This is a genomic window from Saccharothrix sp. NBAS 001 (assembly GCF_056640475.1).
The window spans coordinates 512716-569549 of record NZ_CM153251.1 but is presented as its reverse complement, the minus strand read 5'-3'; the positions used below and the strand labels follow the sequence as shown (position 1 = coordinate 569549).

Here is a 56834-nt window from a genome sequence, read left to right as displayed (position 1 = left end):
CCGCCGCGAGCACGGCCGGAATGGCGAACGCGTAGAAACTCCAGTGGCTGGAGAGCACGCCCGCGTCGACCTGGGTGAGGACGTAGCCGCCGTAGGTCGGGCCGACGATCGCGCCGATCCGGCCGACGCCGAGCGCCCACCCGAGCGCGGTCGCGCGGGCCTGTGCCGGATAGAGCGCGCCGATGTACCCGTTGACCAGGGTCTGGGTGTTCGAGCCGAATCCGGCCAGCGCGCCGATCAGCAGCAGCGGTGCCGTCGCGGGCTTGGTGATGAACAGCAGGACCGCGCCGGCGGCGACGCAGAACGAGCAGGCGATGACGAGTTTCTCGCCCACCCGGTCCGCGAGCGCGCCGGCGATGATGACGCCGGCGACGGCGCCGATGTTGAAGACCAGCAGGAAGGTCAGGGCCGATCCCATCGAGTAGCCCTCGTTGCGCATGAACTGCGGCAGCCAGGTGTTGAGCCCGTAGACGAGCAGCAGCCCGAGGACGGAGATCGCCCAGAGCAGCAGCGTCATCGGCAGGCGGCGGCCGCCCACGATCGTCTTGGCCGTCTCGACGAGCCCGCGCTTCACGCCCGTGACGGGGCGGGCGGCGGCCGTCGGCTCGGGCGGTGCGTCGTACCCGGTGATGCCGAACCGCCGGGCGTAGGCCGCTGCCTCGTCGTGGCGGCCTTTCGCGGTGAGGAAGGTGATCGACTCGGGCAGCATCCGCAGGGCGAGCGGCAGGACGAAGACCAGCGGAGCGGCCCCGACGACGAACATCATCCGGAACCCGCCGACGGGCAGCAGCACCAGCGCGAGGACCGCGGCGAGCACGCCGCCGATCGAGTAGCCGGAGAACATCAGCGCGTTGTTGAGCTGGCGACGCCGCGCCGGGGAGTACTCCGCGATCAGCGCGATCGCGGTCGGGACCACGCCGCCCAGCCCCACCCCGGTGATGAAGCGCAGCAGGGCGAAGACGCCCGGGTCGGGTGCCAGCGCGGTCAGCGGCATGGCGATCGAGAACCAGACCAGGCAGGCGATCATGACCCGACGCCGGCCGACGATGTCGGTGAGCGTGCCCACGAGCAGCGCGCCGACCAGCATCCCGACGAGCGCCGTGCTGCCGATGTGGCCGACGTCGGCCGGTGTCAGCCGCCACGGGCGGTAGGCGAGCAGGTCGGGGACGACGGCTCCGTAGACGATCAGGTCGTAGCCGTCGAAAACCACGGTCAGGCAACAGATCAGCAGGATCCACCGGGTGCTCCGGGTGCCCTCGCGGGCCGTGCGTCCTTTGCGCGCAGACATTTGCGCCTCCACCTCTCTGTGGACATTGCGATGTTCCGCGCCGTTTCCGGAAATACCCCGAGGGCTCTGGGAACTCGTGGGATCCGCGCACGCCGGGCGGTCGTCGATCCGGTGCACGAACGCCCGGCGGAGCGCGCTTGACTACCCGTAGGCCGGGTCGGCGGCCACCTCGACGTCGAGCACCAGCGGACTGGTCCGGTCGGCGAGTGCCGGCAGGTGTTCGGCGAGCGTCGCCGCCAGCTCGTCGTGGTCGCTGATCCGCCGGGCCGGACAGCCGAGCCCCGCCGCGATCCGGGCGATGCCCACCTCGGTGAACGACGGCCACGGCTGCTTGCCCCGCCCGGACTGCTCCGCGAGCCGGTCCATGATCGCGTAGCCGCCGTTGGACAGCACCACGAACAGCGCCCCGATGCGGTAGTGGGCGGCGCTCCACAGGCCCTGGATGCCGTAGAGCGACGACCCGTCACCGAGTACGGCGACGACGGGGCGGCGTGGTGCGCCCAGCTTGAGCCCGATCGCGGCGGGCAGGCCGAACCCCAGGCCACCGGCCGCCGCGCTCAGGAAACCGAGCGGGACGCGGGCGGGGACGCGGCGGTGCAACTCGGGCCGGCTGGAGGGCGACTCCTCGACGAGGATCGTGTCGCGCGGCAGGTCGCGGGCCAGCAGGTCGAAGACGTGACCGGGCCGCAGCGGCTCTCCGGCGCGCGGGGGCGCCAGGGGCGGCACGGGTGGGCGTGCGGCGGATTTCCCCTCCCGGGCGCGGATTCGGCCGACGAGCGCCTGGCAGGTCCGCGCGACGTCGGCCACGAAGGCGCGGTCGGCGATGCTGTGGTGGGTGTCCTCCGCGTACGGCGTCACCTGGAGAACGGTGGTCGTGCCGGGCACCAGGTCGCCCGGCTCCCAGGGGTACTGCCGGAACGCCGGCGCGCCGAGCACCAGGACCACGTCGTGCTCGGCCAGCGCGGACCGCACCGCCGACCGCGCCGGGGGCAGGTGCCCGGCGAAGGCGGGGTGGTCCTGCGGGAATCCGGCGCGCGCGCCGAAGGGTTCCTGCCAGACCGGGGCACCGAGGCGTTCGGCCAGCGCGGCGACGGCGGCCCAGTCCGATTCGCCGTCCGCAGCGGACCCGACGACCAGCGCCGGTGCGCGGGCGTGGTCGAGGGCGGCGGCGAGGTCGTCGATCTCCGGACCGAGGGTGGGCCGGCCCCGGCGGACGTCGATCGCCGCCGCCGCGCGGGTCCTCCCGGCGGGCCGGAGCCAGTCGTCCATCGGCACCACGACGAGCGCGGGGCCCGCGCCGGTCACCGCCTCGTGGTGCGCACGGGCGATCGCGGCGGGGACGTCCTGCGCACGCACCGGCTGGTCCGTCCACACGGGATAGTCGCCCACCAGCCCGGCGAGCCGGCCGGCGAGGAACGGATCGTGGGCGAGGTGGCGGCGGTCCTGTTGCCCGACCACGACCACCAGCGGCGCGCGGTTGGTCCGCGCGGTCGCGATCGCGCCCGCCGCGTTGGCCAGCCCCGCTGTCGTGTGGAGGTTGACGAACGCGGGACGGCCGGTCGCGATCGCCCAGCCGGTGGCCATGCCCACTACCGCGCCTTCGTGCAGCGCCAGCTTGAAGTCGAGGTCGTCCGGGAGTCCGGTCAGGAACGTGATCTCCGTCGACCCGGGGTTGGCGAAGATCGTCGTCATCCCGTAGCGCCGCAACACCTCGAACACGGTGTCCCGCACGGTCGTCTCCGCGACGGCTGCCCCGGCGGCGGGCGCGGGGTCCTCGGTAGTCATCTGGTCGGTCTCCTTGAGCGGGTGGTGGACGGGGTGCGGGTTCAGATCGGGTAGTGGCGCTCGCCGGACTGCAACGTGATCCAGCGCAGTTCCGTGAACTCCTCAAGGGCGGCGCGGGATCCGAACCTCCCCCACCCGCTGGCACCGACGCCGCCGAACGGCATCTGCGGCTCGTCGTGCACGGTCGCGCCGTTGATGTGGCAGATTCCCGAGCGGATCCGGCGGGCCACGTCGAGCGCCCGCCCGCCGTCGCGGCAGAAGACGCTCGCCGACAGGCCGTACTCGGTGTCGTTGGCGACCGCGACGGCTTCGTCGGCGTCGTCCACCTCGATGACCGACACCACCGGGCCGAAGGTCTCCTCGCGGTAGATCCGCATGTCCGGGGTGACGTGCCGCAGCACGGTCGGCCGGACGTAGAGGCCGTCGGCGGACCCGCCGGCGAGCACTTCCGCGCCGTGCCGCACGGCGTCCTCGATCAGCCCCATGACGTGGTCGCGGGCACCGGTGTGCACGAGCGGGCCGACCTGGGAGGTCTCGTCGTCGGGCGGGCCGACGACGAGCTTGGCCGCCCGCGCGGCCAGCAGGGCGCTCAACTCGTCGGCCACCGGCCGCTCCACGATGACCCGCTCGGTGGACATGCAGACTTCGCCCTGGTTGATGAACGCCCCGAACCCGGCGGCCGCCGCCGCGGCCTCGACGTCCGCGTCGGCGAGCACCACGAGCGGTGCCTTGCCGCCCAGTTCGAGGACGACCCGGGTCAGGTGCCGCCCGCCCAGCTCGCCGATGATCCGGCCCACCTTGGTCGAGCCGGTGAAGTTGACCCGCGCGGTCGCCGGGTGGGCCAGCAGGGCCTCGACGATCGCGGGCGCGTCCTCGGCGGCGTTGCTGATCAGGTTGACCACTCCGGCGGGTGCGCCGGCGTCGTGCAGGATCTCCACGATGGCGGCCTGCGTGAGCGGTGTCTGCTCGGAGGACTTGAGCACGACCGTGTTGCCGTACGCCAGCGGCATCGCCACCGCCCGGACGCCGAGGATCAGCGGCGCGTTCCACGGCGCGATCCCCACCACGACGCCGGCGGGCTGACGCACCCCGAGCGCGGTCAAGCCCGGCACGTCGGACGGGACGACCTCGCCCACGGCGGAGTACGCCTGTGCCGCCGCCTCGGTGAGCATGCCTTGTGCGACATGGACGTTGAACCGGCACCACGGCCGGGTGGCGCCCATTTCGCGGCCCATGGTCGCCGACAGCTCCGCAGACCGCTCACCGAACAGTTCAGCGGCGCGCAGCAGCACGGTCCGTCGCCGGGCGGGCGGCAGTCCGGCCCACCCGGGCAGCGCTGCCGCCGCCGCGTCGACGGCCCGGTTGGCGTCGTCCACCGTCGCCGCCGCGACCCGCGCGACGGGGGCGCTGCTGATCGCCTCGACGGTCTCCACGTAACGGCCGTCCCGCGCGGGCGTGGACCGGCCGTCGATGAAGAGGTCGGACGTGGCCGCGCGCGGCGTCTCGCTCCCGTTGGCCACAACTTCGGGGGATGGCATCGGCCCACTCCTGAACACTCGACGGGATGCGACGGCGGCCACCTGGCCGCGCGGCGAGTCTCGGCAGCCGCAGCGGCCGGAACAACGCACCGGTCCATTGGATGAACAGACGTCCCGGTGTCGTGGTCCGGCTCGTCGCAGCGCACATCGGAAACGGCCACACGTCGGCTGTCCGTTCAATGACCGACCATGCCGCACCGTCGTTGGCGTGCGGGCAGCATGTGCGCATCGAAGCAAGCCATTCCGATGCGCGGATCGCGCCGATATCCGGAGGAACTCAAGAATGGCAGCAGGCACGGTCGCACCACTCAGGATCGCGATCCTCGGTGGCGGTATCGGCGGGCTCGCGGCTGCGGCGTTCCTGGACTGCCACGGTCTCGCGGCCACGGTGTACGAACAGGCGCCGCGCCTGGCCGAGATCGGCGCGGGTCTCGTGATCGCCCCCAACGCCGGGCGTCAGCTCCGCAAGCTCGGCGCGTTCGAGCACCTGCGCGGGCGCGCGGTCCGGCTCGACACCGGGTGGGAGTTCCGTCGATGGGAGGACGGCCGGGTGCTCTCCGCGGAGAACCTGGAGACGGCCTGCCACGACCTGTACGGCGAGCACACCTACACCGCGCACCGGGCCGACCTCCTCGCCGCGATCCGCTCACGGGTGCCGGCGGGCAGCGTCGAACTCGGCCGCAAGTGCGTCGGCGTCGACGCAACCGGTGCCGCGTACCGGATCCGCTTCGCGGACGGCCACTCGGTCGAGGCGGACGTCGTGATCGGCGCGGACGGAGTGCACTCCGCGGTGCGCGGTGCCGTGTTCGGCTCGGCACCCGCGACGTACTCCGGAATGTGCGCGTTCCGCGCGCTGGTCCCGGCCGGCCGGGCTCCGGACTTCGCCCGGCGTCCCACCCAGACGCTGTGGATCGGTCCCGGCCACCACCTGGTGCACTACCCGGTGTCCGCCGGCGAGTACGTCAACCTGGTCGCTTTCGCCCCGGCGGGCGACTACACCGTCGAGTCCTGGACCGCGACCGCGACCGACGAGGAGTTCCTGGCCGAGTTCGACGGCTGGGACCGCCGGCTGACCGAGTTGATCCGCGCCGCGGGCACGCCGGGACGGTGGGCCCTGCTGGACCGCGCTCCCCTCGCGCGGTGGTCCGATGGCGGCGTGACCCTGCTCGGTGACGCCGCGCACCCGATGTTCCCGTTCTTCGCCCAGGGAGCCGCGCAGGCGATCGAGGACGCTGCGGCGCTGGCCCGTTGCCTGGCCGAAGACCTGGACGACCCCGCGCGCGCACTGCGCCGCTACGAACGGCTCCGCATTCCTCGCACGACCCGCCTACAGGCCGTCAGCCACGGTCGTTCCCACGTCAACCACCTCCCCGACGGCCCGGAGCAGCAAGCCCGCGATGCCGCGTTCGCCGAGGAGGACCCCCTCGTCGCGAACGAGTGGATCTACGGCTACGACCTCGACGCCGCCGTCGCGCGGGGATGACCGGGACGGCGGCGCGACGTGCTCACGGCGTGAACTCCGGGAGCACGTCGCGGGCCAGCTCCTCCAGCACGTCCTCCACCGGGCGGCGGGACGGGCGGAAGTTGAGGGCCACGTGGTTGGTGCCCGCCGTCCGCAGGCCGTGCAGGTACTCGACCAGTTCCTTCGCCCCCAGGCGGGCACCGAAGCGGATCGGGTGGAACGGGGCGTTCGGGTCGTCGGAGAGGTCGACGAGCATCGTGGTCAGCAGCGGGGCGAAGGCGGGGGTCGCGCGGTGCCAGCGCGCGGCCACGCCGGACATCTCCGCCGGGGCCCGGTGGTAGGTGAAGTAGCCGTCCACGTTGTCCGCCAACCACTGCGCGGTCTGGCCGCCCCGGCCGGCCATCACGACCGGTATGCCGCCGACCGGCTTCGGCAGCACCGACGGCGTGCCCGTCGACCAAGCGGAGCGGAGGGCCGCGATGCCGTCGCGCACCAGGCTTTCACGCGCGGCGATGTCGACGCCGAAGACCGGGAACTCCACCGGGCGGTCCCCGGACGCCACACCCAGGACCAGGCGGCCGGCCGAGAGGTGGTCGACCGTCGCGGCCATCTTCGCCACGTGCAGCGGGTGGCGCAGCGGCAGGGCGATCGCGGCCGTGCCGAGCACGATCCGCGAGGTCGCCGCCGCCAGGTAGCCCAGGTACGGGAACGGGTCGAACACCTGCCCGGCGTCCCCGAACGACGGGTCGTAGAGCGGCACGTCCCGCAACCACAGCGCGGCGAACCCCAGCCGGTCCGCCAGGACCGCGCGGTCGTGGTGCGCGGTCAGGTCCGGCTCGCCGGGCAGGCGGTCGCCGCTCCGCCCGGCGAGCGGCGACCAGTCGTTGTCCAGCGGGAGTTCGACGCCCAGGGTCAGGACGCCCGGCCCGGGTGCGACGCGCCGCAGGGCTGTGCTCACGGAGTCGCTTCCGTCACGGCGGGTGCGGGCGCGGCCGGGCTCGCCGCGCGCGCGGAGCGGTTCTGGATCAACCCGGACAGCAGGGTGACCGCGAGCGCCGCGACCGCCATCGCCGCGCCGACCAGGTTGGGCGAGGTGTAGCCGCCGCCCGCGTTGATGGCCAGACCGCTGAGGTACGCGCCGATGGAGATGCCGAGGTTGGCCGCCGAGGCCGCAGCCGCCGACGCCAGCGTCGGCGCGCCCTCGGCCTTGTCGATGGCGCGGGTCATGAAGCCCGGCACGGTCGCGAAGCCCGCGGCTCCCAGCAGCATCAGGGTGATCACCGCGAGGACCTTGCTCGACGAGGTGAACACGAACGCCAGCAGCACCACCGCAAGCAGTGCCTGCGCCACGTACAGGGTCGGCAGTTGCGCGCGGTCGGCGAACCGGCCGCCGACCAGGTTGCCCGTGACCAGACCGACGCCGAACAGGACCAGCAGCGGTGTCATCGCGCCGGTCGAGAAGCCCGCCACTTCGGTGAGCAGCGGCGCGATGTAGCTGAACGACGCGAACAGCGCGCCGATGGACAGCGCGGCGGTGGCCAGCGCCAGCCACACCTGGAGCCTCTTGAACACGGCGAGTTCGCTGCGGATGCGGGCGTCGAGGGGTTTGGGCGTGGCGGGCACCATGGCGGCGACGCCGACCAGGCTGACCAGGCCGATGACGGTGATCATCCAGAACGTCGAGCGCCAGCCGAGGCCCTGGCCGATCCAGTTGCCCAGCGGCGCGCCGACCACGTTGGCCACGGTCAGCCCGGTGAACACCAGCGAGATGGCGCGCGAGCGCTTGTCCGGGGCGACCAGGTCCGCCGCGACGACCGAGGCGATGCCGAAGAACGCCCCGTGGCAGACGGCGGCCACCACCCGGCCGGTCAGCAGCAGGCCGTAGCCGGGGGCGATCGCGGAGAGCAGGTTGCCGAGGATGAACAGGCCCATCAGCAGCAGCAACATCTTCTTGCGCGACTGCCGCGTGCCGAGCGCGGTGACGATCGGTCCGCCGATCACGACGCCCATGGCGTAACCGGAGATCAACAGCCCCGCGGTGGTGATGCTGACGGACAGGTCGTCCGCGATCTGGGGCAGCAGGCCCATGATCACGAATTCCGTTGTCCCGATGCCGAAACTGCTGATCATCAGGGCGAGGAGTGCGAGTGGCACCGCACCGGCTCCCTTCCTTGGGTGTCCCACGAGCGCGGCCGCAGAGATCGGTCGGTCGCCAAATATCTGTACGTGCATAGTTTGTAGACGACTAATATGCTTGTCAAGTCTACGTCCAGGCGTATGTTGTGCGGAACAGTGCTGTTGATGCAACATTGACTCGGTGAAGGAGGTTCCGATGTCGCAGGACGCAGCGCCGCCGGCGAAGATCGAGCTGCCGACCGAGCTGGAGCGCCGCTGGCACGGCCTGCGGCTGTCCGCCGGCCGGGTCAACGAGCGCCTGGAACGGTCGCTCGCGCCGCACAACCTGTCCCTGTCGGAGTACACGGCCCTCGCGGCCCTGGCGCACTCCGACGACGGCGGGCACCTGCGTCAGCAGGCGCTCGCGGACGCCGTGCCGCTCAACCAGAGTTCGCTGAGCCGGTTGGTGACCCGGCTGGAGCGGGAGGGCCTGACCGAGCGCTACCACTGCCTCAACGACAGGCGCGGCGTCTACACGCAGATCACCGACGAAGGCCGCCGCAAGGTCGCCGAGGCGCGCGAGACCTACCTGGAGACGCTGCGCGAAGCGCTCGCCGAAATGGCCCCGGACGACCTGCTCACCAGCCTGTTCGCCGCCGAGACCGCCTGACCGGCCGGGTTCCGGTGCCGCGGACGGTCGGCCGGGTTGTCCCGGCCGACCGTCCGCGGCGACCGCGCGGTCAGGGAGTCGTGACCCGCCCGCCGACGGAGAGCACCAGCCCGCCGTCGTCGTAGCGGGCGCTGATCGCGGTCAGGTCGGGAACGCCGAGGACGACGTCCTCACGCGGGCCGAGCTGGGGCCCCTCGACCCCGACGACCCGCATCCCCGCCGCACGCGCGGCCAGCACCCCGCTGCGGGCGTCCTCGACGACCACGCAGTCCTCGGGCCGCACGCCGAGCAGGCGCGCCGCCGACAGGTACCCCTCCGGTGACGGCTTGCCCTCCGTCACGTCGTCGGCGGTGATCAGCACCTCCGGCTCCGGGATGCCGACGGCCTCCAGCCTGGTCGTCGCGACGAACCGGGTGCCGGACGTGACCACCGCCCACGTGCCCGGACGCAGGCTCCGCACGAGGGCCGGCGAACCGGCGACCGGTTCGAGCGACGCCGCGTCGGCCACCTGCTCCGGCTCCAGGGCGAGCGCCTCGGCGGGCGCGTCCAGGTCCGGCGCGACGATGCGGATCGTGTCGACCGCCGGCCTCCCGGGGGTGAGCGCGACGACCTCCTCCGGGTCGAACCCGCGACGCAGCGCCCAGCGCCGCCACATCGCCTGGATGGCCGCCTCCGAACTCACGAGCACACCGTCGAGGTCGAACAGCACAGCGGCGCAGCGGATCATGTCGCCTCTCCTCCGGGTTCCTGGCGTCGATTCACTCCGGCAGCAACGACAGGTGCCGCCGCAGGTCGATCCGGCCGTGCTCCTCCAACTGCGCCACCGCGTCCTCCAGGAACAGCACGCCCAGCAGGTAGTGTCCCGCCGCCAGCTCGATCGGGCTGAGGTCCACCGCGCTGCCCGCGCCCTCGCGCTTCTTGATGTCCGACAGGCGGCAAGCCGCCTCCGCGAGCAGGTGGAACGCGTGCGAGAGCAGCAGCCGGTCGCGCCAGCCCGGGTCCTCGGCCACCAGCGCGCGGACGTCGTCGTGGTCCTCGATGAACCCGACCAGCCGCTGCGCGGCCGACCGGTAGGCCGGGTAGAGACCGCCTCGGTGCGCCACGGCCACCGCGCCGTCCGCGACGTGGTCGATGACGAACCCCTCACGCAGCCCGACGTCCCAGACGGTGAGGCTGAACAGCACCTTCGCCAGGTCGTAGACGACGTCCCAGTCCTGGACCGAACCACGCGGGTCGATGATCCTAAGCGGCGGGTCCGCCGGAGCGGTCATCAGCACGTTGCGGGTGTTCAGGTCGCCGTGGGCCGGGAAGTGCAGCCGCGTCGGGTCGACGCCCGAGGTCAGCTCCGGCCGTTCGCGCAACAGCTTCGCGATCACCAGCGGGTTGCGGCACGACCGGCCGTTGACGGTGATCCGGTCGTGGTCGACGTAGTGCGCGGGCAAGTGCTTGCTCAGCAGCCAGAACCGCCGTTCGAGCCGGTCGGCGTGGATGTCGGCGATGGTCCCCGGACCCACCTCCGTCCGTGAGAGCCGCCACCCGTTGTCGGCCAGCGCGGTCAGCGCCGACCCCAACTGCGTGAAGAACCGGTCCACGTCGGGCGTCGCGGAACGCAGGCACGCCGCCACGTCCTCGCTGGGGTAGAACGGCATCGTGTACGCCGCCCAGTCCGAACCGTGGAACTCCCGCAGCTTCTCGGTGTAGACGGCGGCGAGGCCGGGCGCGTCCGCGCGGATCTTGTCCAGTTGCCGCAGCTTCACCCGGAACGAGTCCAGGTCGTGGCCGTCGACCGCGCCGGGCACGTCCACGAGGAGCTTGAGCACTTGGCGCGATCCGTCCCGCATGCGCAGCTTCACCAGGCGCGCGGGCGAGCCGCCCTCGGTGAGTTCGGCCTCGACGGTCGCGGACAGCTCCGCGCCGAGTTCGGCGATGAGTTCGTCTTCCCGCCGCCCGGTGTCGGACGTGGGCGGGGCGGTCGTCGTGGTGGTCATCTCCGGTTCCCCCTCACACGCCGCTTGCGGTCAGCGCGACCGGGAAGCGCGCGTGGTGGTTGGTCCGCAACACCACGGTGTAGCGCTCGATCGCCCGTTCCACCGCCGTGCGCAGCCGGGTGTCGAGGTCGAAGCCGCGCAGCCCGGCGACTTCCTCGGCCACCTGCTTGATCTCGCGGAACTTCTCGGTGTTGTAGGTGTAGTGGCCCGCGATGACCGCGCGGTCGTAGTCGGTCGCCTTGGTGTCCGGCGACATCCACTTGGACCACGAGTTCGACTCGTAGGCCAGGGCCAGGAACCGCTCCAACTGCACGCGCAGGCCCAGTTCGTCGAGGGCCGCGACGAACTCCCGGGTTTCCACCACGCCGAACTCCGGCGCGATGTTCACGGCGTGCACGCCCGCCGCGTCCAGTGTGCGGATCGTCGCCTCGTCCAGGTAGTCGCAGTTGTGCGCCTTGAGCGCGATCCCGCGCCGCTCGGTGATCTCGACCAGCGCCCGCACGGTGAACGCGACGGCGGCCGGCGCGGTGATCATCGCCCCGACGTTGCGGACTTCCTGGACCTTGGTCGCCGTCTGCGCGACGATGAACGTCGGCTTCGGCAGCTTCTCCTGGTGCAGCAGCGACAGCGCCTGGTCCAACTGCTCCTCGAACTCGGCGGGCTCGTTGGTGTCGTGCCCCTGGTCCTCGAAGCCGATCTCGAACATCGTCGAGGCGCCGATCGAGCGGGCGTACTCCACGCACTGGCCGTACAGCTCGACGGCCCGGCGGATCGCGAGGTCCGGGTCCGCCACGCCGTCGAGGTCCATCGAGGTGTCGATGTGCAGGAGGTCGAAGCCTCGGCGGATGTCCTCCTGGTAGGACGCCAGCGCCGAGGCCATCGCGGCGTAGCCGTCCAGCCGCTCGTCGCGCTCGCGCACCGACTGGTAGGGCCCTCCGTGGTCACGGCATAAGAGGATCAGCCGGCTCGGGTCGTTCGACCGCACGTAGTCGGAGAACGCGGCGGTGTCCCAGCCCTCGACGTAACCCCCGCCCTGCGAACCCGCCTCGACCTGGCGGCGGCTGGGGATCAGCATCAGGGGCTGGGCGTACCGGGCGGCCACGGCCAGCGCCGCGTCGACGGCGTTGCGGGACATGGGTCCCACGCCGACGCGGGACGGTACGTGGAACGGTTGGTTGTCGGTCATGGTGAAGTTCCCTCTCGGGCTCGACGGGCTCCGCCACCGCGGGGCGCGGGACGGTCGGTGGGTGCGTTCGCCGCGCGCACCGGGCGGCGGCCGGGGAGTGCTCCCGACCGGGATGTTCGTGCGGACGGCCGCGTGCTCGAATCACGACCCCGTGCCCGAGTCACGGTCCCGTGCCCAAGGACGGGACCTGTCCGCTCCGCGTGATCGGTGTGAAGACGTCAGTCCCGGGCCGCGGCCCACGCGATGCCCTGCAACAGCAGGGTCGTGGAGTCCGGCACCCGGAGGTCGGCCAGGTAGTGGCCGACCGAGGTGTAGAAGACCCGGCCCGCGCCCCACCGGCGAGTCCAGGCGACCGGCGAGGTGTGCCCCTCGATCCACGGCACGTGCTCGCCGGTGAACGTCGTTTCGGCCAGCACCTCGTTGGCCGGGTCGACGTGCATGTAGTACTGCTCGGAGGCGACCTCGAAATCCGCCACGCCGGCCGTCACCGGATGTCCACTGTGGACAACCCGGACCCGGTAGGGCACCCGCACGCCCTCACCGCCGGGGTGGGACACGCAGTTGCCGCCGACGATCATGTTGTACAGCAGGCTCGCCCGGAACGAAGCGCCCATGCCGTGCCAGCCCGCGACACCCAGACCTCCCGACACCGAGCGGGAGAACCGCTCGGCCACACCGGGGTCGAGGTCCTCGGTGGGGTGGCTCTGCGTCCAGCCGACGATCACGGCCGCGAAGTCGGACAGGTCGTCGCCGAGGTGCGCGGGGTCGAAGGTCACCTCCACCTCGAACCCCAGTTCGTGCAGCTTCGGGATCAGCCAACCGGCGACCTCGCCGGGTTTGTGCCCAGGCCAACCTCCGCACAGGTACAGCAGTCCAGACATGGTTCCCCCGGGGGAAGAGACTCGGATGCGCGTGGTCAGCTCCGCAACGACCGGTTGTAGGCGACGACCACCTTCGGGTCGTCCGCCACGAAGTAGCCGGGCGTGCTGTAGCCGATGGTGGCGAAGTCGAGGACGCCGTCGCCGTCGAAGTCCGCCACCGCGATCCGCGCGGCCGACTCCGGTGACACCAACTTCCTGTCCCACAAGCCTTTGGCCGCATCGACGGCCTTGTAGTGCACCACGCCCTGCCAGGGCTCCGGACCCCGCAGCGCGACCAGGAACTCGTCGTCGCCGTCCTGGTCGAAATCGGCGCACACGAGGTCGTGCCCCGGGCCCTCGCCGGACTCGTTCGGCTCGCCGTAGACGTCGAGGACCGTCCGCGTCCCGTCCTCCGCGTAGACCACGACCGTGTTGCCGTGGAACGGTTCCAGGGAGGCGATGTAGGTCGTGCCGCTGCTCGCGAGCACGCCGCGCGAGGCGGTGTTGCCGCCCTGGTACCCCGTCTGGTCGACCTGGCCGCGCTCGCCGGGCCCGACGGGCTCCGCGTGCCACCGGCCGTCGACGTCGAGGTCGAGCCGGGTGACCCCTTCGGCACTGGACACCAGCAACGGCTGCCCGGCACGCGGTCGGGAGCGGTTCGCGGGCGTCACCTCGTGCACGACGGAGTAGGAGGTGACGTCGATCGGCTCCTCCCGCCACGGCTCGGACTCCGGCCGGTCGGGCCGCACGTAGGAGGTGAGCCGCACCGGCTCCCGCACCGCGCCGGGCCCGCCGCCGGGACCGACCATCGGCGCCGCGACGACGCGGTGCCTGCCGTCCGCGCCGGGGCCGAGCGCGAGGACGCGGTGCGCGGAGCACAGCCGGCCGATGTCGTACCGCGTCCACGCTCCGTCCGCGCCGGGATTGCGCAGCCACGAAACGCGTCCGCTGTCGGGAGCGCAGTCACGCAGGGTCGCGCCGTAGTCGTGGCAGACGACGATGTCCAGCGTGCCGTCGCCGGTGATGTCGGCGGTGTCCAGCGCCACCGGTCGGTGCAGCGTCACGATGTCCCGTCGCGTCCACGTGGGATTCTCGAACCACGCGATCCGGCCCTCGGCGACGCCGGACACGACGAGGTCGACCCGACCGTCACCGTTGAGGTCCGCTGCCTGGATCCAGTAGCCGTCGGTCAGTCCACTCGCGACGACTTGCAACTCGAAGTTCGGCGTGATGATCGACATGCGACCCCCAGGGGCGTGGTCGACAGGTTTACATGCGCAGTCATTGATGACTTGCGCAATGTTGGCATGTGCATAGGCCGCCGGCAAGGTGCGCCCACGAACAGCCCGGACACCTCACGGGACCGTTCGGCGTCACGACGGACACGTCCCGCTCGACAGATTGGGCCGAGCGGTGCAGCCGGCACCCGCCACCGGGCATCGAGCGAGGTGGAGGTGACACGTATCACAGCCGGTACAGGGGGTCGAAACCCTGCGGGAGACCGAATTCAGCGCTTCCCGACGCGCAAATACGCGACCGGCGTTCGCAATTGGCGGCAATGTCGGGGAACCCCCGTGAAGCGGCCCCACATCCGGACCTGAGCGCACTCCGAGGGCCGGATCGGACAAAGCAGGCCAAATGCGGTGGGATTCGAACCTGTCGCGTTCAGCCCAGGTATCGCTCGGCCGCCGCGGCGTAGTCGTCGACGGTCAGGAACGGCGTCGTCGGGGGCCTCGCGGCGTGGGGCTTGAGGATCAGGACGCGGTTCGGGCCGAAGATCGTGCGGGGCGGGGACGGCACCAGGCCCTCGATCCCCCGGCCGCCCCGGACGGCGGCCACCAGGTCGCAGTCCGCGATCAGGCCGTCCGCGCGCAGGTACCTGATCAGCCAGGGTTCGTCGTACTCGGTGACGCTGTAGCCGACCACCCAACCGCTGTCCACGTGGTGGAAGCGCTCCAGCGAGATGTCCGGCTTCCTGCCCAGCAGGCCGCGCCGACCCCGGATCCGCACCGGCTCGTGGCGGTACACCGGTTCCGGGGCGACGCCTCGACGGGTCATCAGGTCGATGAACCCGCGGGCGGCCTCGGCACCGGCGGCCGTGCGGCGGGCCCGGATCGCCGCCTCTTTGTCCTCGCTCTTGCGTTGTTCCTCGCGCCTTCGGCGCAGTGCGTTCTCGATGTCACCGCTGGACACGCCGGTCTCCCACTCGTCGTCCGCCCTCTTCGGCACGTCGTCACGAGGGCGGGCCGGTGTTACAGGCCGTCCACGATGGACCCGATCGGGTTGCAAAGCGAGGAATGGGCGGTGCACAGGACGACCGTTGTCCGCGCAGTACTATGATGGGTACGTGACCCCTGAACACCCACCACGGTTGTGGGACTACATCCAGCGGAACCTGGACAACCGCGACCTGACCACCGGCGACCTGGCCAAGGCGACCGGCGTCCACCGCAGCCGGTTCACCCAGTGGCGACAAGGACGGTCGATCTCGGTCGCCACGGCGCGGTCCATCGCGACCCTGTTCGGCACCAACATCGTCGACATCCTCATCGCCGCCGACGTGCTCAGAGCCGACGAAGTCCACCTGCACCGACCCCGACCCGATTCGTCGCTGCTCACCGACGGGGAACTCGTCGCCGAACTCAAGCGCCGCCTCGCCCGGGGCCGCCGCGGCTGAACGCCCCGGGGCCGCGCCGTCCACTGTGGACGGTGCGGCCCCGGGGCGTTCAGCGGGTCACCACCAACCGGTGCAGCGGCCGACGGTACCCGCTGCCGCCCCCGGTACCCGTTGCCGCACCCGTTGCCGCACCCGTTGCCGCACCGACACGAGCGACCCGAAGGGAACCACACCATGCCCGCCGAGGCGGACCCCCAGCACCGGTCGTTCCTGTCCTACGGCAACGGCTGGCCGGACTTCTACATGGGTTCGGCGCTGCTGGGCACCGAGGACCTCGGCCAGGGGCCGAACTGGGCGAAGGTCCACGAGATCCTCGACGCGCTCTACGAAGGCGCGGACGACCCGAACGCGCTGCCGCCGCGCGAGGAGATCTACCCGTTCACGGTCAGCGAGGACACCGCGTCGGTGTTCGTGTTCTGGCGGGGCAGCGAACTGGAGGAGGGCGGGCACACCGTGCTGTGGCTGCCGTGGTCGGACACGGACCCGATCCCGAACTTCTTCGAGTTCTTCCGCATGGTCTACCAGGAGTACGAGTCCGAATTGGACTCCGACGAGGCCGGCGACGAGTCCTGACGCCGGCGCACCTCTCGGACACGACGCCCCGGGCGCGCGGGCCGGTGCCGGCCGGATCGTCCGACGGTGCCGGGGATGGACTCACCCGGTGACCGGATGACGTCCCGGCTGACCGGATTGTCGTTGTCCTCCCGGCGTTTCCGGCAGTCGGGCCGAGGGGGAAAGACGCGTGTTCAGCACGATCGGCCATCCGGTGGAGTCCCGTCACAGGTGCTCCCGCTACCGTCTGGTGCGGCCGCCGCCGAGCACTCGTTCAGAGAGGTTCGTCAATGTTGACCATGGCAGCGGCAACGCTCTTGGTCCTGTCAACGGTGATTCCCGCCGGCGCGGCGGAGGATCCCGAGGTGCCCGAGATCCCGGGTCGGGCCGAGGTGGTGGCGGTCAACGGGTCCGGTTGTCCCGCCGGGACCGCCGACGTCTCCGGTCGCGGTGGGACGTTCAGCGTCACCTACGACGCCTTCGTCGCACGGGCGGGCGGTGGCGCGGATCCGGTCGACGCCCGGAAGAACTGCCAGTTGGGCGTACGGGTCGACCTGCCACCGGGCTACACCTTCGGTCTCGCCCGGACGTCCTACTCGGGCTTCGCCCACCTGGGAGCCGGCGCGAGCGCGTTGCACCGCGTCAGCTTCTACTTCCAGGGCTCGACGGCCACCACCGCGGTGGACTTCCCCTACAGCGGGCCGTTGAACGACGGGTGGCGCTCGTCCTACCGGCCGGACGCCGACGAGATCGTCTACGCCCCGTGCGGCGGCGATCGCATCATCAACATCAACTCGGAGCTGCGGGTGAACGCGGGCACGTCCAACCCGGCCGAGCGCAACCACATCCGGGCGGAGTCCAGCCAGGGCTCCGTCCAGGCCAAGCACGAGTTCGCGGTCAAGCCCTGCTGAACGGCGGGATCGCGGACGACCCGCGGGGCGACCTGATGTCCACTGAGGACTGAACGGTCGGATCGCCGGCCCCCGGGCGCAACCGGCCCGGACCTCGCGCACGCGGGGTCCGGGCTCCGCGCACGACGGCCGGGCGCGGCGGTCAGGGGTTCTCGCGGACCCGGACCGTGGTCACGGCGGTGAGCCCGGAGACGGTCATCACCGGTTCCAGCAGGGGCGTCGCGACCAGCTCGATGCGGTCGGCGTGGGCGAACAGGACGCTCAGGCCCGCGCTGTCCAGGTACTCGACCTCGGTGAGGTCAACGACGAGCCGGCCCGGCAGGTCGTCCAGGGCCGCGGCGAACGTCGGCGTGTTGCTCATGTCGATCTCGCCGGCGACCTTGAGCAGCGCGGTCCCGTCGGGGTCCCGGCCCGGCGTGAGGACGAGCGGTGTGGTCATCGGGGAATCCTCAGGTGCATGTCCACGGTGGTGCCCACCGGGCCGGGGGTGACGGTGACGTGTTCCATCATCGCCCGCATCACCGCGACGCCGCGACCTCGGTGGGCGTTGTGCTCGGGCTCGGGGGTCTTCCAGCGACCGGCGTCCACGACGCTCAGGTACAGGTCGCCGACCAGGGCTTCGGCCCGCAGCCGGATGTCGCCGGCGCTGCCCCGGTAGCCGTGCTCGATGGCGTTGGCGCAGGCTTCGCCGGCGGCGACCAGCACGCTCTGCACGGTCTGCGGCGGCAGGCCGCACTTGGCCAGCCAGCCCCGCAGGGTCTTGCGGACCGGGGCGAGCCGGCCGGACTCGGCGGGGAAGGTCAGGTCCAGCGGGGCCGGGTGGCGGTACAGCAGCAGCGCCACGTCGTCGTCGTAGCCGCCGGTCGGGGCCAGCCGGGTCATCACCTGGCTGGCCAGGTCGTCCAGGGCCGCGTCGCGACCTTGCTGGACGGCTTCGCCGGCCTGGTCGATGCCCACGGTCAGCGGCCGGCGGCGGCGTTCCACCAGGCCGTCGGTGTACATCAGCAGGGTCGCCCGGGGCGGCACCGCGCACTCGGCTTCCGGGCGCGTGGCACCGGGGCGCACGGCCAGCGGGATCGAGCGGCCCTGGTCGAGCAGGGCCGTGGTGCCGTCCGGGTGGGCGAGGATCGCGGGCGGGTGGCCGGCGCTGGAGTAGGTCAGCTGCCCCGTTTCCGGGTCCAGCACGCCGCAGAAGACGGTCGTGCACATCGCGCCGGGCAGGCCGGCCGCGAAGTGGTCCAGCGCCATCAGGGTGCGGGCGGGGCCGATCTCCTGGAGCAGCAGGGCGCGGCACGCGCTGCGCAGCTGCCCCATGACGGCGGCGGCTTTGAGCCCCCGGCCCACGCAGTCGCCGACGACGATGCCGATGCGGCCGTCCGACAGCGCCACCGTGTCGTACCAGTCGCCGCCGATCTCCAGCGGGCGGGCGGCGGGTTCGTAGCGGACCGCGAAGCCGTCGGGCAGGCTGGACGGGCCGAGGATGGCGCGTTGCAGGGCCAGCGCGGTCTCGCGCTGCTGGTCGATCTGGTGGGCCCGGGTGAGCCCCTGGGCGAGGTGGCCCGCGAGCAGGGACAGCAGCAGTTCGTCCTGGGCGCTGAACGGGCGGCGCTCGTCGAGGTCGAGCCGGAGCACCATGGTGCCCTCGGGGTGCTCCAGGGTGATGCCGACGCCGGTCGTGCCGTCGGTGGCCGGGCTGAGCCCCGGCCGGTCGCGCAGGTCGGTGAAGGACGCGCGCTCGCGCTCGGTCAGGTCGGCCCACGTCCGGTCGTCGGTGGCGGTCGCCGAGGGGGCGGCCTGGTCGGTGAACAGGACCGCCGCGACGCGGCGGGCGCGCCACAGGTCCTTGAACTCCTCCAGCGCGCCGGCCAGCGCCTCGGGCAGGCTGGCCGACTGGGACAGCCGCAGGCTCAGCGCGGCCAGCGCCGTGTCGCGCTGGACGGCGTGGTGCTCGGCGGTGACGTCGCGGAAGGTGCCCACGACGACGGTGCGCCCGGTGTCGGGGTCCTGGGCGGGGTTGAACGAGACGCTGATCCACAGCCGGTGGCCGTCGCGGTGGGTCACCGGGACGGTGCAGCTGCCCTGGTTCCCGCCGGCCAGGCCGGTGAACGCGGCGGCGAACTGCCGGCGGGCCTCCGGGTCGGCCTCGGCGTCGGGCCACCACGGGTGCTCCGGCCGGTAGGGCAGGCCCTCCGGGCCGTAGCCGAGGATGTCGACGAACGCCGAGTTGATCTCGATGACGGTGTTGTCGTCGTCGCAGACGAAGAACGCTTCCTGGAGCGAGTCGATCAGCGCGGTGCGCCACCGGGCGTGGTGGTTGCGCAGGCGGGACAGCTCGACGTTCGCCCGGACCCGGGCCAGCAGCTCGGCCGCGGCGAACGGCTTGACCAGGTAGTCGTCGGCACCGGCCTGGAGGCCCTCGATGGACGCCTCCTGCCCGGCGCGGGCGGACAACAGCAGCACCGGCACGGCCGCCGTGCGCGGGTCGTTGCGCAGCGCGCCGACCAGGGCCAGGCCGTCGAGGCGGGGCATCATCACGTCGCTGACGATCAGGTCCGGCGGCCGGGTGCGGGCCGCTTCGAGGGCGGCGGCGCCGTCGTCGACGGTGCGGGTCCGGTAGCCGGCACCGGTGAGCAGCCGGGTGAGGTACTCCCGCATGTCGGCGTTGTCGTCGGCGACCAGCACCGTCGCGGGCTGCGCCGGGCCCGTCCCGGTGTCGGCCGGCGGGAACTCGTCCGGGGACGGTCCGCCGCGCTCGTCGGGCAGCCAGCGCAGGGCTTCCCGCAGGTAGGGGTCGGCCGTGGCGGACACCGCGGCGGCCGACGCGTCCGCGACCAGCGACCCGGCGGGCAGGTGGGCGGAGCCGAACCGCAGCCGGATGGTGAACCGGGTGCCGCGCCCCAGCTCGCTGTCGGCGGAGATGGTGCCGCCGTGCAGGCCCACCAGCTCGCGCACCAGGGCCAGGCCGATGCCGCTGCCCTCGTTGGAGCGCGACCGGGCGTTCTCGATGCGGTGGAAGCGCTCGAACAGCCTGGGCATCTCGCCGGGCGGCACGCCGATGCCGGTGTCCTCGACCACCACCACCGCGTGGTCGCCGTCGGCGCGCACCGAGATCCCGACCGAGCCGTCGAAGGTGAACTTCAGCGCGTTGCTCAGGAGGTTGAGCACCACCTTCTCCCACATGCCCCGGTCCAGGTGCACCGGCTCGGGCAGCGGCGGGCAGTCGACCTCGTAGGACAGCCCGGCCTTGTCGATCGCCGAGCGGAACACGCTGGCCAGCTCGGCGGTGGCGGCGGCGAGGTCGACCGGCTCGTAGCGGGCCTGCATCCGGCCGGCCTCGATGCGCGAGAAGTCCAGCAGCGTGTTGACCAGCTTGCCCAGCCGCAGACCGTTGCGGTGCACGACTTCGAGTTCCTCGCCGGCGCGCGGGTCCGACCCGGCCAGCCGGTCGCGCAGCTCCCGCACCGGGCCCATGATGAGGGTCAGCGGGGTGCGGAACTCGTGGCTGATGTTGGAGAAGAAGGTGGTCTTGGCGCGGTCCAGCTCGGCCAGCTCCTCGGCCCGCCGCTGCTGGGACTGGTAGCTGCGGGCCGCGGTGAGACCGGCCGCGACGTGGCCGGCGACCAGTTCGACGAACCCCCGGTAGCCCTCGTCCAGCGGCCGGTAGCGGTTCAGGCCGACCACGAGGAACCCGTGCGACGCGGCCCCCTGCTGCTGCAACGGCGTGACCAGCGCCTGGCTGGGCGGCTCGGCCCAGGCGCCGTCGGGCAGCCCGGCGAACGCCGGGCCGTCCAGGTCGACCAGCGCGGACTCGCCCCGGGCCGGCTCGCCGGCGGGCCACGGCCCGGCCTCGCCGGCGTGCAGCGACAGCGGGGCGGCCGGGTGGCCGGGCGCGATCCCGGTCGCCGCCGCCAGCCGCGCGGAGCCGTCCTCCCCGAACAGGTAGGTCAGCGTGAAGGGCAGGTCCCAGCCGTTGCGCTCCAGCTGGCGGCCGGAGAACGCGAGGGTCTCCTGGTCGGTGCGGACCACGCTGGGGTCCGAGCCGAGGTCGCGCAGCGTCGCCATCCGCCGCTCGCCGATGACCCGGTCGGTGTCCTCGCTGACCACGCACAACATGCCCACGACGGTGCCGTCGTCGTCGCGCAGGGGGCTGTAGGAGAACGTGTGGTAGGTCTCTTCCGCGTAGCCCGACCGCTTCAGGAACAGCCGCAGCGCCTCGTCCCAGGTGGCCTGGCCGGTGGTCAGCACGGTCTCGATGCGCGGCCCGATGTCGTCCCAGATCTCCGCCCACACCTCGGCGGCGGGCCGGCCAAGCGCCCACGGGTACTTGCGCCCCAGGGTGTCGCGCCGGTAGGCGGCGTTGCAGAAGAACGTCAGCTCCGGGCCCCACGCCAGCCACATCGGGAACCGGGAGGACAGCACGATGCTCACCGCCGTGCGCAGGCTCTGCGACCAGCCGGCCGGGACGCCGAGCGGGGTCGCCCGCCAGTCCACGGCGGCCAGGTCGCGGCCGACCTCCTCGTCGGCCTCGAAGACGTCGACGCCGCCCGCCGCCGGCGGTTCGTGCTCGACGTCGTCGGAACGCGCCACGGGACACCCCTTCGCCCACCAGCCCACGTCCGGGGCACCACGCCCCGGCGCCCGGGTCGCCGCAAGGCCGTCGACGACGGCGTCGCGGTGACATGATCCTTAGAATAGGTCAGCGACTCCGGCGCGGCGCGCGGCGTCGACCGGGATCGGGAAGGGCGGGACGGGCATGACGGACGGGTGGTGTCGCGGACCTCGCCCACCGGTCGGGCAACGGCCGACGGGTGCGGTGTACCGACGCCGGCATCCGGGAAACCCGGACCGCGGTCCCCGGACCGCGCGCCCGGCACCAGCAGCACCCACGGCACAGGAGACCCGGTGAACGATCCTGCCCTGACCGTCGAACTCGACCGGTCCTCCCCCGGCCTCACCGTGCTGCGGGTGGCCGGTGAACTCGACCTCGACACGACGCCCGAGCTGCTCGCGGCCCTCGACGCGGTGCCACTGGGCACCGACGCCGGGCTGGTCGTCGACCTGGCCGGGCTGGCCTACTGCGACTCCACCGGCATCACCGCCCTGATCACCGCCCACCAGCGGGCGGCGGCGGCCGGCGGCTCGTTCAGCCTGGCCGGCGTCACCCCCGACCTGATGCGGGTGTTCCACATCGTCGGCCTGGACCAGCTGTTCGCCTTCCACCCGACGGTGGACCAGGCGGTCGAGGCCCAGCGGACCTGACCGCCCGGCGGTTGCGGCACCGCCCCGTTCCGGGACCGCGAGTTCTCACCGGGCGGGCCGTGCGCGCGGCCGGCCGCACCCGTACCGGGGCAGCGTGGTCTTCGGCGACGCGGACGTGCCGTCGAGCACGTCGACCAGGTCGCCGCCCACCCCGGACGAGCTTCGCCCTGGTGCCGCCCAGGTCGTGCACGGCGATCACGGTGCCGCCGTCGATGCCGCAGTGGTGCGCGAAGACGGCGGGCTCCGGGGGTGCGGCTGCCGGTCGAGCGCTACCGGGAGTGCCCGGAGTTGGCGTGGGGCCGCTTCCAGGTGATCGACACACAGGCCGGCAGCGAGCGCGGGTCGTGCCGCTGCTCCTCCGCCGCGTCCCACCACATCGGCGTCCGCACGGCGAGCCGGTCGTCCCGTGCGAGGTTCTCGGTCATGCCGACCTCCTCGCCGTAGTGCAGGACGGGCGTGCCGGGCAACGAGAACAGCACGCTGTAGAACATTTTCGTGCACTGCGGATCGTCCATCGTGGACGGTAGGCGGCGGTGCAGGCCGCGACCGTAGAGCCGCATGTCTCCGTGAGCGCGTGGACCAGCGGCAGCGGGCCGAACACGTTGCCGCGCCACCGGTCGTGGGCGATCGCCTCGGCGCGGTCCTCGTCCGGCGCCCGGCTCAGGTGTTCGAACCCGACCTCCTCGGCGCGGCGGACCGCGTCCAGGAGCCCGGCCGGGTGGATCTGCTCGTGCGAGGCGTGCACACCGATGACGGTCATGCCGTGTCACGTATCGACGGCGTGACCCTGGCGAGACCGATCGCGGCGGGCGAGGACCGGTGCCGGTGCCCGCCGAGTGGATCGCCCGTGGACGGGGTACCCCGGGGTGCCAGTTGGACCCACCAGACGGAGCAGGAGCACAGCCATGGTGCAACCGACACCTCCCGGCCGCACGCCACCACCCGTGCCCGAGCCGTTCCCGCCGCGACCGGTGCCCGGCGAACCCGTGCCCCGGGAACCGGAGCCCTCGCCCGCCACCGAACCGCCGGTCCCGCCGACGCCGGAGCCGCCGCCGCCGACCCTGCCCGACCCGCCGCCGCCGAACCGCTGAGACGGCCGCCGGGAGTCCACAAAGGACGTACGGGGTCAGCCCGCGTCGCGGAGGTCCCTCCGCCACCAGACGTAGGTCGCGATCACGTCGACGACCGACAGCCCGACGACGGCGGCGATCGTCAGGACACCGCCCGGCCAGCCGAAGACCGACCAGCCGGCCGTGACCACGAGCAGGAACACCAGGCGGAACCGGACCTCCCGCCGTCCGGCCGGCTGGTGCCGCAACCACCGCGCAAAAGACCTCACACCCCATTGTGACGTCCGGCCGCTCCGCTCGGGCGGATTCACCGGTGCCGATTCCCCGCGACGCGGCGGTCGATTCCGCCGAATCACGGTCCGCCGATTCGGCGGAATCGACGAACAGGCCGTCGTCACACCGGGTTACCGTGGCCGAACTCGATTTCCCGGCACGGTGAGGACGTTCGATGAGCAGGCGGTTCCAGATCGGTGACGTGCTGCGACTGGCGGTCCCGGAAGACGTCGCGATCGATCCCGCCGGACGCCGGACGTGCTACGTCGAGCGCCGCGCCGGGGAAAACGCGGATCGGGACGTGCGCGGGCTCCGATTGCTCGACCGGTCCGGTGCGGCGGTCGAACTGACTTCCGGGCCGGACGACCGGGCGCCCCGGTGGTCACCCGACGGCACCCGGTTGGCGTTCCTGCGCGATTCCGGGGAATCACCGGCCGCCCAGCTCTGGAGCCTGGAGGTCACCGGTCGTGGGCTCACCCGGCTCACCGACCTCCCGCTGGGCGCGGGGCCGGCGGTGTGGAGCCCCGACGGCGCGCGGATCGCGTTCCGGGCCGCGACCCCGTCCGCCGACCGCACGTCCCCCGTCGTCACCACCCGCCTGGACGACCAGGTGGAGGGCGAGCCGGCGGGCCGCGGGTACCGGTGGCACCTGCACGTCCTGGAGGTCGCGACCGGGCGGACGCGGCGGATCACCCGGGGCGACTGGGACGCGTCGGAACCGGCGTGGTCGCCGGACGGCCGGACGCTCGCGTTCACGGCTTCGGCCGAGCCGGACGCGGACCTCGACCTCACCGTCGCGCTGTACCTGGTCGACGTCGACGCGCCCGCCGCCGTGCCACGGCGGCTGGGTCCGGCCGGCGTGCGGCTCGGCGGGCTCTCCTGGCACCCGGACGGGAGTTCGGTGCTGGCGGCCGGCCGGTTGGACAACCGGGTCGGGCTGTCGCAGCTGTTCCTGGTCCGCACGGCGGACGGGAGCACCGAGCGGATCACCGACGCCGACCGGTCGGTCGCCGTGGGCGGCGGCGGGGCGACCGGCGGGCCGCCTCGGTTCGCGGACGGCGGGCGCCGGGTGGTGTTCTGCCTGCGCGACGGCGGCGACACGCCGCTGTGCGTGCTCGACGTCGGGTCGCGGCGGGTCGAGAAGCTCACCGACAGCGGGGTTTCCGTCCTCGGGCTGTCGGTGTCCGGCGGACGGGCCGCCGTCGTGCTGGCGACGCCGGACCTCTTCGGCGAGGTCGCCGAGGTCGACCTCGACAGCCGCCGCGTCACCGTGCGGACGTCGCTGCGGCAGGACCGCCTGCCCGAGGTCGAACTGTTCACCCGCACCGCGCGGTCCTTCACCGTCTCCGACGGGACGACGGTCGCCGGGTGGCTGCTCGACGACCCCTCCGCGCCCGGCCCCAAGCCGCTGCTGGTGGACCTCCACGGCGGGCCGCACAACGCCTGGGGCGCGTTCGCGGACCGGCTGAACCCGCACCACCAGCTCCTCGTCGCGCACGGCTGGGCCGTGCTCACGCCCGACCCCAAGGGCAGCGACGGGTACGGCGAGGCGTTCCTGACCGCCGCGCTGGGCCGGTGGGGCGAGGCCGACCTGGGCGACGTGCTGGAACCGGTCGACGCGCTGGTGGCCGAGGGGCTCGCCGACCCGGGCCGGCTCGCCGTCGCGGGCCACAGCTACGGCGGCTACCTGGCGTGCTACCTGACCGCGCACGACACCCGGTTCGCCGCGGCCGTGGCGCACGCGCCCGCCACCGACCTGCGCAGCCTGGTCGGCACCTCGGACATCGGCGGCCCGCTGGCGGCGCGGGAGTTCGGGGCGGCCGGCGCGGACCTGGACCGGTTCTCGCCGCTCGACCAGGTGGACCGGGTGCGCACGCCGACCCTGCTGCTGCACGGCACCGACGACCTCCGGTGCCCGATCGGCCAGTCCCGGCAGTGGTTCGCGGCGCTGCGCGGGCTCGGCGTGCCGGTCGAGTTCGTCCGCTACCCGGGCGGCGACCACGGCCTGGCCGACACCGGCCGGCCCGCGCACCGCCTCGACCTGGTCCGGCGCACGGTCGACTGGCTCCGCGAGCACACCGCCCGGCCGCGAGCGGTGGACCGCGCCCGCGCGGAGGCCGACCAGTGGCAGCGGTTGCTGCGACGGCTGTCCGACGTGCACGAGGTCCCCGGCGCGGTGCTGGGCGTGCTGCGCGTGGTGCCGGGCGGTGCGGACGAGACCTCCGTGGCGGCCACCGGTGTGCTGAACATCGGGACCGGCGCGCCGGTCACGTCCGACTCGGTGTTCCAGATCGGGTCGATCACCAAGGTGTGGACGGCCACCGTGCTGCTCCAGCTGTGCGACGAGGGCCTGCTCGGCCTCGACGACAGCCTGGCCGACCTGCTGCCCGACCTGGTGCTGGCCGAGCCCGGCGCGGCACGCCTGATCACGCCGCGCCGGCTGCTGTGCCACACCAGCGGTCTCGACGGGGACCTGTACTTCGACACCGGGCGCGGCGCGGACAGCGTCGCCCGGCTGGTCGAGCGGCTGCGGGAGGTGCCGCCGCTGTTCGCGCCGGGGGAGTCCTGGTCCTACGGCAACACCGGCTACGTGCTCGCCGCGCACCTGATCGAACGGCTGACCGGGGAGTCCTGGGACACCGCGATCCGCCGGCGGCTGGTCGACCGGCTCGGCCTGCGGTCGACGGTCACCTTCCCGGAGGACGCGATCCTGCTGCCCACCGCCGTGGGCCACCTGGACCTGCCGGGCGCGGGCCGCACCAGGACGCCGATCTGGGGCCTGCCCCGCTCGCTCGCCCCCGCCGGGGTGATCAACTCCACGGCGGGCGACGTCCTCGCGTTCGCCCGCGTGCTCATGTCGGACGGCCGCGACCGGCACGGCGGGCAGGTGCTGAGCCCGCACAGCGCGGCGACCATGCGCGCCGAGCAGGCGCGGCTGCCCGAGCTGCTGCCCGACGCGGGTTCGTGGGGCCTCGGGCTGACCCGCGAGCACGGCTACGACCGGCTGGTGGTGGGCCACGACGGCGGCATGATCGGGCAGGCCGCGTTCCTCCGGATGGTCCCGGACAGCGGCCTCGCGGTGGTCCTGCTGACCAACGGCGGTCACGCGGGCGCGTTGTTCGACCAGCTGTTCGCGATCATCGGGCGGCAGGTGGCCGGCCTGCGCCGGACGCCGCCGCGACCGCCGCTGCCGGAACCGGACCCGGCCGAGAGGGTCGACCCGGCGGAGTTCGCCGGGTCCTACCGCCGGGAGGGCAAGATCGTCGAGGTCGTACCGGACGGTCCGGGCCTGCTGGTCCGGGTCACCTCGACCGTCGACCTGATCAGGCGGATCGGTCGAGGCGACCGGGAGTTCCGGCTCGCCCCGGCGGGCCCGGGGTTGTTCCGGGCGCGCGACGAGGACGGCGCCGACGCGGGCCCGGTGGCGTTCTTCCGGACGCCCTCCGGGCGGATGCTGCTGCACATGGGCCTGCGCGCGACGCCCCGGGTCGGCTGACCGGATCAGCCTGCCGCCTCCCCCTCCCCCGGCGAGAAGTGGCAGGCCGCCGCGGCGGTCAGCACGGGTTCGACGGTCCGGCAGAGGTCGCGGTCCGCGCGGACGGCCGGGCCGATCGGGCACCTCGGGTGGAAGCCGCAGCCCGACGGCGGCCGGTGCGGGTCGGCCGGCTCGACGCCGAGCGGTCCGGCGGCCGGCGGCGCGTCGTCGAGGGCCGCCGCCAGCAGCAACTCCCGGGTGTACGGGTGCTGCGGGCGCGCCAGGACTTCTTCGGCCGGCCCGGATTCCACGATCCGACCGAGGTACATCACCGCGATGTAGTCGCTGACGTACCGCACGACGGCCAGGTTGTGCGAGATGAACAACATGCCCAGCGCCAACTCGCGCTGCAACTCGCGGATCTGGTTGAGCACGGTGCCCTGGACCGAGACGTCGAGGGCCGAGGTGATCTCGTCGGCCACGACCACCTCCGGCCGCCCGGCGAGGGCGCGGGCCAGCGCGACCCGCTGCCGCTGCCCGCCCGAGAGCCGGGCGGGCAGCACGTCCGCGGTGCCCGGGTCGAGGTTGACCAGTTCGAGCAGCCTGAGGGTCTCCGCGCGGCGCGCCGCCCGGCCCGCGGGCGACCGGCGCGGCATGGTCTCGGCGACGCACTCGCCGATCGTCATCCGGGGGTTCAGCGACCCGTACGGGTCCTGGAAGATCATCTGGAGCGGATACCGGCCCCGGCGGCGCAGCTCACGCAGGTCGGTGCCGCCGAAGGTGACCCGGCCCGAGCTGACCGGCGCGAGGCCCACCGCCGTGCGGGCCACCGTCGACTTCCCCGAGCCGGACTCGCCGACCAGGCCGACGACCTTGCCCGCCGGGACGACCAGGCTGACCTCGCGCACGGCGGTCAGCGCGTGCCGCCCGTCGCCGTAGCGGACGGACACGTTCTCGAAACGCAGCTCACTCACCTGGGTGCTCCCGGGTCGCGGTGCCGGCGGCGGCCGGGCGCACCGGGTGCAGGCACGCCACCCGGTGTCGCTCGCCGAGCCGGACGAGGGTGGGGTCTTCGGTCCGGCACCGCTCGTCGGCGAGCGGGCAGCGGGGTGCGAACGCGCACCCCGGCGGCAGGTCGTCCGGGTGCGGCGGCCGACCGGGGATGGACGCCAGCGGCCGGTCGCGGTCGGTGTCCATGTCGGGCACGGCGGCCAGCAGCGCGCGGGTGTAGGGGTGGCTCGCCCCGGTCGCCAGGTCCCGGACGGGCAGGTCTTCCACGATCCGGCCCGCGTACATGACCAGGACCCGGTCGCAGAACCGCCGGACCACCGCGATGTCGTGGGTGATCAGCAGGATCGCCGTGCCGGAGTCCGCCCGGACGTCCGCGAGCAGCCGCAGGACCTGGCTCTGCACGGTGACGTCGAGCGCCGTGGTGGGCTCGTCGGCGATGATCAGCTTCGGTTCGCCCATCAGCCCCATGGCGATCATCGCGCGCTGCCGCATCCCGCCGGAGTACTCGTGCGGGTACTGCCGCGCCCGGCGGGCCGCCGACGGGGTGCGGACCAGCCGGAGCCGGTCGACGGCCTTGGCCAGGGCGGCCGCGCGGCCCAGCCCCTGGTGCTGCTCGGCGACCTCGGCCAGCTGCCTGCCCACCTTCAGGGTCGGGTTCATCGACGTCATCGGGTCCTGGAAGACCATGGCGAGCGAGGTGCCCAGCCGGGACGCGGACCCCGGCTCCAGCGGCAGGCCGTCGAAGTCGAGGGTCCGCGCGGTCACCAGCCCGGGGTGCTCGATCAGCTGGGCGACGGCCAGCGCCGTCTGGCTCTTGCCGGAGCCGGACTCGCCGACGATCGCGGCCGCCTCGCCGTGGTGGAGGCTGAAGCCCACGCCCCGGACCGGGGTCGTCCACCCGCCGCGCCGGGGGTAGGAGACCCGCAGCCCGCGCACCCGGAGCACCGGGTCGGTCGCGGTGTCGGGGTCCTCGTCGGTCTCCGGCGCGGCGGGCGGCGCGGCGCCGCGCCGCACCGGGGCCGACTCGCCGCTGATGACCTGGGCGGCGGCCTCGCCGAACAGGTTGAACGCGAGCCCGGCCAGCACCACCAGCACGGCCGGGCCGAGCGCCGCGGCCGGGTTGACGTAGATGCTGGAGACGCCCTCGTTGAGGATGCGGCCCCAGTCGTAGTCGGGCGGTTGGATGCCGATGCCCAGGAACGACAGGCCCGCGAACGCCAGCAGGGTGCCGCCGACGCCGATCATGGCGTTGACGACGAGTTGTTCGCCGATGTTGGGCAGCACGTGCCGGACCAGGATCCGGGTGCGGGGCACGCCCGCCGCGCGGGCCGCCGCGACGAAGTCCCGGCCCGCCACCGCGGCCGCCAGGGTCTGCGTCAGGCGGGCGTAGAACGGTGCCATCGCGACCGCCAGGGCGAGCACGGCGCCCTGCGTCGAGACGCCGAAGACGACCGCGCAGAACAGCACCAGCAGCAGGCTCGGGAAGGCGACGGCGATGTTCACCACCGACGTGACGACCGAACCCGCCCGGCGGCCCAGCACGGAGGGGGCCACGCCCAGCGCGATGCCGAGCACCGCGCCGATGAGCGTGGCCAGCAGGGAGAGCGCGACCGTCAGCCGGGTGGTCACCAGCAGCCGGTAGAGGATGTCGCGGCCCAGCCCGTCGGTGCCCAGCGGGTGCTGCGCGCTGGGCGGCCGCTGGATCGCGGCCACGTCGATCGCCTCGGCCTGCGCGCTCCACAGGATCGGCGCGACGATCGCGGTGGCCAGGAGGACCACGAGCAGGATCGCGGCCGGCACCCCGACCGGGGTGCGGAAGATCCGGAGCCACGCGGCTCCGCGTCGGCTGGCCACGGGTCAGCCCTCCTTGAGGGTCGAACGGGGGTTGAGCAGGGCGAGCAGCAGGTCCACGACGAGGTTGACCACGAGCACCAGGCCCCCGTACACCAGCACCATCGCCTGCGCGGTCGGGTAGTCCTTCTGCTGGATGGACTGCACGATGGTGGTCCCGAGACCAGGCCACGCGAACACGTTCTCCACCAGCACGGTGCCCGCCATCAGCCCGGTGAGCAGGATGCCGCCGAAGGTCAGCGTCGCGGTCAGCGCGTTCGGCAGGGCGTGGCGCAGGTAGATCAGCCGCGCGGGCAGGCGTTTCGAGCGCGCGGTGCGGATGAAGTCCTCGCCCAGCACGGACAACGTCTCGATCCGCACGATCCGGGAGAGCACGCCGACCGGACCGGCGGCCAGCGCGACCACCGGCAGCACGTAGGACGCCGGGTCGCCGCGACCGGCCACCGGCAGCCAGCCGAGCCGCACCGCGAACAGGTAGACCAGCCCGACCGCGAGCAGGAAGTCCGGGATCGCGGCGACGACCATGTTCGACGTGGCGAACCCCAGCCGCAGGGCGGGTCGGCGACCGCCCCTGGTCAGCACCGCCATCGCCAGGCCGAGCGGCACCGCGACCAGCGCGACCACCAGGAACGCCAGCACCGAGATCTCCACGGTGGCGGGCAGGCGCTGCGCGACGGTCCGGGCGACGTCGACGTTGGTGACGATGGACGTGCCGAAGTGGCCGGTGACCGTGTTCTCCAGGTAGTGCAGGTATTGCAGCCAGACCGGGTCGTCCAGGCCGAGCGCGGCGCGGCGCGCGGCGACCGCCTCGGGCGAGGCGCGCAGGCCCATCGCCGCGCGCACCGGGTCGCCCGGGATGAGGTAGATCATGAAGAACGCGGCGGTCACCAGCACCCACACCGAGACCACCAGCCGGCCGATCCGGCGCAGCAGGTAGCCGGACCACCGGTGGCCGGGGAGCCGGGCGCGGAGCGCGGGCGGGGTGGCCGTCGTGGTCGCCATGCTGGTCCTCCGCTTCGTCGGCCTGCTCGTCAGGCCGGTTGATACTGCTCGCCCGAGGCCCTTCGCGGTTCGTCGTAACCACCCGAACTCGTCGTCGCTCGTTGTGCCGGAGTTCGAAGTGGACGTGGTGGCGGACCGGTGTGGACACCCGCCGCCGTCACCGGAGAAGTCAGGCAGACCGGGCCGTGCGGCCTCAAGACCGGTGGGGATGAACCGGCTCCGACTTTCGTCGTCGTGCGGGCACGACGAAAGCGCGCGCCCTGCGGGACTTCAGGCTCACGACACCCGCGTGCGGTCGATGGGAGGGTGTGCCATGCGCCGGCACGCGGAAGTCCCCCGGGCACGGGAAAACCCCGTACCGGGCCGAGGATCCCGGCGGGCGGCTCCGGTACGGGGATGGGGACGGGGAGGGCTACGCGTTGTGCCGGCGGATCCGGTCCAGGCTGTGCTGCCAGTTCTCGGTGATCGCGAGCACGGCGGCGGCCAGGTCCCCGTTCTCCAGCGCCGAGATCGCGCGTTCGTGCTCGTGCACCGAACGGCCCGCCGCGGGCGCGCCCGCGAAGTAGGCGACTTCGAGCCGGCGCAGGTGCACCTTCAGGTCGCTGACGATCGAGGCCAGGCGCGGGTTGTCCGCGATGGCGACGACCAGGTCGTGGAAGTCGCTGTCGGCCTTGGCTGCGGTGGCCGCGTCGCCCTCCCGCACCGCGCGCGCGAGGCGTTCGTTGGTGGCCTTGAGCTCGGCGATCCGGTCGGCCGGCCACGGCCCGCCGGAGGTGATCGCCAGCCCCTCCAAGGTCCACAGGACCGGGTAGATCTGCTCGGCCGCGCCGACGTCGAGGTCCGCCACGCGGGTCCACCGGCTCGCCTCGGCGGTCACGAAGCCCTCGTCCTCCAGCCGGCGGATCGCCTCGCGCACCGGGGTCCGGCTCACCTCCAGCAGGGCGGCGATGTCCTTGTCGCGCATGCGGGTGCCCGGTGGCAGCCGGCCGTCGACGATCCACTCCAGCACGCGCGCGTAGACCCGGTCCCGGAGCAGCCCGCCGCCCGCCCCGACCCGGCCGGGCACGTCGCGCGCGGCGGCCTCGACCAGGAGCCGGTAGGCGTCGACCTCCTCGACCACCGGCGGATCGTGCTCGACGGCCCCGGGCCGGCCGGGCGCGTTCCGGCGGGTCCGAGGGTTGACACCCTGTTCCATGAATACCAATATATCGGAATATCGGGCAGCCCGGTCGGGCGAGTGGAGCAACCACCGCGCAGTCGCCGCGGCGCCCGGTCCGGCGTGAGCCGCATCCGCCCTGGCTCGGGTCGAAGCCCTGATCGCTTGGAGTCGCCGATGTCGTCCCTCACCTCGTCGAGCAACCGCCCGAGACTGTCGGTCGCGAACGTCCTGTCCGGTCAGCCCGAGACGCTGCTGACCCTGGGCTGCGGCGACCCCGAAGCCCTGGTCGACGTCGGCGGCGTGGTCATCTACGACGGCGCGGAGCAGCCCGGCTGGTCGCGCGGCGCGATCGTGCTCGGCGTCGGGCTGCGCGGCGCCGACCAGATCGCGCGGACCCTGCACCAGCTCGGCGCGCGCGGCGCGGCGGCGCTCGTCGTCCGCGACCCGCTCCCCCGCAGCCCGGCGGTCACCGCCGCCGCGGCCAGCAGCGGGGTGGCCGTCCTCGCGCTGGCCGAGCGCAGGTCGTGGTTGCAGGTCAACGCGATGCTCGAAGCCCTGATCTCCGCCGACGACGGCACGTCGGCCTACGGCGACACGCTGTCCGGCATCCCCAACGGCGACCTCTTCGCCCTCGCCAACGCGGTGGCCACGCTGCTCGACGCGCCCATCACCGTGGAAGACCTGGACTCCCGGGTGCTCGCCTTCTCCGGCCGCCAGGAGGAAGCCGACGCCTCCCGCGCGGCCACCATCCTGGGGCGCGGCGTGTCCGCCGAGAACGTCCGGGCGCTGGAGTCGCACGGCGTGTTCGACCGCCTCTACCGCACCGGCGAACCCGTCTACGTCAGCCCGCAGGGCGTCCGGATCGACGGCCTGTCCGTCCCCCGGGTGGCCATCGCCGTCCGGGCGGGCAACGAGGTCCTGGGCTCGCTGTGGGCGGCGGGCCCCGTCGACCTGACGCCCGACCGCGCGCAGGCGTTCCGGGACGCCGCCCGGCTGGCCGCACCGCACCTGCTCAGCCAGCGGGCGGGCGCGGACGTCAAGCGCCGGCTGCGGGCGGCGCTGGTGGGCGCGGTGCTCGACGGCGGTCCCGGCTGCCGCGACGCGGCGCACCGGCTCGGTCTGCTCGACCAGCCCGCGGTCGTGCTCGCGCTGTCCGTGCCCGATTCGGCCAACGGCCTGGACGCCTCGCGGACCGCCGAGCGGCAACTGCTCTCCGACGCCTTCGCGATGCACCTGACCGCCGCGCACCCGCACGCCGTCGCCGCGCCGGTCGGCGACATCACCTACGGCATCCTGCCGGTGCAGGCGGCGAACGCGACGGCCCAGGCGCGGGCGACCAGGCTGTCGGAGAACTTCCTCCAGCGCGCCGCCGGGCGGACGCACGCGTTCATCGGCGTCGGGTCGGCGTCGCCGGGCTCCACCGGGCTGCCCGCCTCGCGGCTGTCGGCCGAACGCGCGCTGCACGTGCTCCGGCTGTCCAACAGCGGCACGCGGGTGGCCAACATCGGCGAGGTGTACGTCGAGGCGCTGCTGCTGGAGATGCGCGAGCAGATGGACCTGCGGGGCGACGTGGTGCGCGGCCCGGTGTCCCGGCTCGCCGAGTACGACCGCAAGCACGGCACGTGCCTGCTCAAGACGTTGGCGGCGTGGCTGGACCACTTCGGCGACGTCAGCGACGCGGCGGCGGCGGTCGGCGTGCACGCGAACACGTTCCGGTACCGGCTGCGCCGGCTGGCCGAGGTCGCCGACATCGACCTGGGCGACGCGGACACCCGGTTCGCGGCGATGCTCGTGCTGCGCCTGCTCGCGGACGAACTCTGACGGTGGCCCGGTCAGCCGCGCAGCGCCGCCAGCGCGGCCCGCGCCAGGCACTCGGTCGAGTCGACCACCCGGACGACCCGCTGCGCGCCGGACATCACCAGCGGTATCTCGGTGCACGCGGCGATCACGACCTGCGCCCCCCGGTCCACCAGTTCCCGGGCGGCCCCGGTGACGTGGTCGGCGGCGACCGCGAGCGCCTCGCCCCGGCCGGGGTGCCGCTTGACCAGACCGATCGCCCGGTTCACCGCAAGGCGCTGGGTTCGCGGGCCGACCCGCACCAGCTCCACGCCCGCCGCCTCGGCGGCGCGCTCGTACAGCCCGGCCCGCCGGGTGCCGTCGGTGCACAGCACGCCGACCCGCTCGGCGCCGCGCCGGGCTTCGGCGACCGACGCGGCCACCATGTCGATCAGGTGCGCACCGGTCGCCTCGGCGGTCTCGGCGAAGAAGGCGTGGGCGGTGTTGCACGGCACCGCGACGGCGTCGACTCCCCCGCGCTGCAACCACTCGACCCCGCGCACCATCGCCGGCACCGGGGACGGGCCGAGGCCGAGCAGCGCGGCCGTGCGGTCGGGGACGCCCGGGTCGGCCCACATCAGCACCCGCACGTGGTCCTGGTCGCGCTCGGCCGGGGTCGCCGCGACCAGCCGCTGGTAGAAGTGGGCGGTCGCGAGTGGACCCATCCCGCCGAGGATGCCCAGCGTCCCCGCGTGCTGTCCGGTCCGCGTCACGAGCGCCTCTCCGGCGGGCCCGGTCGGGCGCGCCGGGACCAGTGTGTCCGGCGGGCGGACCGGATCTCTCGTCGGTTGCGACCGGTCCCGCCGGGGCTTTTGGTCGGTTCGCGCATTGAACGTCCGGGCGGGCCGGCCGAGTCTTGCCCGACCGGATCCGACGCAGCTCGCGGGTCGACCCCGTCACCCGCCTTGGAGGACGTATGAAGCACGCCAAGTGGACGGTCGCGGCCGTCGCAGCGGTCCTGGTCGGGTCGGGGTGCTCGGCGCCCACCGGCGGGGAGTTGGTGGACGGCGGCACCTTCACCATGGCCGTCGACACCGACCTGGGCAACCTCAACCCGTTCACCACGACGTTGAGCGCCACCAACCAGTTCAACCAGTTCCTGCACCAGGGGCTGATCGACGAGGACGCGGCCGGCGCGGTCGTGCCGTCGCTGGCCGAGACGTTCGAGGCGACGCTGACCACGGCGCGCTTCACCATCCGCCAGGGCATCACCTGTTCCGACGGCGCGCCGTTCACCGCCGCCGACGCCGCCGCGACGATCAACTGGGTCGCGGACCCGGACAACAAGGCCGCGATCCTCGGCCAGACCGTCCAGGTCGGCACGGTCGCGACGGCGGACGAGGCGTCCCGGACGGTCAGCGTGACCAGCGGCCGGCCGGACGCCTTCCTGCTGCTGGACCTGGGCAGCGTCGCGATGGTCTGCCGGGGCGCGCTGGGCGACCCCGACGCGCTCGCCGCGGGCAAGGGCGGCACCGGGTTGTTCACCCTGGCCGACAGCGTGCCCGGCGACCACTACACGGTGCGGCGGCGCACCGACTACGCCTGGGGCCCCGGCGACTGGCGCAACGACCAGCGCGGCCTGCCCGACCAGGTGGTGGTGAAGATCGTGGAGAACCCGACCACGGCGGCCAACCTGCTGCTGTCCGGCCAGTTGAACTTCGCCGACGTCAGCGGGCCGGACGAGCAGCGGCTGCGCGCGGCGAACCTGTTCAGCATCGACAGCTGGAGCGTCGAGGGCGAGATCTGGTTCAACCAGCAGGCCGGCCACCCCGGCGAGGACGGCTCGGTGCGGCGCGCGGTAGTGCAGGCGCTCACCCTGCCCGAGATCGGCGAGGTGCTCACCAGCGGCACCGGCAAGGTCGCCGACCAGATGCTCGCGTCCAACACCCCGCAACCGTGCCCCGGCAACACGATCGAGGGCAACCTGCCGCGCCGCGACGTGGCGGCGGCGAAGGCGGCGCTGGACGCGGCCGGGTGGACCACCGGCGGCGACGGCTACCGGCAGCGGCAGGGCGTGCCGCTGACCTTCGTGCTGGCGCACTTCACCTCGCCGGGCCGGCAGACCGAGGCGGTCGAACTCATCCAGCGGCAGCTCAAGGACGTCGGGATCAAGGTCGAGGTCAAGTCCGGCGACGGGGTCGCGTTCAACAGCGTCGTGGTGTCGGGCGCGTTCGACATGGCGCTGGTCGGCGTCTCGGTGGAACTGCCGAGCCAGCTCGCGCCGCTGTTCTCCGGACCGGGTTTCGGCGAGGGCGGCAAGAACCTGGGCAGCGTCCACAACCCGGCCTACGAGGCGCTGGTGGAGAAGGCGTCCTCCATGCCGGGCAAGGAGGGTTGCGCCACCTGGAACCAGGCCGAGGCGGAGCTTGTCAAGCGGGTCGACATCGTGCCGTTCTACCTGCTGCCGACGCCGACCTTCGGCAACCGGGCCACGTTCAGCGGCACGCAGTTCCCGTGGTCGATCAGGATGACGGCGTAAGGACGGGCGTTGCCCCGGACCACGTGTCGCGGTCCGGGGCAGCGCTTGGCGGTCAGCCGTTCGCCTTCAGGCTCCCGGGCCAGAGGTAGGGATCGGCCGGCACGGTGGTGCCGTCCAGCCAGGCGTTCGCGAACGCGGACAGGTTCTTCCCGGCGTAGCACTGCATGAGGTCGAGGAACTGCCGCAAGGTCGCGTTCGAGTGGCGGTGCAGCTGCGGGAAAGCCTTCAACGTCGCGAAGAACGCGCGGTCGCCGACGTGGCGGCGCAACGCGTGCATGAACAGCGGACCCCGGTAGTACACGGCGTTGAACATCTCGCTGTCCGGCCCGCCGTCGCGGAGCTTCGCGCTCCAGAACGCCGGGTCGGCCAGCTTCCCGCGCACCTGGTCGCGGTACTTGCGGTCGAGGTCCACGCCCTCCTTCCGCTCGCCCCACAGGTCTTCGGCGTAGGTCGAGACGCACTCGTTGAGGCAGATGTCCGCCCAGTCCCGCACCGACACCGAATCGCCCCACCACTGGTGGGCGTTCTCGTGCACGACGTGCCGGACGGTGGCCGCGTCACCGCTGCCCTCGGCGAGCATGTACACCGAGCGGCCCTGCGATTCGAGCGCCCCGGTGAACGGGCCGACCTCGTAGACACCGCCGCCGGTGCCGATCGGGTAGCGGCCGAACAGCGACTCCTGGAAGTCGAGCACCTCCGGAAGTCGTTTCTCCACCGCGATGTTGCCCTCGGTCCCCGGCGCGAACGCGCTCAGCAGCGGCATCCCGTTGGCGCGCCGCTGGTCGAGGAAGGTGAACTTGTCGATGACGATCGTGGTGAGGTAGCCGGTGATCGGCGTCTTCTCCTGCCAGTCGAACCGGGTCCGGCCGCCGCTGCTCGCGGTCGCCGTCCGGACCCCGTTCGAGACGACCGACCAGCCCGTGGGCACGGTGGCGTGCAAGGTGAACGTCGCCTTGTCCCGGGGCGTCTCGTTGACCGGGAACCAGCTCGACGCGGCCTGGCGCTGGCCCACCGCGAACGCGCCGCCACTGGGGCTGTAGAACCAGGCACCGCCGGGGTCGGGCACGCCGTGGTAGGCGACCTCGACGGTGAACCGCTGCCCCTGGCGCAACGACTTCGCCGGCCGGACCACCAGTTCGTGCGCGCTCTCCCGGTGGTGCGCGGCGCTCGCCGAGTCGACCCGCACCGAGTCGACGGTGAGGCCGAGCAGGTCGAGGTTGAAGCCCTTCAACGCCTCGGTCGTGGTGGCCGAGATCTTCGCCACGCCGGTGAGGACGTGGCCGGCGGGGTCGTAGTCGACGCTGATGTCGTAGTGCTCGACCTGGTAGCCGCCGTTGCCGTCCTCCGGGTAGTAGCCGTCGCCCGCGCCGGCCGACCCGTAGACCGGTTCCGGTGGGCGCGGGGCCGCCGCCGCCACCCCGCCGATCGAGCCGAGCACGAGTGCCGCGGTCGCGGCCATGCCCACTGCTTTCGTCGTTGTCATCCGACCTCCGTCGAATCCGCACGAGCGCCGCCATGAGGCCCGTCGGGCGCGACTGTAATGAGCGGGACCGGGTCGGACCCTGACCGCGCGGACCAGGCCGGCGGGCCGCGTTCGTCCGATCCGACAAGGGGTTTTCGGCCGGTTCGACCAGCGTGCGTGCGACCGTGCACAAAGGACCCGCGCGCTTCGTCGGCGAGGACGAGAACCGGCCGGCACCCCGGCTCTAGGGTTTTCCGCATGATCCAGGAACTGTGGGTGCGCCCGCGCGGCGAGCGTCGGCCCGACGTGTCCCACCCGGTGGCCGATCCCCTGTGGTACCACCGGAAGCTCCCCGGCTACGCCGCGACGCCGCTCTACGACCTGCCCGGTCTCGCCGACCGGCTGGGCGTCGGGCGGCTGTGGGTGAAGCACGAGTCGACCCGGTTCGGGCTGCCGTCCTTCAAGGGGCTGGGCGCTTCCTGGGCCGCCTACCGGCTGATCCAGCGGCACGTGGGCGGGATCGGCGACGACGACTGGTCGACCGTCGAGGAACTCCGCGAACTGCTGTCCGGCCACGCCGGCCTCACCCTGGTCACCGCCACCGACGGCAACCACGGGCGGGCGGTCGCCCGGGTCGCGGCGCTGTTCGGCATGTCCGCGCACGTCTACGTGCCCGAGGGGACCGCCGCGGCCCGCGTCCGGGCGATCCGGGCCGAGGGCGCCCGGGTCGACCAGGTCGCCGCGGACTACGACACGACGGTGCGGATCGCCGCCGCCACCGCGAGCACCGACCGGCTGGTGCTGTCCGACACCTCGTGGCCCGGCTACGAAGAGGTGCCCGGCTGGATCTCCGACGGCTACTCCACGATGTTCCGCGAGATCCAGGACCGCCTGTCCGGCAGCGCCACCCCGTACCCGGACTTCGTGTTCGTCCCGGTGGGCGTCGGGGCGCTGGCCGCCGCCGCGGTCCGCCACTTCGCGCACGCGCCGACCCGGGTGGTCGCGGTCGAGCCGGTCGGGGCCGAGTGCGTCACCAGGTCGTTGCGGTCCGGCGAGCGGACCACCGTGCCCGGCCCGCAGACCTCGGAGATGGCGGGGCTGAACTGCGGCACGCCGTCCTACACGACGTGGCCGCTGCTCCGGTCCGGGCTGAGCGCCGCGCTGGTGATCGACGACGCGCCGATGCACGACGCGATGCGCCGCCTGGCCCGGCACGGGATCGCCGCCGGCGAGACCGGTGCCGCCGCACTCGGCGGGCTGATCGCGCTGCACGGCTCGGACCAGGAGCACCGGGAACCGCTCGGGTTGGCGGCGGACGCGTCGGTCCTGCTGCTGAGCACCGAGGGCGTCACCGACCCGGCGAACTACCTGACCGTCGTCGGGCGGACCGCCGAGGACGTGACCGGCCACCCGGCCGAGGTCGCCCGCGCGACCTGAGCCGGTTGTCGGCGCGGCCAGGCTCGCGCCCCGGTCTTCATCGCTTCGACCGATGCGGGACGCCCGGGATCGGCCGACAGTGGGGACGACCAGCCGGCGATCGACGTTCGTCCGGGAAGTACGGCGGAAGGAAAACAACGTGGGCTTCGACATCGGGCACTGGCAGCACCGCCTGCGCGACCTCATCGGGGAGTGCGTGGTCCCCGGGGCGTCGTTCGCCGCACTGGTCGACGGGACGGTGCACACCGCCGCCGCCGGCGTGCTCAACGTGGAGACCGGTGTCGAGACCACCGTCGACAGCGTGTTCCAGATCGGGTCGATCACCAAGATCTACACGGCCACGCTGGTGCTCCAGCTCGTGGACGAGGGTCTGCTCGACCTCGACGCGCCGGTGCTGCGGTACCTGCCCGAACTCCGCCTGTCCACGCCCGGCCTGGTCGACGGGGTCACCGTGCGGCACCTGCTCACGCACACCAGCGGCATCGACGGCGACCACTTCTTCGACGGCGGGCGAGGCGACGACACGCTGCGGCGCTACGTCGAGTCGTGCGCGACGATCGGGACGACCCACCCGCTCGGCGCGACGATGTCCTACTGCAACTCGGGTTTCTCGCTGCTCGGCGCGATCGTCGAACGGGTCGCCTCGACCACGTGGGACGCCGCGCTGCGCGCCAGGATCGTGGAACCGCTGGGCCTGTCGCACACCGCGAGCCTGCCGGAGGACGTGATGCGCTTCCGCGTCGCCTACGGGCACGGCGTGGTGGACGGCAAGTCCACGATGGCACCGACGTGGGCGCTGGCCCGTTCGGTCGGGCCGGCGGGCGGGATCACCGCGACCGCGTCGGACGTCGTGGCCTTCGCGCGCACCCACCTGCCCGGCTGCTCCGACCTGCTGCCGGCGGCGCGCTCGGCCCAGATGCTCGAACGTCAGGTGGAGATCCCCAACGCGTCCGGTGTGGACGGTCGCGCGGTGGGCCTGGCGTGGGTGCTGCGGGAGTCCTCGGGCCGGTTGGTGCACGGGCACGACGGGGGCACGATCGGCCAGAAGTCGTTCCTGCGCGTCGTTCCGGACGCGGGTGTGGTGGTGTGCCTGCTCACCAACGGCGGGCACACCGAGGAGTTGTACGAACGCTTCCTGGGCGAGTTCCTGGCGGAGGTGTGCGACGTGGCGGCCCCGCAGGCCCCGCAGCCCCCGGCGACGCCCGTCGTCGTGGACGGGCAGTCCTACGTCGGGACCTACGAGCGGATGGGCCAGCGCTTGGACGTGACGGCCGGCGACGACGGGCTCCGGGCGAAGCTGACGATCACCGCCGCGCTGTCCGAGACCATTCCGGACGAGGTGGTCGAGGTGGCGCTGGTCCCGGTGCGGGAGGACTACTTGCTGGCCCGCTTGGACGAGTCCGAGCCGTGGACGGCGTTGACGTTCTACGGGCTCGCCGACGGCAGCCGGTACGTCCACCTCGCCGGTCGCACGGCCCGCAAGGTCTCCTGACGATCGCGGACGGTCCCGCCCGCCTCGGCGGTGGGCGGGACCGTCGACGGACCAGCGGCCTGAACACCGGGCAGGCCCTCCCCCGCGACGACCCCGGCGGTGGCCCTGTCCGGGTTCGTTCTCGGGTGACACCTGTCGGTGTCGGGACGGGACCGCGCTCACCCCGTGCTACCAGGAAGTTCCGGCGGCACGGTGACGTGACCACCCGGTCCGGCGAATCCGGCGGCGACGACCTGGGGCGACACCGGCCGACCGTGGCAGTGTCCGTCCACGGACGGAGCACGCGGTCGCGCACTGGTCGGGAGAAGGCATCATGAGCCGGCACATCGGAGAGGACCGGTATCCGGGGCCGCGCAGCGCCACAACGGATCCGACGTGGCCGGACCCGCCGATCCCCGCCGAACCCGTCGACCGCCCGACGTCCTCCCTCACACCGCCCGACGGCGCGGCCCCCGAACCGGCACTTCGCGTGGTGGCGCGACGCGACGCGGCGGACCGGGAGTAGCGGACCGCCGACCTGGTGCGGTTCCCGGCCTTCCGCCGCGACAGCGGCGACCTGTGCCGCCGAGTACCCGGGCCGGTGCCCGGTCGCCGCTGGAGGGGCCGTGCGCTTCCGCCGGCGCGACGACCGGCCGGGCTTGCGGCAGGCGACACGCGCGGGAAGGACATCGCTCGCCGCGCGCCGGAGGGCAGGGCGCGACGCGTGCGGAAAGCGTTCCCCGCCAAGTGGGATGGCTGCTTCCTCCGTGCACTGTGGACGGCCCGCCGACGCGGTCCGGCACCCGGCGGGCAGGTCCGACGTGATCGACTGGCGTACCGTGGCACCTTGCCGACCCTTGCCGCCAGGGAGTGCCGCCACGGGCGAACCCGCCGCATCGCGGGACGCGCGGGGCCTCCCCCTGGTTCGATGGCCGGGCCAACCACGACGTCCGCGTACCCGCAGAGGTGGTCGATGATCTCTCCTCCGGCACGAACCCCGATGGCCGACCGGTCGGCTGCGGCGGCGGGTCGGAGGAGACCGCCGGCCGCTGCCCGGGGAGCCGACCCGGCCGGGACGTCGCCATGAGCTTCTGGGAGTTCGTGGCCGATCGCTGGAACCGGCTGCTGGTGGAGTCGCTGCTGCACGTCAGCGCCGTGGTGCAGTGCACGGTGCTGGCCGTGGTCATCGGCGTGGGGATCGGGATCGCGGTGTACCGCAGCCCGCTCGGCTCGGCCGCCGCCATCGCGTTGACCAGCGCCGTGCTCACGATCCCGTCGTTCGCGCTGCTCGGGCTGCTCATCCCGGTGCTCGGGCTGGGCGCGAGGCCGACCGTGGTCGCGCTGGTGCTCTACGGGCTGCTGCCGATCGTGCGCAACACGATCGTCGGCCTGGCCGGGGTGGACGGTGCCGTGCGGGACGCGGCGCGCGGCATCGGGATGAGCAGGTTCGGCGTGCTGACCAGGGTGGAGCTGCGGCTGGCGTGGCCCGCGATCCTCACCGGCACGCGGATCGCCACCCAGATGCTGATGGGCATCGCGGCGATCGCCGCCTACGTGCGCGGGCCCGGCCTCGGGGTGGAGATCTTCGCCGGTCTGACCAGGGCGGGCAGCGCGAACGCGACCAACCAGGCGATCGCCGGGACGCTCGGCATCGTCATCCTCGCGCTGGCGCTCGACGGCGTGTTCGCGCTGATCGGCCGCTACACCGTCTCCAGGGGGATCCGTGGCGAGTGAGATCGAACTCATCGACGTGACCAAGCGCTACCCCGGCGTCGCCGCGCCGGCCGTGGACTCGGTGAACCTGACCATCCGGGCGGGCGAGATCGTGGTGCTGGTCGGTCCGTCCGGCTGCGGCAAGACCACCACGATGCGGATGATCAACCGGTTGATCGAGCCGACCTCGGGCCGGATCACCATCGACGGCGAGGACACCCTGTCGCTGGACCCCGACAAGCTGCGCCGCGGCATCGGGTACGCGATCCAGCAGGCCGGGCTGTTCCCGCACCTGACCGTGGGCCAGAACGTCGGCACCGTGCCGGGCCTGCTGGGCTGGGCGAAGGCGAAGGTGTCCGACCGGGTGGACGAGATGCTCGACCTGGTGGGGCTGGACCCGGCCGAGTACCGCGACCGCTACCCCCGGCAGCTCTCCGGCGGCCAGCAGCAGCGGGTGGGCGTCGCGCGGGCGCTCGCGGCCGACCCGCCGGTGCTGCTGATGGACGAGCCGTTCGGCGCGGTCGACCCGATCACCCGGGGCAACCTCCAGGACGAGCTGATGCGGTTGCAGGCCGAGCTGCGCAAGACGATCGTGTTCGTCACGCACGACTTCGACGAGGCGGTCAAGCTCGGCGACCGGATCGCGGTGCTCGGGCCGCGCTCGCGGATCCTCCAGTACGACACCCCGGAGGCGATCCTGGCCAACCCCGCCGACGACACCGTGGCCGGGTTCGTCGGGGCCGGCGCGTCGCTCAAGCAGCTGCGGCTGCGGCGGGTGCGCGAGGTCGAGCTGGTCACGGCGGTGACCGCCCGGGTGACCGACGAGCCCGCCGAGATCGGCCGCCGGCTCGCCGAGGCGGGCCGCGAGTACGCGCTGCTGCTCGACGCCCGCAACCGGCCGGTGAGCTGGGCGCACGCCCGCCACCCCGGCCAGCCGCGTCCGGTCGGCGACTCGGTGTCGCTCCAGTCGACGTTGCAGGACGCGCTGGAGGCGATCCTGACCGAGGGCGGCGCGGCCGTGGTGACCGGCGCGCGCGGCGAGTACATCGGCCTGGTGGAGATGGACGCCGTGATCGGCACGGTGCAGAAGCTGCGCGACGAGCACGCGGAGTCCGACTCGTGACCGCCGGGCAGGACCGGGCGCGGGCCGACCGGCTGCGGCTGCTGATCCAGCCGATCGCGGTGGTGGTGCTGGTCGGCGGCGTGCTGGCCTGGGCGTTCAGCCGGGACCTCGACTCGATCGAGCGGCAGAGCCTCAACGCGTCGAACCTGGCCTCGGCCACCTGGGACCACCTGGTGATCAGCTTCGCGGTGACCGCGCTGGTGCTGGTGGTCGCCGTGCCGCTGGGCGTCGTGCTGACCCGCCGCTGGGCGCGCCGGGCGGCACCGCTGTTCCTGGGCATCGCCACCATCGGCCAGGCGTCCCCGGCGATCGGCATCCTGGTGCTGTTCTTCCTGGTCTCGGGGCTGGAGGGGCTGTGGGCGGCGGTGCTGCCGATCGCCTTCTACACCCTGCTCCCGGTGCTGCGCAACACCATGATCGGGCTCCAGGGCGTCGACCCGGCCCTGGTCGACGCCGGGCGCGGGATCGGCATGTCGGCGGGCACCGTGCTGCGCCGGATCGAGCTGCCGCTGGCGGTGCCGCTGATCCTGGCCGGGCTGCGCACCGCGCTGGTGCACGCGGTCGGCGTGGCCACGCTCGCGGTGTTCGTCAACGGCGGCGGGCTCGGCCTGCTGATCGACACCGGCTACAAGCTCGCCCGGGTGCCGGTGCTGATCACCGGGGCCGTGCTGGCGGTCGGGCTCGCGCTGCTGGTCGACTGGCTCGGCGCGGTCGTGGAGACCTACTTCGGACCGAGGGGACTGCGATGAGCGCGCGGCTGAGGCGGCGGCTGGCGGCGTTGGCGGCCACGACCGGGCTGCTGGTCTCCGGGTGCGGCCTGGAGTCCTCGTTCGCGCTGCCGTTCGAGGTGGGGCCCGGCTCGATCCGGCCGGTGCCGGAGCTGGCCGGGGTGGACATCGCGGTGGGGTCCAAGGACTTCACCGAGAACCAGGTGCTGGGCTACCTCGCCGAGGTCGCGCTCGCCGCGGCCGGCGCGGACGTGCGGGACATGACCAACATCCAGGGCTCCAACAGCTCCCGGCAGGCGCTGATCACCGGGGACGTCGACCTGATGTGGGACTACACCGGCACGGGGTGGATCAGCTACCTGGGCAACACCGAGCCGATCGCGGGCGAGCGGGCGCAGTACGAGGCCGTCCGGGACGCCGACCTCGCCCGCAACGGCCTGCGCTGGCTGGACTACGCGGCGGTCAACAACACCTACGCGTTCGCCGTCACCGAGGCGTACGCCCGCGAGCACGGCCTGAAGACCACGTCCGACCTGGCCGAGCTGATCCGCCGCGACCCCGACCAGGGCGTGTTCTGCCTGGAGACCGAGTTCGCCAGCCGCAACGACGGGTTCCCCGGCGTGGCGCGGGCCTACGGGTTCGACCCGCGCTCGGTCGAGGTCAAGACCTTCGGCATCGGCACGATCTACACCGCGACCTCGCAGGGGTCGTGCAACTTCGGCGAGGTGTTCACCACCGACGGCCGCATCCTCGGGCTCAAGCTCGTGGTGCTGGAGGACGACAAGAAGTTCTTCCCCCAGTACAACGCCGCGATCGTGCTCCGCGAGGAGTTCGCGCGGGCCCACCCGCAGGTCGCGGAGGTGATGGCGCCGATCGTCGCGAAGCTGGACAACGACACCATCCGCCGGCTCAACGCCGAGGTGGACGTCGACGGCCGTGACCCGGCCGTGGTCGCCCGGGACTGGCTGATCGACGAGGGGTTCGTGTCGCTGCCCGCTCCGTGACCGGATCGCCCGTCCGAAACACCGCCGCCGCCACGTGCGGGTGACGAACGTTGCCCGCCGTGGTGGCGGCCCCCGACGACGGGGGCACGTCCGGTGTCAGCCGGCGAACTCCGGGCGGTCGAGGTCGACGGTGACGGAGTTGCCGTGGTTGTTGACGAACACCGCCCGGCTGCCCTCGACCCGCACCAGGTGGAACGGGTTGGCGTAGGGCAGGGCCACGATCCACACCAGCTCGCCCGAGGCGTCCAGGCGGGCGAAGAACCCTTCGGAGCCCAGCGCGCCCTCCCCGCACACGACCGCGCCGACCGGCAGGTCCGCGCGGGCGGAGATGTCGATCGACAGCACGTCGCCGGGGTCCGCGAGCACGTGGGCCAGGTCGAGTTCCGGACCGAGGTCGAACCACGACAGCTGCGGGCCGTCGACCTCGACGGCGTACGCCGGGCCGCCCACGCGGTACAGGCCGTCGTGGGCGGGCGCGGTGCGTTTGCGCCACAGGGCGGTGATCGGGTCGATCAACTCTGCTCGGCCTGCTTCCCTGGTTCGCCGTCGCACCGGCTCAGAGGTGGTGGAAGTTCCGGTAGTGGTCGTCGGTGTACCAGGCCGCGCCGGTCTCGTGGTCGACCACGATCCGGTGGGCGTCACGGCCGTGCCCGCACGGACGAGGGTAGACGTCGAACTCGCGGTAGGTGCCGTGCGCCCCCTGCGGCAACTGCCCGTCCCGGTTGCCGTAGGTCCCGCCGCCGGTGACGCACTCGCCGTCCGGCAGGCGGTTGGTCACCCGGCGGGCCGGGAGACCCTCGTTCAGCCAGTACGCGTACGCGACCCGGGCGTCCGCGCACGTCGCCATCGCGCAGTCGTCGAACACCGCCGCCGACGCCGGAACGGCGGACACCCCGGTCGCCAGGGCGAAGGCCAGCGCCAGGGCCGAGAACACGCGCGCGCCGGAACGGAAGAACATCATGTCGCCTCCAGGACGTGGACCGCCCACCATCGTCGGGGTCGGCCACCGGTCCCGCTCGCGGGCCGCGTTCGTCTCACTCCGGCAGGTGACGCCGCAGCGCCTCCGGTCACCGCGCGCACACCCGGCCGGCGTGCGCTCACCGTGCCGAGGTCTCCAGCAGACCTCGGGCGACGGTGGTGGCGAGGTGGCAGAAGGCCGTCACGTGCGGGCGGTGGTCGCCTTCGCGGCGGGCGATGACGGCGTCGCTCATGCCCGCCTCGGGCAGGTCCAGGAAGCGCAGCGGCGCGTCGGGCAGCGGCGGGCGCGTGCGGGCGACCTCCGAGCACATCGCGATCACCGCCGGGTTGTGCACCAGGGTGAGCGCGATCTCCGGCACCGACCACGCCTCGGTGACGTGCCGCGCCGGCGCGAGGCCGTTGCGGAAGTCGTTGAGCAGCCAGTGGTCGCGCACCTCCGGCGGGGTCCGCGCGGGGTTGGCGGACAGGATCGGCAGGGGCAGGACGTCGGCCAGGGTCGCGGAGCCGGCGGCGGCCAGCGGGTGCCGCTCGTGGGCGACCACCACCCGGCGTTCGCGGTAGAGCAGGTGCCAGGCGTGCCGTTCGGGGTCGAGCGGGAGCCGGGTGAACGCCACGTCGACCTCGTCGCGCACCAGCGCGGTGTAGGCGCGGGCGACCGGGAGTTCGGCGCGGAAGTGCAGCCGGACGGCCGGGAACGCGCCGGCGAAGGCCGCCAGAATGGACTGGGTCAGCGCGCCCTCCGCCGCGTACACCAGGCCCACCCGGAGGTCCCCGGCGGCACCGCGCGCCGCTTCCCGCGCGGCGCGCACCCCGTCGGTGGCGATCATGATCGCCCGCGCCGCCGGGGCCACCAGGGCGCGGCCGGCGGCGGTGAGCCGGGGGCCGCCGGGCAGGCGGTCGAACAGCGGGTGCCCGACCGAGCGCTCCAGGGCGCGGATCTGCTGGCTGAGCGTGGGCTGGCTGACGTGCAGGCGGGTGGCGGCCCGGGTGAACCCGTTCTCCTCCACCACGGCGAGGAAATAACGCAGATGACGCAACTCGACCATGATCATCCCCCTGCGGATCCGGCCTCATCCCGGACAGTAACGGGCGGGCGCGGGGCATAGTCACGGCCTATCGGCTCATTGTCGCTGCGTCTTGGACGGCGGTGTCCGGCACGCCCGACACTGGCAGCGCGTGATCCTCCCCCTTGCTCCCGACGGCCGCCGCCCGGACGCCTCCAGCGAAGGGAACCGGATGAGAAACCCGACGAGACGGCACCGGCTCGGCACCCTGCTCGCCGCACTGGCCACCGTCGTCCTGGCCGCCACGGCGTCGACGGCGCTGGCCACCGTGCCCGACTCCGCCACCGGGGTGGTCACCGGCTGCTACACCAACACCGGGGCGCTGCGCGTGGTGGACGAACAGGCCGGCCGGCAGTGCTCGGCGGGCGAGACCGCGTTGCGGTGGAACGGCGCGCAGGTCTCCACCGCCACCCGGTGGGTCAGCGGCGCGGTCGTCGAACTCCCGCGCCGAGGCGGTGTCGGCCAGGTCGTCGCCTTCCAGCCGACCGCCAAGCAGCTCTCCGCCGGGTCGTGGGTGGTCACCGCCGACGTGCTGATCGCGAACAGCCTCGACCCGCCCACCTCGTTCCGCTGCTACGCGTTGCGGCGCAGCGACCAGCAGTTCCTCGGCGGCCAGCTCCAGGACTGGGGCGGCTCGGGCGGCTGGCACCGCACGCTGACCATCACCGCCACGGTCACCCTGTCCGGCCCCGATTCGGTGGACATCTACTGCTCCCACGACCAGACCGTGCCCAGCGGCGGGGTCTTCCAGGCCGAGAGCGTGGACGTGGTCGCGCAACGGGTCGGCACGATCAACTGACCGCAGCCGTTCCCCGGCGCGCGCCGCCGGGGCGGCGGTGGGCGATCTCGCGGTCGGGGTGGCCGCCGGGCCGGCAGCCGGGCGACGAGACGTTCCGCACCGAAGTCGCCTCCCACAAGGCCCACCCCGCTGCACCGGGCCGAACTCGTGGCAGACGGGGTACGACGACGGGCGCAGCGGCACGTGCTCGGGCGACAGCGGCGGTCCGTTCATCGTGGACGGTGTGCTCATCGGTGTCGTGTCATGGGCGCGAGCCGCTGCAACCGCTACAGCGTCTCGCGGTACCGGCGACGGTCCCGGGGCGGCACGTCCCGGATGTCGATCGCCGCCCCGTTCCAGCGCGGCCCCCGTGCCCCCAGCGCGCGGGTCACGGGCTCCGCCCGCGTTCCGGGCCTATCCTGGAGGACGACCGCGCCGGCCGAGAGGGAGCAGACGATGACCACGCCCCAGGGCGACGACCCGAACGTGGTGGACGCCGAGATCGTGGCCGACTCCGAGGTCGTCGCGACGCCCGCCTTCACCCCGGACTACTCCGACGACGGCGTGCCCAGCTTCGACTACGTGCGCGACCGGATCGAGAAGCGGGTGCACACCGCGCCCGCCGAGGTGGAGCTGGCCGGGCTCGGCGGCTCCGGTCCCACCGCCCAGTCGCTGGACGCCCAGCAGGCCGAGCGCGACGAGGCGGCCCGCGCCAAGCTCGCCGAGATCCGCCGCGCCATGGGCAAGTGAGCCGGGGACCCGCTCGCGGCGGGGTGTGACACCAGGCGGACGCGGTGCCGGAGACGGCGGCGCGACCGTCTGCTGAACGCCGACCGGCGCTTCGTCGTCGCGGTCTCCGGGATTCGGTGCCCGGTAGGCCGATCCGGTGGTCGGACAGCCGCCGATGGGCCGCTGCCCCGACCACCGGCACAGGTCTAGCGTCGTGACGCAGGGGGCTTGGGCAACTGCGGTCCGTCACCTCGTCCGGGGTGCGCCTCCCGACCACGCGCACCACCGAATCGGGAGGTCCCTGTGCCGAGACCCGGAAAACGCGGCCGGTGGAGAACCGCCGTGCTCGTGCTGGGGTTAGCCGCCCAGACCACCGCCACGACCGCCACCACGACGGCCACCGCGGCACCCGAACCACCTCCCGCCGCCTCCCCCGCCCCCACCGCCTCGGTCACCCTCGTCTCCGGCGACCGCGTCCGGGTCGCCGGCCGGGACGTCGTCTCGATCACCCCGGGACCCGGCCGCGAGCACACCGCCTTCCGCACCTTCCACCGCGCCGGCCGGCTGCACGTCGTCCCGCTCGACGCCGCCGCGCCGCTCGCCGCCGGCCGCCTGGACCTCCGGCTGTTCGACGTCACCGGGCTGGTCGAGGCGGGCTACGACGACGCAGGGCGCGACACCGTGCCACTGATCGTCACCGGTGGCCGCCCGGCGCTGCGCACCGCGTCCGGCCTTCAGAGCACCGGGGACCTGCCCGCCGGGGCGTTCTCCGCCCGCGCCGCGAAGGCCGAGGCGGGCACCGCGCTCCGGGCCCTGCTCGACGACCCGGACGTCACGAAGGTGTGGCTGGACGGCCTGCGCCGGCCCGGTCTCGACCGCAGCACCGCCCAGATCGGCGCGCCCACCGCGTGGCACGCCGGGTACACCGGCCAGGGCGTCAAGGTCGCGGTGCTGGACACCGGCGTCGACGCCGCGCACCCCGACCTGGCGGGCCGGGTGGTGGCGAGCGCGAACTTCAGCGAGGACGCCGACCCCGCCGACCTGGTCGGCCACGGCACGCACGTCGCCGCGATCATCGCGTCCACCGACCCGAGGTACCGCGGCGTCGCGCCGGACGCGCAGATCCTCGACGGCAAGGTGTGCGAGCGGCGCGGGTGCACCGAGTCCGGGATCCTGCGCGGCATGCAGTGGGCCGCCGCCCGGGGCGCGCGGGTCGTGAACCTCAGCCTCGGCGGCCGTGACACCCCCGACGTCGACCCGCTCGAAGCCGCCGTGGACCGGCTCTCCGCCGAGACCGGCGCCCTGTTCGTGGTCGCCGCCGGCAACTACGGCGGCGACGCCACGGTCAGCTCGCCCAGCACCGCCGACGCGGCGCTCAGCGTCGGTGCGGTCGACCGGGACGACCGCGTCGCCCAGTTCTCCAGTCGCGGCCCGCGCGCCGGGGACTCGGCCATCAAGCCCGACCTCGCCGCGCCGGGCGTCGACATCGCCGCCGCGAAGGCGTCCCGGGGCACCGTCGGCACTCCGGTCGACGCCACGCACGTCACGCTGTCCGGCACCTCGATGGCCACCCCGCACGTCGCCGGCGCGGCGGCCCTGCTCGCCCAGCAGCACCCCGACTGGCCGGGCGCGCGGATCAAGGCCGCACTCACCGGGTCCGCCGCGCCGAACCCGACCGCGTCGGTGTTCGCCCGGGGCGCGGGCCGCGTCGACGTGGCGAAGGCGATCACCACCACCGTCACCGCCGACCCGGTCAGCGTCGGCTTCGGCCGCCAGGACTGGCCGCACGACGACGACGAACCCCTGGTGCGCCAGTACTCCTACCGCAACGCCGGTGCCGCGCCGGTCACCCTCGACCTGTCCGTCGAAACCACCGGGCCGGCCGGCGCACCCGCGCCGGCCGGGGTGTTCACCGTGACGCCGGCGCGGCTCACCGTCCCGGCGGGCGGCACCGCGCAGGTCGCGGTCACCGCCGACACCCGCGCCGCCCCGGCCTACGGCGTCTACTCCGGCGCGGTGGTCGCCTCGAACGGCACGCGCGTCCCGCTCGCCGTCGAGCACGAGTCCGAGCACTACGAACTCACGCTGAAGTTCATCGGCGACAACGGCGCGCCGACCGACGACGTGTCCAGCACGGTCGTCGGGCTGGACAGCGCCGACTTCGCGTTCGCGGTTCCCGTGGACGGGGTCGCGAGGGTCCGGCTGCCCAAGGGCGACTACACCGTGACCAACACCGTCGTGACCGACCGGGTGCGGCTGGCCTACCTGCCCCAGCCGCTGCTCGGGCTCACCGGGGACACCACCGTCGAGGTCGAAGCGCGGCGCGCCGCGCCGGTGGTCGTCACGCCGCCGGAACCGGGAGCCGAGGAGGTGTTCAGCCAGATCCTGGTGCACCGCAGGAAGGACGGCGACTGGGCCGTCGAAGGGCTGATGCTCCTCGGCGGCTCCCGCAACGCGGTGTCGTTGGCCCAGCTCGGCCCCGACCGGCCCGGCGACCAGGTGAAGACGCTCATCGGCGCGCAGCACCTGGGCGCGCCGGTCGGCGGGATCCCGGTGAACTACCGGCTGGTGTACGTCGAGTACGGCAAGGTGCCGACCGGTTTCACCCGGACGCCGGGCCGGCGGCAGCTCGCGAAGGTGACCCAGCGGGTCGCGGCGGGCGCACCCGGTCTCCTCCAGCGCTACGGCGGCGTGCCGCTGCTGGTCGGCGGCGGGTCCGGCGCGAACATGGGCGTGCACTTCGGGGCGGGCGGCGAGTCCGTGGACTACGTCACGACGAAGGACACCGCGTTCCGGTGGATGGTCGAACGCGGGGTGGACTTCGCGTTGGGCGGCAGCCAGATCGACCCGTTCCGCACCTACCGGCCGGGCCGCGACTACGCGCACTGGTACTTCCGGTCGGTGGTGGGGCCCGCGATCCCGGCGAGCTACCCGGGCCTGTCCCGCACCGGGGACCGGATCGACGCGTCGGTGACGTTGTGGGCGGACCGCGACGGGCACCTGGGCACGTTCACGACCTCGTCGGCGCGCACCGCCCTGTTCCGCGACGGTGTGCTCGTCGGCGAGGGCCGGAACCCGGGCCACGGCACGTTCCCGGTCGCGCCCGGCCGCGCGGACTACCGGTTGGAGGCGGAGGCGACCGCGCAGCCGGGCGCGACCGAGCTGAGCACGACGGTCTCCGGCACGTGGACGTTCCGCTCGGACACCGTGCCCGACGCGGACAAGCGCCTGCTGCCGCTGACCGTCGTCCGGTTCATGCCCGAACTGGACGCGAACGCCGCCACGCCCGCGCACCGGGTGCTGCGGGTGCCGCTGGAGGTCCAGCAGCAGGCGACGGCTCCGGGCGGCGAGGTCCGGCGGCTGACGGTGGAGGTGTCGTTCGACGACGGCCGGACGTGGACCCACGTGCCCGTGCTCGGCCGCACCGCCTTGGTGCGCAACGGTTCCGCCGGTTTCGCGGCACTGCGGGCCAGTGGCACGGACAGCCAGGGCAACACGTTCCGGCAGACGGTCGTCCGTGCCTACCGGATCGTCGGCTGACCGCCGTGGCGGCGGGGACGGCGGTCCTGGCCCGACCGGTTGATGTCGGTTTCCACTGAAGTAATTATGTTGCCGAAACAAGCGAGGGTTGCGGCAACGGACGGGGTGATGCGGCAACGAGTGGTCGTCAGTGCTCCACCGGGCCGCCCAGGGCACCGGGGAGGCTGCGCTGCATGGCCGTGGCCAGGTGGTCCAACCCGAGCCGGGCCAGCGGCGCGCCGAACCGGGCCAGGCCGTGGAACTCGACGTGCGCGCGGTAGCCGATCGCGCTGGTGCCCGCGACCGGGCCGGGCTCGATGGTGATGTCGTCGGTGGAGGTGGCGGTGCGGTTCGCGCCGACGAACTGGAGGTGCCCGGGGTCGTCGCGGGTCAGCTCGTAGACCAGCTCGACCCGGCGGCCGAGGAACTTCGACACGTTGTGCCAGCGGCTGCCCACCTCGACCGGGCCGGGTTCCATCGGGGTGCAGGACACCGTGCCGGGGTCCCACTCCTCGGCGTGGGCGAAATCGCGCAGGTACGCGTGCACCTCGTCGGGCGGGGTGCGGACGGCGAACGTCCGGCTCAGCTCGACGCCGCCCCGGTCGGTCCGAGCGGACAGCGCGCCGGCCGCCGCGTCCAGCCGCTGCCGCTCCACCCGCCGAGCCTGCGCGTCGGCGCGCTCCAGCAGGCGGTCGTAGGTGTCGGCGTCCGGCAGGGTGCGCAACGCCCGCCACATCGCGGCCTTGCCCTCGATGCCCAGCCGCATCGCCTCCAACTCCACCAGGTCGCTCAGCGGCGAGCGGGTGAGCAGCGCGCCGTTCGGCTTGAGCCGGCCCAGCAGCTCGGCGAGCCGGCCGGCGGCCACCTTGTGCGAGCGCACCGGCACGCCGCGCTCCCCCATGATCCGCAGCAGGGCGGCGCGGTCCTCGGCCACCTCCCGCGCCAGGCCGCGCAGCTGCGGGTGGGCGCGTACCAGCCGGCGGGCCAGTTCGACGCCGGCCGACGCGCCCGCGAGGTGGTCGTTGAGGTAGACGCCCAGGTAGGTGCTCGTGCCCGGGGATCGCGCGTCCGGGGTGCTCCCGACGCGCGCGGGACTGTCGTGGTCGACCACTCGTGTCTCCTCCTCGGTGTCGCCGCGCCCCGGCCCGGTCCCGGTGTCGGCGTTTCGCGTGCCCTGGCGGCGTCCGGTGGGGGTCGACCAGGCGGACGGCCTGCCACCGGGTACCCGGTCCGGGCCGATGTCACCCCACGACCTCCGGTCGGGCCCGCCGGGGTTCGGCCCGTCGGGCGCGGTGGCACACGTCGGTCATGGAGGCCATGGACCAGTCGCGCGCGCCGGTGCTCGAAGCGATCGAGCGGTACCACCACGACGACCACCTGTCGTTCATCCCACCGGGGCACGAGCAGGGCCGGGGCGCGGGCCGGCGGGTGCTGGACGTGGTCGGCGAGGACGTGTTCCGGTCCGACCTGATCCTGATGAACGGGCTGGACGACCGCGCGATGCGCGGGGGCGTGCTCGCGCGGGCGGAACGGCTGATGGCCGAGGCGGTGGACGCCGACCACGCGTTCTTCTCGACGTGCGGAAGCTCGCTGTCGGTCAAGACGTGCATCATCACCGTCGCCCGCCCGGGGCAGCGGCTGCTGGTGTCGCGCAACGCGCACGAGTCGGTGGTGGCCGGGCTGATCATCAGCGGCGTCGAGCCGGTGTGGGTGCACCCGCGCTGGGACGCCCGGCAGCAGTGGGCCTACCCGCCGGGCCCGGACGCCGTGGCCGACGGGTTCGCCCGCGCGCCCGACGCGGCCGGGATGGTGCTGATCACGCCGACCGGCTACGGGACGTGCTCCGACATCGGGGGCGTCGCCGAGGTGTGCCACCGGCACGACGTGCCGCTGGTGGTGGACGAGGCGTGGGGCGCGCACCTGCCGTTCCACCCCGGGTTCCCGGCGTGGGCGGTGGACGCGGGCGCGGACCTGTGCGTGACCAGCGCGCACAAGATGGGCATGGGCCTGGAGCAGGGTTCGGTGTACCACCTGCGCGGCGACCGGGTGGCCCCCGGCGTGCTCGGGATGCGCGCGGACCTGCTGGACACCACCAGCCCGTCGTCGCTGGTGTACACGGGCCTGGACGGGTGGGGGCGGCAGATGGTCGAGGCCGGCCACGACCTGCTGGAGCGGGCCCTGGCGCTGGACGTGTCGGCGCTCGGCATCTCCGGCTACACCGCGAACGAGTGGCTGCGCGAGCGCCACCACGTCGACGTCGGGCTGTCCGACCACCGGCGGATCGCCGCCCAGATCACCGCCGCCGACGACGAGGACACGACCGGGCGGCTGGTGCGCGCCGTGCTGGACCTGGCCGCGCACGCACCGGAGCTGCCGCGCGCGCGGCAGGTCGACCTCCCCGACCCCGGGCAGCTCGAACCGGAGCAGGCGATGCTGCCGCGCGACGCGTTCTTCGCCGACGCCGAGCACGTGCCCGCGCACCAGGCCGTCGGGCGGGTGTGCGCGGAGACCATCAGCCCGTACCCGCCGGGGGTGCCGGCCGCGCTGCCCGGCGAGGTGATCACCCGGCCGGTGGTGGACTACCTGCGCAGCGGACGCGCGGCCGGGACGTACCTGCCCGACCCGACCGATCCGGACCTCGACGCGATCCGCGTCGTCGCGTCCCGACGGCGTCCGGCGCGGGTCAGGCCGATCCGGCGGCGTGGTCGATGAAGCGGGCCAGCAGGGCGTGCAGCCGGTCGCGCTCAGCCGGGGCGAGCGGCGCGAGCAGGCCGGTCATCACGTCGGTGGCCGTGGCCGTGGCGGCGGCCAGGCGGGCGTGGCCGGCGGCCGTGATGTGCACCGCGTAGCTGCGGCGGTCGCGTTCGTCCTTGCGGCGGTCGGCGAGCCCTTGGCGCTCCAGTTCGTCGATCACGTAGACCATCGACGACTTGTCCATCTGGAGCCGGTCGACCAGGGCGCGCTGGCTGAGCGGGCCGTTCTCGGCCAGGCAGGTGAGCACGCCGAGGTGGCGCAGGTCGAGGTGCAGCGCCTGGAGCGCCTGGTTGGTCGCCGCGCGGGCGTACCGGTGCGCCAGGTAGAGCCGGCCGCCGATCTCCGCCGCCTGCCGCCCCGCCGCCCCGGCCCGGTCCGACTCGACGCTTTCGGACCGCGCGCTCCGCGACCGCTCACCGCTGGGTTCCACGAGCCCATTATGACCGATGACAGATCGTCTGAATTCAGATAGCTTTGTTCCCATGAAGGTTGTCATCGTGGGTGCCGGGCTGGCGGGGCCGCTGCTCGCCCAGGGCCTGACCGGCGCCGGGATCGACGTCGAGCTGTACGAGCGGGAGCCCGCCGGCCGACCGGGCCGGGGCTACCGCATCCACTTCTCCCCGGAGGGCGACCTCGCGTTGCGCGCGTGCCTGCCGCCGGGGCTCTACGACCGGGTCCTGGCCACGGCGGGCAGGCGCGGCTCGGGCGTCCGGTTCCTGGACGACCGGCTCGACGTCGTGCACGAGGTGGCGGTCCCGGACCCGCCGGACGCCGAGCGGACCGGGCGGCACCTGACGCTCGACCGCGTCACCCTGCGGCGGATCATGCTGACCGGCCTCGACGTGCGGCACGGCGCGGCGTTCGAGCGCTACGACCTGCTCGACGACGGTCGGGTCCGGGCGTTGTTCGACGACGGCACGTCCACCGACGCCGACCTGCTCGTGGGCGCGGACGGCACGCACTCCCCGATCCGCGCCCAACTCCTGCCGCACGCCGAGGTCGCCGAGACCGGCCAGTCCCTGATCTTCGGCAAGACCCCGCTCACCGCCGAGGTCCGCGCCCTCGCCCCCGCCGCCGCGCTGGACGGCTTCTGCGCGATCACCGGCCCCGACGGCCGCTTCGTGTCGCTGGCGGCCCACGAGTTCACCTCCGGCGGCGAGGACTACCTGATGTGGGTGGTCGGCGGGCCGACGGAGAGCTTCCCCGACCTGTCCACACTGGACCAGTCACGGCTGCGGGAGGCGGCGGCCGACCTGGTCGCCGACTGGCCCCCGCAGATCGCCGCCCTGGCCCGCCTGGGCAGTCCGGAGTCCGTGCACCCGACCACGATCCGCACCGCGAAGCCGTTGGCGCGCTGGCAAAGCGGGCCGGTCACGTTGATGGGCGACGCCATCCACACGATGATCCCGGTCGGGATCGGGGCGGCCGTCGCACTGCGCGACGCGGCGACGCTGTGCGCGCACCTGACCCGGCGGTCCGGTTCGCTGCTGGACGCGGTTGCCGGGTACGAGGCGGAAATGCTCGACTACGGGTTCGCCGCGGTCGAGCAGTCCCTGCGCACCAGCGCTTGAGATCACAGCAGACTGCTCCAGTAGTACCAGAACTCCACCAGCACCAACGCCGCGAT

General features: G+C 73.4%; 49 protein-coding genes (2 of these 49 only partly in view). 22 read left to right on the top strand and 27 right to left on the bottom strand.

Annotated features, from left to right (window positions below):
- The 3 genes from AC0HI0_RS02595 to AC0HI0_RS02585 all read right to left on the bottom strand — a co-directional run.
- Positions 1-1288 carry the 5' portion of an MFS transporter gene (locus tag AC0HI0_RS02595; RefSeq protein WP_480930613.1) on the bottom strand. 56 nt of this gene lie to the left of the window's left edge, so the window shows 1288 of its 1344 coding nt (coding positions 1-1288); it begins with the start codon at positions 1286-1288; its stop codon lies beyond the left edge, outside the window.
- Between the two features lie 141 nt (positions 1289-1429).
- The gene (gene mdlC, locus AC0HI0_RS02590) at positions 1430-3073 is read right to left on the bottom strand and encodes a benzoylformate decarboxylase (RefSeq protein WP_480930612.1); all 1644 of its coding nucleotides are present in this window, start codon (positions 3071-3073) and stop codon (positions 1430-1432) included.
- Between the two features lie 41 nt (positions 3074-3114).
- A complete protein-coding gene (locus AC0HI0_RS02585) occupies positions 3115-4611 on the bottom strand; it encodes an aldehyde dehydrogenase family protein (RefSeq protein ID WP_480930611.1) in 1497 nt (498 codons plus the stop codon).
- A gap of 283 nt (positions 4612-4894) precedes the next feature.
- On the opposite strand from AC0HI0_RS02585, the gene AC0HI0_RS02580 reads away from it, so the two are divergent.
- Positions 4895-6094: an FAD-dependent monooxygenase gene (locus AC0HI0_RS02580; RefSeq protein ID WP_480930610.1), complete on the top strand. Its 1200-nt coding sequence runs from the start codon at positions 4895-4897 to the stop codon at positions 6092-6094.
- A gap of 22 nt (positions 6095-6116) precedes the next feature.
- Here the strand turns inward: AC0HI0_RS02580 and AC0HI0_RS02575 are convergent, their stop codons facing one another.
- Positions 6117-7031 carry an LLM class oxidoreductase gene (locus AC0HI0_RS02575; protein WP_480930609.1) on the bottom strand — a complete coding sequence of 305 codons (915 nt, stop codon included), beginning with the start codon at positions 7029-7031 and terminating at the stop codon, positions 6117-6119.
- Complete coding sequence (locus AC0HI0_RS02570; protein WP_480930608.1) at positions 7028-8227, bottom strand: MFS transporter; 1200 nt, start codon at positions 8225-8227, stop codon at positions 7028-7030. Before AC0HI0_RS02570 ends, AC0HI0_RS02575 begins: the two co-directional genes overlap by 4 nt.
- A gap of 178 nt (positions 8228-8405) precedes the next feature.
- On the opposite strand from AC0HI0_RS02570, the gene AC0HI0_RS02565 reads away from it, so the two are divergent.
- Positions 8406-8858 carry a MarR family winged helix-turn-helix transcriptional regulator gene (locus AC0HI0_RS02565; protein WP_480930607.1) on the top strand — a complete coding sequence of 151 codons (453 nt, stop codon included), beginning with the start codon at positions 8406-8408 and terminating at the stop codon, positions 8856-8858.
- 70 nt (positions 8859-8928) lie between these two features.
- On the opposite strand, the gene AC0HI0_RS02560 is transcribed toward AC0HI0_RS02565, so the two are convergent.
- The 6 genes from AC0HI0_RS02560 to AC0HI0_RS02535 all read right to left on the bottom strand — a co-directional run bounded on the left by AC0HI0_RS02560 (position 8929) and on the right by AC0HI0_RS02535 (position 15121).
- Positions 8929-9585, bottom strand: coding sequence for an HAD-IA family hydrolase (locus tag AC0HI0_RS02560; protein WP_480930606.1), 657 nt, complete (start codon positions 9583-9585; stop codon positions 8929-8931).
- A 31-nt stretch (positions 9586-9616) separates the two neighbouring features.
- On the bottom strand, positions 9617-10846 hold the full coding sequence (locus tag AC0HI0_RS02555; RefSeq protein WP_480930605.1) for a hypothetical protein: 1230 nt from the start codon (positions 10844-10846) through the stop codon (positions 9617-9619).
- Positions 10847-10859: 13 nt separating this feature from the next.
- Positions 10860-11765: a tagatose-6-phosphate kinase gene (locus AC0HI0_RS02550; RefSeq protein WP_480930604.1), complete on the bottom strand. Its 906-nt coding sequence runs from the start codon at positions 11763-11765 to the stop codon at positions 10860-10862.
- A 485-nt stretch (positions 11766-12250) separates the two neighbouring features.
- Entirely contained in the window at positions 12251-12913 is a 663-nt protein-coding gene (locus AC0HI0_RS02545; RefSeq protein WP_480930603.1) for a ThuA domain-containing protein, read from the bottom strand.
- A 35-nt stretch (positions 12914-12948) separates the two neighbouring features.
- On the bottom strand, positions 12949-14133 hold the full coding sequence (locus tag AC0HI0_RS02540) for an FG-GAP repeat domain-containing protein (protein ID WP_480930602.1): 1185 nt from the start codon (positions 14131-14133) through the stop codon (positions 12949-12951).
- Positions 14134-14557: 424 nt separating this feature from the next.
- On the bottom strand, positions 14558-15121 hold the full coding sequence (locus AC0HI0_RS02535) for a hypothetical protein (RefSeq protein ID WP_480930601.1): 564 nt from the start codon (positions 15119-15121) through the stop codon (positions 14558-14560).
- 118 nt (positions 15122-15239) lie between these two features.
- Between AC0HI0_RS02535 and AC0HI0_RS02530 the strand changes: the two genes are divergently transcribed.
- The 3 genes from AC0HI0_RS02530 (at position 15240) to AC0HI0_RS02520 (ending at position 17032) form a co-directional block, all read left to right on the top strand.
- Entirely contained in the window at positions 15240-15569 is a 330-nt protein-coding gene (locus AC0HI0_RS02530) for a helix-turn-helix domain-containing protein (protein WP_480930600.1), read from the top strand.
- A gap of 174 nt (positions 15570-15743) precedes the next feature.
- Positions 15744-16142, top strand: coding sequence for a hypothetical protein (locus AC0HI0_RS02525; RefSeq protein ID WP_480930599.1), 399 nt, complete (start codon positions 15744-15746; stop codon positions 16140-16142).
- A gap of 344 nt (positions 16143-16486) precedes the next feature.
- Complete coding sequence (locus tag AC0HI0_RS02520; protein ID WP_480930598.1) at positions 16487-17032, top strand: DUF4360 domain-containing protein; 546 nt, start codon at positions 16487-16489, stop codon at positions 17030-17032.
- A gap of 142 nt (positions 17033-17174) precedes the next feature.
- On the opposite strand, the gene AC0HI0_RS02515 is transcribed toward AC0HI0_RS02520, so the two are convergent.
- Both AC0HI0_RS02515 and AC0HI0_RS02510 read right to left on the bottom strand, forming a co-directional pair.
- Positions 17175-17471, bottom strand: a complete 297-nt coding sequence (locus AC0HI0_RS02515; RefSeq protein WP_480930597.1) for an STAS domain-containing protein — start codon at positions 17469-17471, stop codon at positions 17175-17177.
- On the bottom strand, positions 17468-21619 hold the full coding sequence (locus tag AC0HI0_RS02510) for a SpoIIE family protein phosphatase (protein ID WP_480930596.1): 4152 nt from the start codon (positions 21617-21619) through the stop codon (positions 17468-17470). The genes AC0HI0_RS02515 and AC0HI0_RS02510 overlap by 4 nt, the downstream gene beginning before the upstream one ends.
- Positions 21620-21934: 315 nt before the next feature.
- Between AC0HI0_RS02510 and AC0HI0_RS02505 the strand changes: the two genes are divergently transcribed.
- Positions 21935-22291 (top strand): STAS domain-containing protein, encoded by a 357-nt coding sequence (locus AC0HI0_RS02505; protein WP_480930595.1) that lies wholly within the window; start codon positions 21935-21937, stop codon positions 22289-22291.
- 269 nt (positions 22292-22560) lie between these two features.
- On the opposite strand, the gene AC0HI0_RS02500 is transcribed toward AC0HI0_RS02505, so the two are convergent.
- Positions 22561-22806: a hypothetical protein gene (locus AC0HI0_RS02500; protein ID WP_480930594.1), complete on the bottom strand. Its 246-nt coding sequence runs from the start codon at positions 22804-22806 to the stop codon at positions 22561-22563.
- A gap of 390 nt (positions 22807-23196) precedes the next feature.
- Between AC0HI0_RS02500 and AC0HI0_RS02495 the strand changes: the two genes are divergently transcribed.
- Complete coding sequence (locus tag AC0HI0_RS02495; RefSeq protein ID WP_480930593.1) at positions 23197-23382, top strand: hypothetical protein; 186 nt, start codon at positions 23197-23199, stop codon at positions 23380-23382.
- Between the two features lie 35 nt (positions 23383-23417).
- On the opposite strand, the gene AC0HI0_RS02490 is transcribed toward AC0HI0_RS02495, so the two are convergent.
- Entirely contained in the window at positions 23418-23630 is a 213-nt protein-coding gene (locus AC0HI0_RS02490; protein ID WP_480930592.1) for a hypothetical protein, read from the bottom strand.
- A gap of 179 nt (positions 23631-23809) precedes the next feature.
- Between AC0HI0_RS02490 and AC0HI0_RS02485 the strand changes: the two genes are divergently transcribed.
- Entirely contained in the window at positions 23810-27130 is a 3321-nt protein-coding gene (locus AC0HI0_RS02485) for a serine hydrolase (RefSeq protein ID WP_480930591.1), read from the top strand.
- A gap of 5 nt (positions 27131-27135) precedes the next feature.
- Here the strand turns inward: AC0HI0_RS02485 and AC0HI0_RS02480 are convergent, their stop codons facing one another.
- From AC0HI0_RS02480 to AC0HI0_RS02465, 4 genes are all read right to left on the bottom strand, one after another.
- A complete protein-coding gene (locus tag AC0HI0_RS02480) occupies positions 27136-28083 on the bottom strand; it encodes an ABC transporter ATP-binding protein (protein WP_480930590.1) in 948 nt (315 codons plus the stop codon).
- Positions 28076-29974: a dipeptide/oligopeptide/nickel ABC transporter permease/ATP-binding protein gene (locus AC0HI0_RS02475; RefSeq protein WP_480930589.1), complete on the bottom strand. Its 1899-nt coding sequence runs from the start codon at positions 29972-29974 to the stop codon at positions 28076-28078. Before AC0HI0_RS02475 ends, AC0HI0_RS02480 begins: the two co-directional genes overlap by 8 nt.
- A gap of 3 nt (positions 29975-29977) precedes the next feature.
- A complete protein-coding gene (locus AC0HI0_RS02470; RefSeq protein ID WP_480930588.1) occupies positions 29978-30973 on the bottom strand; it encodes an ABC transporter permease in 996 nt (331 codons plus the stop codon).
- Between the two features lie 412 nt (positions 30974-31385).
- Positions 31386-32168, bottom strand: a complete 783-nt coding sequence (locus tag AC0HI0_RS02465; protein ID WP_480930587.1) for a GntR family transcriptional regulator — start codon at positions 32166-32168, stop codon at positions 31386-31388.
- Positions 32169-32306: 138 nt separating this feature from the next.
- Here AC0HI0_RS02465 and AC0HI0_RS02460 point away from each other — a divergent pair, with 138 nt between their 5' ends.
- Complete coding sequence (locus AC0HI0_RS02460) at positions 32307-33953, top strand: PucR family transcriptional regulator (protein ID WP_480930586.1); 1647 nt, start codon at positions 32307-32309, stop codon at positions 33951-33953.
- A gap of 11 nt (positions 33954-33964) precedes the next feature.
- Here the strand turns inward: AC0HI0_RS02460 and cuyB are convergent, their stop codons facing one another.
- Positions 33965-34681 carry a cysteate racemase gene (gene cuyB, locus AC0HI0_RS02455; protein ID WP_480930585.1) on the bottom strand — a complete coding sequence of 239 codons (717 nt, stop codon included), beginning with the start codon at positions 34679-34681 and terminating at the stop codon, positions 33965-33967.
- Between the two features lie 203 nt (positions 34682-34884).
- On the opposite strand from cuyB, the gene AC0HI0_RS02450 reads away from it, so the two are divergent.
- Positions 34885-36447 carry an ABC transporter substrate-binding protein gene (locus AC0HI0_RS02450; protein WP_480930584.1) on the top strand — a complete coding sequence of 521 codons (1563 nt, stop codon included), beginning with the start codon at positions 34885-34887 and terminating at the stop codon, positions 36445-36447.
- A 52-nt stretch (positions 36448-36499) separates the two neighbouring features.
- On the opposite strand, the gene AC0HI0_RS02445 is transcribed toward AC0HI0_RS02450, so the two are convergent.
- Complete coding sequence (locus AC0HI0_RS02445; protein WP_480930583.1) at positions 36500-37930, bottom strand: M1 family metallopeptidase; 1431 nt, start codon at positions 37928-37930, stop codon at positions 36500-36502.
- Between the two features lie 237 nt (positions 37931-38167).
- On the opposite strand from AC0HI0_RS02445, the gene AC0HI0_RS02440 reads away from it, so the two are divergent.
- From AC0HI0_RS02440 to AC0HI0_RS02415, 6 genes are all read left to right on the top strand, one after another.
- Positions 38168-39346, top strand: a complete 1179-nt coding sequence (locus AC0HI0_RS02440) for a diaminopropionate ammonia-lyase (RefSeq protein ID WP_480930582.1) — start codon at positions 38168-38170, stop codon at positions 39344-39346.
- Positions 39347-39485: 139 nt separating this feature from the next.
- Positions 39486-40838 carry a serine hydrolase domain-containing protein gene (locus AC0HI0_RS02435; protein ID WP_480930581.1) on the top strand — a complete coding sequence of 451 codons (1353 nt, stop codon included), beginning with the start codon at positions 39486-39488 and terminating at the stop codon, positions 40836-40838.
- Between the two features lie 1062 nt (positions 40839-41900).
- Entirely contained in the window at positions 41901-42551 is a 651-nt protein-coding gene (locus AC0HI0_RS02430) for an ABC transporter permease (RefSeq protein ID WP_480930580.1), read from the top strand.
- Complete coding sequence (locus AC0HI0_RS02425) at positions 42541-43653, top strand: ABC transporter ATP-binding protein (RefSeq protein WP_480930579.1); 1113 nt, start codon at positions 42541-42543, stop codon at positions 43651-43653. The genes AC0HI0_RS02430 and AC0HI0_RS02425 overlap by 11 nt, the downstream gene beginning before the upstream one ends.
- Positions 43650-44402: an ABC transporter permease gene (locus tag AC0HI0_RS02420; protein WP_480930578.1), complete on the top strand. Its 753-nt coding sequence runs from the start codon at positions 43650-43652 to the stop codon at positions 44400-44402. Before AC0HI0_RS02425 ends, AC0HI0_RS02420 begins: the two co-directional genes overlap by 4 nt.
- The gene (locus AC0HI0_RS02415) at positions 44399-45385 is read left to right on the top strand and encodes a glycine betaine ABC transporter substrate-binding protein (protein WP_480930577.1); all 987 of its coding nucleotides are present in this window, start codon (positions 44399-44401) and stop codon (positions 45383-45385) included. Before AC0HI0_RS02420 ends, AC0HI0_RS02415 begins: the two co-directional genes overlap by 4 nt.
- 96 nt (positions 45386-45481) lie before the next feature.
- Here the strand turns inward: AC0HI0_RS02415 and AC0HI0_RS02410 are convergent, their stop codons facing one another.
- The 3 genes from AC0HI0_RS02410 to AC0HI0_RS02400 all read right to left on the bottom strand — a co-directional run bounded on the left by AC0HI0_RS02410 (position 45482) and on the right by AC0HI0_RS02400 (position 47409).
- Positions 45482-45901, bottom strand: coding sequence for a hypothetical protein (locus AC0HI0_RS02410; RefSeq protein WP_480930576.1), 420 nt, complete (start codon positions 45899-45901; stop codon positions 45482-45484).
- A 40-nt stretch (positions 45902-45941) separates the two neighbouring features.
- Positions 45942-46346, bottom strand: a complete 405-nt coding sequence (locus tag AC0HI0_RS02405) for a ribonuclease domain-containing protein (RefSeq protein ID WP_480930575.1) — start codon at positions 46344-46346, stop codon at positions 45942-45944.
- A 136-nt stretch (positions 46347-46482) separates the two neighbouring features.
- A complete protein-coding gene (locus AC0HI0_RS02400) occupies positions 46483-47409 on the bottom strand; it encodes a LysR family transcriptional regulator (RefSeq protein WP_480930574.1) in 927 nt (308 codons plus the stop codon).
- 190 nt (positions 47410-47599) lie between these two features.
- Here AC0HI0_RS02400 and AC0HI0_RS02395 point away from each other — a divergent pair, with 190 nt between their 5' ends.
- The 4 genes from AC0HI0_RS02395 (at position 47600) to AC0HI0_RS02380 (ending at position 52474) form a co-directional block, all read left to right on the top strand.
- Positions 47600-48226, top strand: a complete 627-nt coding sequence (locus AC0HI0_RS02395) for a hypothetical protein (RefSeq protein ID WP_480930573.1) — start codon at positions 47600-47602, stop codon at positions 48224-48226.
- 37 nt (positions 48227-48263) lie between these two features.
- Positions 48264-48665 (top strand): trypsin-like serine protease, encoded by a 402-nt coding sequence (locus AC0HI0_RS02390; protein ID WP_480930572.1) that lies wholly within the window; start codon positions 48264-48266, stop codon positions 48663-48665.
- On the top strand, positions 48662-48955 hold the full coding sequence (locus AC0HI0_RS02385) for a hypothetical protein (RefSeq protein WP_480930571.1): 294 nt from the start codon (positions 48662-48664) through the stop codon (positions 48953-48955). The genes AC0HI0_RS02390 and AC0HI0_RS02385 overlap by 4 nt, the downstream gene beginning before the upstream one ends.
- Before the next feature lie 321 nt (positions 48956-49276).
- Complete coding sequence (locus AC0HI0_RS02380; protein ID WP_480930570.1) at positions 49277-52474, top strand: S8 family serine peptidase; 3198 nt, start codon at positions 49277-49279, stop codon at positions 52472-52474.
- Positions 52475-52601: 127 nt separating this feature from the next.
- On the opposite strand, the gene AC0HI0_RS02375 is transcribed toward AC0HI0_RS02380, so the two are convergent.
- Positions 52602-53564 (bottom strand): SRPBCC family protein, encoded by a 963-nt coding sequence (locus tag AC0HI0_RS02375; RefSeq protein ID WP_480930569.1) that lies wholly within the window; start codon positions 53562-53564, stop codon positions 52602-52604.
- Positions 53565-53770: 206 nt separating this feature from the next.
- Here AC0HI0_RS02375 and AC0HI0_RS02370 point away from each other — a divergent pair, with 206 nt between their 5' ends.
- Positions 53771-55165 carry an aminotransferase class I/II-fold pyridoxal phosphate-dependent enzyme gene (locus tag AC0HI0_RS02370; protein WP_480930568.1) on the top strand — a complete coding sequence of 465 codons (1395 nt, stop codon included), beginning with the start codon at positions 53771-53773 and terminating at the stop codon, positions 55163-55165.
- Here the strand turns inward: AC0HI0_RS02370 and AC0HI0_RS02365 are convergent.
- The gene (locus tag AC0HI0_RS02365; protein WP_480930567.1) at positions 55137-55637 is read right to left on the bottom strand and encodes a MarR family winged helix-turn-helix transcriptional regulator; all 501 of its coding nucleotides are present in this window, start codon (positions 55635-55637) and stop codon (positions 55137-55139) included. The two genes, AC0HI0_RS02370 and AC0HI0_RS02365, sit on opposite strands and share 29 nt — an antisense overlap.
- 52 nt (positions 55638-55689) lie before the next feature.
- Here AC0HI0_RS02365 and AC0HI0_RS02360 point away from each other — a divergent pair, with 52 nt between their 5' ends.
- Positions 55690-56778: an FAD-dependent oxidoreductase gene (locus AC0HI0_RS02360; RefSeq protein WP_480930566.1), complete on the top strand. Its 1089-nt coding sequence runs from the start codon at positions 55690-55692 to the stop codon at positions 56776-56778.
- A 2-nt stretch (positions 56779-56780) separates the two neighbouring features.
- Here AC0HI0_RS02360 and AC0HI0_RS02355 read toward each other — a convergent pair whose 3' ends face one another.
- Positions 56781-56834, bottom strand: the 3' portion of a protein-coding gene (locus tag AC0HI0_RS02355; protein WP_480930565.1) for a vitamin K epoxide reductase family protein. It continues 492 nt past the right edge of the window; the window shows 54 of its 546 coding nt (coding positions 493-546); its start codon lies off the right edge, out of view; it ends in the stop codon at positions 56781-56783.

Excerpts from the sequence above, each read along its gene's own strand:
- AC0HI0_RS02460 (WP_480930586.1), top strand. The coding sequence starts at position 32,307 with ATGTCGTCCCTCACCTCGTCGAGCAACCGCCCGAGACTGTCGGTCGCG.
- AC0HI0_RS02580 (WP_480930610.1), top strand. The coding sequence starts at position 4,895 with ATGGCAGCAGGCACGGTCGCACCACTCAGGATCGCGATCCTCGGTGGC.
- AC0HI0_RS02430 (WP_480930580.1), top strand. The coding sequence starts at position 41,901 with ATGAGCTTCTGGGAGTTCGTGGCCGATCGCTGGAACCGGCTGCTGGTG.
- AC0HI0_RS02560 (WP_480930606.1), bottom strand. The coding sequence starts at position 9,585 with ATGATCCGCTGCGCCGCTGTGCTGTTCGACCTCGACGGTGTGCTCGTG.
- AC0HI0_RS02495 (WP_480930593.1), top strand. The coding sequence starts at position 23,197 with ATGGTGCAACCGACACCTCCCGGCCGCACGCCACCACCCGTGCCCGAG.
- AC0HI0_RS02545 (WP_480930603.1), bottom strand. The coding sequence starts at position 12,913 with ATGTCTGGACTGCTGTACCTGTGCGGAGGTTGGCCTGGGCACAAACCC.
- AC0HI0_RS02370 (WP_480930568.1), top strand. The coding sequence starts at position 53,771 with ATGGACCAGTCGCGCGCGCCGGTGCTCGAAGCGATCGAGCGGTACCAC.
- AC0HI0_RS02465 (WP_480930587.1), bottom strand. The coding sequence starts at position 32,168 with ATGGAACAGGGTGTCAACCCTCGGACCCGCCGGAACGCGCCCGGCCGG.
- AC0HI0_RS02585 (WP_480930611.1), bottom strand. The coding sequence starts at position 4,611 with ATGCCATCCCCCGAAGTTGTGGCCAACGGGAGCGAGACGCCGCGCGCG.
- AC0HI0_RS02555 (WP_480930605.1), bottom strand. The coding sequence starts at position 10,846 with ATGACCACCACGACGACCGCCCCGCCCACGTCCGACACCGGGCGGCGG.
- AC0HI0_RS02525 (WP_480930599.1), top strand. The coding sequence starts at position 15,744 with ATGCCCGCCGAGGCGGACCCCCAGCACCGGTCGTTCCTGTCCTACGGC.
- AC0HI0_RS02470 (WP_480930588.1), bottom strand. The coding sequence starts at position 30,973 with ATGGCGACCACGACGGCCACCCCGCCCGCGCTCCGCGCCCGGCTCCCC.
- AC0HI0_RS02540 (WP_480930602.1), bottom strand. The coding sequence starts at position 14,133 with ATGTCGATCATCACGCCGAACTTCGAGTTGCAAGTCGTCGCGAGTGGA.
- AC0HI0_RS02485 (WP_480930591.1), top strand. The coding sequence starts at position 23,810 with ATGAGCAGGCGGTTCCAGATCGGTGACGTGCTGCGACTGGCGGTCCCG.
- AC0HI0_RS02565 (WP_480930607.1), top strand. The coding sequence starts at position 8,406 with ATGTCGCAGGACGCAGCGCCGCCGGCGAAGATCGAGCTGCCGACCGAG.
- mdlC (WP_480930612.1), bottom strand. The coding sequence starts at position 3,073 with ATGACTACCGAGGACCCCGCGCCCGCCGCCGGGGCAGCCGTCGCGGAG.
- AC0HI0_RS02500 (WP_480930594.1), bottom strand. The coding sequence starts at position 22,806 with ATGGACGATCCGCAGTGCACGAAAATGTTCTACAGCGTGCTGTTCTCG.
- AC0HI0_RS02405 (WP_480930575.1), bottom strand. The coding sequence starts at position 46,346 with ATGATGTTCTTCCGTTCCGGCGCGCGCGTGTTCTCGGCCCTGGCGCTG.
- AC0HI0_RS02415 (WP_480930577.1), top strand. The coding sequence starts at position 44,399 with ATGAGCGCGCGGCTGAGGCGGCGGCTGGCGGCGTTGGCGGCCACGACC.
- AC0HI0_RS02400 (WP_480930574.1), bottom strand. The coding sequence starts at position 47,409 with ATGGTCGAGTTGCGTCATCTGCGTTATTTCCTCGCCGTGGTGGAGGAG.
- AC0HI0_RS02360 (WP_480930566.1), top strand. The coding sequence starts at position 55,690 with ATGAAGGTTGTCATCGTGGGTGCCGGGCTGGCGGGGCCGCTGCTCGCC.
- AC0HI0_RS02445 (WP_480930583.1), bottom strand. The coding sequence starts at position 37,930 with ATGACAACGACGAAAGCAGTGGGCATGGCCGCGACCGCGGCACTCGTG.
- AC0HI0_RS02395 (WP_480930573.1), top strand. The coding sequence starts at position 47,600 with ATGAGAAACCCGACGAGACGGCACCGGCTCGGCACCCTGCTCGCCGCA.
- AC0HI0_RS02440 (WP_480930582.1), top strand. The coding sequence starts at position 38,168 with ATGATCCAGGAACTGTGGGTGCGCCCGCGCGGCGAGCGTCGGCCCGAC.
- AC0HI0_RS02385 (WP_480930571.1), top strand. The coding sequence starts at position 48,662 with ATGACCACGCCCCAGGGCGACGACCCGAACGTGGTGGACGCCGAGATC.
- AC0HI0_RS02450 (WP_480930584.1), top strand. The coding sequence starts at position 34,885 with ATGAAGCACGCCAAGTGGACGGTCGCGGCCGTCGCAGCGGTCCTGGTC.
- AC0HI0_RS02515 (WP_480930597.1), bottom strand. The coding sequence starts at position 17,471 with ATGACCACACCGCTCGTCCTCACGCCGGGCCGGGACCCCGACGGGACC.